The organism is Streptococcus infantis, from assembly GCF_047464415.1.
Classification (GTDB): domain Bacteria; phylum Bacillota; class Bacilli; order Lactobacillales; family Streptococcaceae; genus Streptococcus; species Streptococcus infantis_AE.
Map to the genome: position 1 here is coordinate 55,872 of NZ_JASHBX010000006.1, position 57,369 is coordinate 113,240.

General features: G+C 39.9%; 58 protein-coding genes and 1 riboswitch (2 of these 59 running past the window's edge). Of the genes, 39 read left to right on the forward strand and 19 right to left on the reverse strand.

The genetic code is table 11. From position 1 onward, the window contains the following. The 4 genes from QM460_RS04875 to groL form a co-directional block, all read left to right on the forward strand. Positions 1–637: the 3' portion of a PTS system mannose/fructose/sorbose family transporter subunit IID gene (locus QM460_RS04875; protein ID WP_033586897.1), read on the forward strand. The gene continues 218 nt to the left of window position 1, outside the view; only the last 637 of its 855 coding nucleotides appear in the window; the start codon falls outside the window, past its left edge; it ends in the stop codon at positions 635–637. A 99-nt stretch (positions 638–736) separates the two neighbouring features. After that, on the forward strand, positions 737–1,030 hold the full coding sequence (locus QM460_RS04880) for a DUF202 domain-containing protein (protein WP_414289405.1): 294 nt from the start codon (positions 737–739) through the stop codon (positions 1,028–1,030). 135 nt (positions 1,031–1,165) lie between these two features. Continuing rightward, positions 1,166–1,450: a co-chaperone GroES gene (groES, locus tag QM460_RS04885; protein WP_049527054.1), complete on the forward strand. Its 285-nt coding sequence runs from the start codon at positions 1,166–1,168 to the stop codon at positions 1,448–1,450. Positions 1,451–1,465: 15 nt separating this feature from the next. Continuing rightward, positions 1,466–3,085: a chaperonin GroEL gene (gene groL / locus QM460_RS04890; protein ID WP_301559769.1), complete on the forward strand. Its 1,620-nt coding sequence runs from the start codon at positions 1,466–1,468 to the stop codon at positions 3,083–3,085. 98 nt (positions 3,086–3,183) lie between these two features. Here groL and serS read toward each other — a convergent pair whose 3' ends face one another. The 3 genes from serS to QM460_RS04905 all read right to left on the reverse strand — a co-directional run bounded on the left by serS (position 3,184) and on the right by QM460_RS04905 (position 6,410). Continuing rightward, the gene (gene serS / locus QM460_RS04895; protein ID WP_414289406.1) at positions 3,184–4,458 is read right to left on the reverse strand and encodes a serine--tRNA ligase; all 1,275 of its coding nucleotides are present in this window, start codon (positions 4,456–4,458) and stop codon (positions 3,184–3,186) included. A gap of 213 nt (positions 4,459–4,671) precedes the next feature. Further along, the gene (locus tag QM460_RS04900; protein WP_049508922.1) at positions 4,672–5,043 is read right to left on the reverse strand and encodes a DUF956 family protein; all 372 of its coding nucleotides are present in this window, start codon (positions 5,041–5,043) and stop codon (positions 4,672–4,674) included. Between the two features lie 2 nt (positions 5,044–5,045). Then, positions 5,046–6,410 carry an aspartate kinase gene (locus tag QM460_RS04905; protein ID WP_373094325.1) on the reverse strand — a complete coding sequence of 455 codons (1,365 nt, stop codon included), beginning with the start codon at positions 6,408–6,410 and terminating at the stop codon, positions 5,046–5,048. 159 nt (positions 6,411–6,569) lie between these two features. On the opposite strand from QM460_RS04905, the gene QM460_RS04910 reads away from it, so the two are divergent. From QM460_RS04910 to QM460_RS04980, 15 genes are all read left to right on the forward strand, one after another. Next, positions 6,570–7,130 (forward strand): hypothetical protein, encoded by a 561-nt coding sequence (locus tag QM460_RS04910; protein WP_414289407.1) that lies wholly within the window; start codon positions 6,570–6,572, stop codon positions 7,128–7,130. 110 nt (positions 7,131–7,240) lie between these two features. Further along, positions 7,241–8,026, forward strand: a complete 786-nt coding sequence (locus QM460_RS04915; RefSeq protein WP_414289408.1) for an enoyl-CoA hydratase — start codon at positions 7,241–7,243, stop codon at positions 8,024–8,026. Positions 8,027–8,117: 91 nt separating this feature from the next. Then, positions 8,118–8,552: a MarR family winged helix-turn-helix transcriptional regulator gene (locus QM460_RS04920; protein ID WP_000386343.1), complete on the forward strand. Its 435-nt coding sequence runs from the start codon at positions 8,118–8,120 to the stop codon at positions 8,550–8,552. Then, positions 8,552–9,526: a beta-ketoacyl-ACP synthase III gene (locus QM460_RS04925; protein ID WP_414289409.1), complete on the forward strand. Its 975-nt coding sequence runs from the start codon at positions 8,552–8,554 to the stop codon at positions 9,524–9,526. Before QM460_RS04920 ends, QM460_RS04925 begins: the two co-directional genes overlap by 1 nt. Positions 9,527–9,582: 56 nt before the next feature. After that, a complete protein-coding gene (locus QM460_RS04930) occupies positions 9,583–9,807 on the forward strand; it encodes an acyl carrier protein (RefSeq protein ID WP_000257840.1) in 225 nt (74 codons plus the stop codon). A gap of 116 nt (positions 9,808–9,923) precedes the next feature. Beyond that, on the forward strand, positions 9,924–10,898 hold the full coding sequence (gene fabK, locus QM460_RS04935; RefSeq protein ID WP_373114968.1) for an enoyl-[acyl-carrier-protein] reductase FabK: 975 nt from the start codon (positions 9,924–9,926) through the stop codon (positions 10,896–10,898). Then, positions 10,891–11,811: an ACP S-malonyltransferase gene (fabD, locus tag QM460_RS04940; protein WP_414289410.1), complete on the forward strand. Its 921-nt coding sequence runs from the start codon at positions 10,891–10,893 to the stop codon at positions 11,809–11,811. Before fabK ends, fabD begins: the two co-directional genes overlap by 8 nt. Positions 11,812–11,843: 32 nt before the next feature. Next, on the forward strand, positions 11,844–12,578 hold the full coding sequence (gene fabG, locus QM460_RS04945) for a 3-oxoacyl-[acyl-carrier-protein] reductase (protein ID WP_414289411.1): 735 nt from the start codon (positions 11,844–11,846) through the stop codon (positions 12,576–12,578). Positions 12,579–12,600: 22 nt separating this feature from the next. Then, positions 12,601–13,836 (forward strand): beta-ketoacyl-ACP synthase II, encoded by a 1,236-nt coding sequence (gene fabF, locus QM460_RS04950; protein WP_414289441.1) that lies wholly within the window; start codon positions 12,601–12,603, stop codon positions 13,834–13,836. A 2-nt stretch (positions 13,837–13,838) separates the two neighbouring features. Beyond that, entirely contained in the window at positions 13,839–14,321 is a 483-nt protein-coding gene (gene accB / locus QM460_RS04955) for an acetyl-CoA carboxylase biotin carboxyl carrier protein (RefSeq protein WP_414289412.1), read from the forward strand. After that, positions 14,318–14,740, forward strand: a complete 423-nt coding sequence (gene fabZ, locus QM460_RS04960; protein ID WP_414289413.1) for a 3-hydroxyacyl-ACP dehydratase FabZ — start codon at positions 14,318–14,320, stop codon at positions 14,738–14,740. Before accB ends, fabZ begins: the two co-directional genes overlap by 4 nt. 11 nt (positions 14,741–14,751) lie before the next feature. Continuing rightward, a complete protein-coding gene (accC, locus tag QM460_RS04965; RefSeq protein ID WP_414289414.1) occupies positions 14,752–16,119 on the forward strand; it encodes an acetyl-CoA carboxylase biotin carboxylase subunit in 1,368 nt (455 codons plus the stop codon). 185 nt (positions 16,120–16,304) lie between these two features. After that, complete coding sequence (gene accD, locus QM460_RS04970) at positions 16,305–17,168, forward strand: acetyl-CoA carboxylase, carboxyltransferase subunit beta (RefSeq protein ID WP_049503080.1); 864 nt, start codon at positions 16,305–16,307, stop codon at positions 17,166–17,168. Further along, the gene (locus QM460_RS04975) at positions 17,168–17,935 is read left to right on the forward strand and encodes an acetyl-CoA carboxylase carboxyl transferase subunit alpha (RefSeq protein ID WP_414289415.1); all 768 of its coding nucleotides are present in this window, start codon (positions 17,168–17,170) and stop codon (positions 17,933–17,935) included. The genes accD and QM460_RS04975 overlap by 1 nt, the downstream gene beginning before the upstream one ends. 429 nt (positions 17,936–18,364) lie before the next feature. After that, positions 18,365–19,090: a lysostaphin resistance A-like protein gene (locus QM460_RS04980; protein ID WP_414289416.1), complete on the forward strand. Its 726-nt coding sequence runs from the start codon at positions 18,365–18,367 to the stop codon at positions 19,088–19,090. Positions 19,091–19,144: 54 nt separating this feature from the next. On the opposite strand, the gene nusB is transcribed toward QM460_RS04980, so the two are convergent. From nusB to gatC, 9 genes are all read right to left on the reverse strand, one after another. Further along, the gene (gene nusB, locus QM460_RS04985; RefSeq protein WP_414289417.1) at positions 19,145–19,567 is read right to left on the reverse strand and encodes a transcription antitermination factor NusB; all 423 of its coding nucleotides are present in this window, start codon (positions 19,565–19,567) and stop codon (positions 19,145–19,147) included. Beyond that, positions 19,560–19,949 (reverse strand): Asp23/Gls24 family envelope stress response protein, encoded by a 390-nt coding sequence (locus tag QM460_RS04990; RefSeq protein WP_000510582.1) that lies wholly within the window; start codon positions 19,947–19,949, stop codon positions 19,560–19,562. The genes nusB and QM460_RS04990 overlap by 8 nt, the downstream gene beginning before the upstream one ends. 28 nt (positions 19,950–19,977) lie before the next feature. Further along, positions 19,978–20,538, reverse strand: coding sequence for an elongation factor P (efp, locus tag QM460_RS04995; protein ID WP_000568646.1), 561 nt, complete (start codon positions 20,536–20,538; stop codon positions 19,978–19,980). 80 nt (positions 20,539–20,618) lie between these two features. Then, a complete protein-coding gene (locus QM460_RS05000; protein ID WP_049508934.1) occupies positions 20,619–21,746 on the reverse strand; it encodes an SPFH domain-containing protein in 1,128 nt (375 codons plus the stop codon). A gap of 9 nt (positions 21,747–21,755) precedes the next feature. Next, on the reverse strand, positions 21,756–22,712 hold the full coding sequence (locus QM460_RS05005) for a zinc-ribbon domain-containing transport protein (protein ID WP_060955333.1): 957 nt from the start codon (positions 22,710–22,712) through the stop codon (positions 21,756–21,758). Positions 22,713–22,762: 50 nt separating this feature from the next. Continuing rightward, the gene (locus QM460_RS05010) at positions 22,763–23,155 is read right to left on the reverse strand and encodes a hypothetical protein (protein ID WP_414289418.1); all 393 of its coding nucleotides are present in this window, start codon (positions 23,153–23,155) and stop codon (positions 22,763–22,765) included. 52 nt (positions 23,156–23,207) lie between these two features. Then, positions 23,208–24,653, reverse strand: coding sequence for an Asp-tRNA(Asn)/Glu-tRNA(Gln) amidotransferase subunit GatB (gene gatB / locus QM460_RS05015; RefSeq protein ID WP_414289419.1), 1,446 nt, complete (start codon positions 24,651–24,653; stop codon positions 23,208–23,210). Next, on the reverse strand, positions 24,653–26,119 hold the full coding sequence (gene gatA / locus QM460_RS05020; RefSeq protein ID WP_414289420.1) for an Asp-tRNA(Asn)/Glu-tRNA(Gln) amidotransferase subunit GatA: 1,467 nt from the start codon (positions 26,117–26,119) through the stop codon (positions 24,653–24,655). The genes gatB and gatA overlap by 1 nt, the downstream gene beginning before the upstream one ends. Further along, positions 26,119–26,421, reverse strand: a complete 303-nt coding sequence (gene gatC, locus QM460_RS05025; RefSeq protein ID WP_414289421.1) for an Asp-tRNA(Asn)/Glu-tRNA(Gln) amidotransferase subunit GatC — start codon at positions 26,419–26,421, stop codon at positions 26,119–26,121. The genes gatA and gatC overlap by 1 nt, the downstream gene beginning before the upstream one ends. 212 nt (positions 26,422–26,633) lie before the next feature. Here gatC and QM460_RS05030 point away from each other — a divergent pair, with 212 nt between their 5' ends. From QM460_RS05030 to QM460_RS05040, 3 genes are all read left to right on the forward strand, one after another. Then, positions 26,634–27,320 carry a TIGR02206 family membrane protein gene (locus QM460_RS05030; RefSeq protein ID WP_414289422.1) on the forward strand — a complete coding sequence of 229 codons (687 nt, stop codon included), beginning with the start codon at positions 26,634–26,636 and terminating at the stop codon, positions 27,318–27,320. A gap of 9 nt (positions 27,321–27,329) precedes the next feature. Further along, positions 27,330–28,022, forward strand: a complete 693-nt coding sequence (locus QM460_RS05035) for a TIGR02206 family membrane protein (RefSeq protein ID WP_414289423.1) — start codon at positions 27,330–27,332, stop codon at positions 28,020–28,022. A gap of 241 nt (positions 28,023–28,263) precedes the next feature. Beyond that, complete coding sequence (locus tag QM460_RS05040) at positions 28,264–29,808, forward strand: peptide chain release factor 3 (protein WP_414289424.1); 1,545 nt, start codon at positions 28,264–28,266, stop codon at positions 29,806–29,808. A 631-nt stretch (positions 29,809–30,439) separates the two neighbouring features. On the opposite strand, the gene QM460_RS05045 is transcribed toward QM460_RS05040, so the two are convergent. From QM460_RS05045 to trkA, 4 genes are all read right to left on the reverse strand, one after another. Next, positions 30,440–31,132, reverse strand: coding sequence for a lysostaphin resistance A-like protein (locus QM460_RS05045; protein WP_414289425.1), 693 nt, complete (start codon positions 31,130–31,132; stop codon positions 30,440–30,442). 61 nt (positions 31,133–31,193) lie between these two features. Continuing rightward, complete coding sequence (locus QM460_RS05050; protein ID WP_414289426.1) at positions 31,194–31,826, reverse strand: hypothetical protein; 633 nt, start codon at positions 31,824–31,826, stop codon at positions 31,194–31,196. A gap of 151 nt (positions 31,827–31,977) precedes the next feature. Beyond that, positions 31,978–33,417: a TrkH family potassium uptake protein gene (locus QM460_RS05055; RefSeq protein ID WP_248034659.1), complete on the reverse strand. Its 1,440-nt coding sequence runs from the start codon at positions 33,415–33,417 to the stop codon at positions 31,978–31,980. Positions 33,418–33,420: 3 nt separating this feature from the next. Further along, positions 33,421–34,770, reverse strand: a complete 1,350-nt coding sequence (trkA, locus tag QM460_RS05060; protein WP_049527343.1) for a Trk system potassium transporter TrkA — start codon at positions 34,768–34,770, stop codon at positions 33,421–33,423. A 393-nt stretch (positions 34,771–35,163) separates the two neighbouring features. On the opposite strand from trkA, the gene QM460_RS05065 reads away from it, so the two are divergent. The 13 genes from QM460_RS05065 (at position 35,164) to QM460_RS05125 (ending at position 45,704) form a co-directional block, all read left to right on the forward strand. Beyond that, positions 35,164–35,667 carry a tRNA (cytidine(34)-2'-O)-methyltransferase gene (locus QM460_RS05065; protein WP_045763706.1) on the forward strand — a complete coding sequence of 168 codons (504 nt, stop codon included), beginning with the start codon at positions 35,164–35,166 and terminating at the stop codon, positions 35,665–35,667. Positions 35,668–35,715: 48 nt separating this feature from the next. Further along, positions 35,716–35,934, forward strand: a riboswitch (FMN riboswitch). Positions 35,935–36,091: 157 nt separating this feature from the next. Then, on the forward strand, positions 36,092–36,655 hold the full coding sequence (locus QM460_RS05070; RefSeq protein ID WP_000185852.1) for an ECF transporter S component: 564 nt from the start codon (positions 36,092–36,094) through the stop codon (positions 36,653–36,655). Beyond that, complete coding sequence (locus QM460_RS05075) at positions 36,645–37,295, forward strand: phosphatase PAP2 family protein (protein ID WP_373114927.1); 651 nt, start codon at positions 36,645–36,647, stop codon at positions 37,293–37,295. Before QM460_RS05070 ends, QM460_RS05075 begins: the two co-directional genes overlap by 11 nt. A gap of 27 nt (positions 37,296–37,322) precedes the next feature. Continuing rightward, positions 37,323–37,742 carry a ParB N-terminal domain-containing protein gene (locus QM460_RS05080; RefSeq protein ID WP_414289427.1) on the forward strand — a complete coding sequence of 140 codons (420 nt, stop codon included), beginning with the start codon at positions 37,323–37,325 and terminating at the stop codon, positions 37,740–37,742. Next, the gene (locus QM460_RS05085; protein ID WP_414289428.1) at positions 37,717–38,199 is read left to right on the forward strand and encodes a GNAT family N-acetyltransferase; all 483 of its coding nucleotides are present in this window, start codon (positions 37,717–37,719) and stop codon (positions 38,197–38,199) included. The genes QM460_RS05080 and QM460_RS05085 overlap by 26 nt, the downstream gene beginning before the upstream one ends. Positions 38,200–38,391: 192 nt before the next feature. After that, positions 38,392–38,817, forward strand: a complete 426-nt coding sequence (rplK, locus tag QM460_RS05090; RefSeq protein WP_001085808.1) for a 50S ribosomal protein L11 — start codon at positions 38,392–38,394, stop codon at positions 38,815–38,817. A 96-nt stretch (positions 38,818–38,913) separates the two neighbouring features. Continuing rightward, complete coding sequence (gene rplA, locus QM460_RS05095) at positions 38,914–39,603, forward strand: 50S ribosomal protein L1 (RefSeq protein WP_001085672.1); 690 nt, start codon at positions 38,914–38,916, stop codon at positions 39,601–39,603. Positions 39,604–39,815: 212 nt separating this feature from the next. Next, positions 39,816–41,516: an acetolactate synthase large subunit gene (locus QM460_RS05100; protein ID WP_414289429.1), complete on the forward strand. Its 1,701-nt coding sequence runs from the start codon at positions 39,816–39,818 to the stop codon at positions 41,514–41,516. Beyond that, on the forward strand, positions 41,509–41,985 hold the full coding sequence (gene ilvN / locus QM460_RS05105; RefSeq protein ID WP_001253809.1) for an acetolactate synthase small subunit: 477 nt from the start codon (positions 41,509–41,511) through the stop codon (positions 41,983–41,985). Before QM460_RS05100 ends, ilvN begins: the two co-directional genes overlap by 8 nt. 65 nt (positions 41,986–42,050) lie before the next feature. Then, positions 42,051–43,073, forward strand: coding sequence for a ketol-acid reductoisomerase (gene ilvC, locus QM460_RS05110; protein WP_045763621.1), 1,023 nt, complete (start codon positions 42,051–42,053; stop codon positions 43,071–43,073). 80 nt (positions 43,074–43,153) lie between these two features. Beyond that, the gene (gene ilvA, locus QM460_RS05115) at positions 43,154–44,404 is read left to right on the forward strand and encodes a threonine ammonia-lyase IlvA (protein WP_045763620.1); all 1,251 of its coding nucleotides are present in this window, start codon (positions 43,154–43,156) and stop codon (positions 44,402–44,404) included. Positions 44,405–44,486: 82 nt separating this feature from the next. Further along, complete coding sequence (locus tag QM460_RS05120) at positions 44,487–45,383, forward strand: SPFH domain-containing protein (RefSeq protein WP_000243418.1); 897 nt, start codon at positions 44,487–44,489, stop codon at positions 45,381–45,383. Between the two features lie 105 nt (positions 45,384–45,488). Then, entirely contained in the window at positions 45,489–45,704 is a 216-nt protein-coding gene (locus QM460_RS05125; protein ID WP_001140700.1) for a hypothetical protein, read from the forward strand. 458 nt (positions 45,705–46,162) lie between these two features. On the opposite strand, the gene QM460_RS05130 is transcribed toward QM460_RS05125, so the two are convergent. Both QM460_RS05130 and QM460_RS05135 read right to left on the reverse strand, forming a co-directional pair. Further along, a complete protein-coding gene (locus QM460_RS05130) occupies positions 46,163–46,903 on the reverse strand; it encodes an amino acid ABC transporter ATP-binding protein (protein ID WP_000081949.1) in 741 nt (246 codons plus the stop codon). Next, positions 46,903–48,468 carry an ABC transporter substrate-binding protein/permease gene (locus QM460_RS05135; RefSeq protein ID WP_414289430.1) on the reverse strand — a complete coding sequence of 522 codons (1,566 nt, stop codon included), beginning with the start codon at positions 48,466–48,468 and terminating at the stop codon, positions 46,903–46,905. Before QM460_RS05135 ends, QM460_RS05130 begins: the two co-directional genes overlap by 1 nt. 129 nt (positions 48,469–48,597) lie before the next feature. Between QM460_RS05135 and QM460_RS05140 the strand changes: the two genes are divergently transcribed. Both QM460_RS05140 and QM460_RS05145 read left to right on the forward strand, forming a co-directional pair. Then, positions 48,598–50,493 (forward strand): DUF2207 family protein, encoded by a 1,896-nt coding sequence (locus QM460_RS05140; protein WP_414289431.1) that lies wholly within the window; start codon positions 48,598–48,600, stop codon positions 50,491–50,493. 61 nt (positions 50,494–50,554) lie between these two features. Then, positions 50,555–51,400, forward strand: a complete 846-nt coding sequence (locus QM460_RS05145; RefSeq protein WP_414289432.1) for an undecaprenyl-diphosphate phosphatase — start codon at positions 50,555–50,557, stop codon at positions 51,398–51,400. Positions 51,401–51,436: 36 nt separating this feature from the next. Here the strand turns inward: QM460_RS05145 and dinB are convergent, their stop codons facing one another. Further along, a complete protein-coding gene (dinB, locus tag QM460_RS05150) occupies positions 51,437–52,498 on the reverse strand; it encodes a DNA polymerase IV (RefSeq protein WP_414289433.1) in 1,062 nt (353 codons plus the stop codon). 236 nt (positions 52,499–52,734) lie between these two features. On the opposite strand from dinB, the gene pflB reads away from it, so the two are divergent. Beyond that, positions 52,735–55,050, forward strand: a complete 2,316-nt coding sequence (gene pflB / locus QM460_RS05155) for a formate C-acetyltransferase (protein ID WP_049503040.1) — start codon at positions 52,735–52,737, stop codon at positions 55,048–55,050. A gap of 405 nt (positions 55,051–55,455) precedes the next feature. Next, positions 55,456–57,369: the 5' portion of an AAA family ATPase gene (locus QM460_RS05160; protein ID WP_414289434.1), read on the forward strand. 189 nt of this gene lie beyond the right edge of the window; only the first 1,914 of its 2,103 coding nucleotides appear in the window; it begins with the start codon at positions 55,456–55,458; its stop codon lies off the right edge, out of view.

The following is a 57,369-nucleotide window of genomic DNA, read 5'->3' on the forward strand; positions in this document are numbered from 1 at the left end:
TACTGAACCACAACTTGGCTCTCTCGTTGTAGGGATTACAGCTGGTTTGGAAGAAGCGCGCGCAAACGGAGATGCAGTGGATGGTGAAACCATAAATGGTATGCGTGCCGGTTTGATGGGTCCAATCGCTGGTATCGGTGACTCTTTGGTCGTTGGGACCTTGATTCCAGTTCTTTTGGGGATTGCCCTCGGTCTCTCTAAAGGTGGTAACATCGCTGGTGCTATCTTCTACATCGTCGTATGGAACCTCTTAGTATACTTTGGTATGCGCTTTGCCTTCTTCAAAGGATATCAATTGGGGGATAAAGCAGTTGAATTCCTAGTAGGACCAAAAGGACAAGCCCTTCGTAAAGCAATTAGCGTTGTCGGTGGTATGGTTATCGGTGCGGTAGCAGCAACTTGGGTATCTGTTACAACAGCCCTTCAATTCGAGAATTCTGAAGGAAAAGTCTTCTTAAATATCCAAGAAAAGATTGATGGTGTTTATCCAGGTCTCTTGACAGCAACTTTCATCACTATTTGCTGGTGGTTAATGTCTAAGAAAAAAGTTTCACCAAACAAAGTAATGTTGCTTCTAGTTGTTGTCGCTTTGGTCGGTGTTGCTCTAGGTATCTTTGACCCACATCTTAATTACTAAGCTCAAGAAAAGCACATATTTAGTAGAAAATTTTGAGAATGAAGTAGACTAACCTCCTTCTCTTGTCCTTCATTCTCAATTTTTGTCAGGAGAATCCTCATGGTTACAAAACAAGAACTTGTTAATGGATATGAAACAGAAATTAAGTATCAACGTCATATGATTGAAAATCTTGGCCGTTGGTTTAGCTTACTCTTTATCATTGCCAGTATAGGTATGGTCTTAATTTATCTCTTTCATAAAAGCTTCCTCCCAATCTTAATTTTAGGAATTTTACTTGCCTTGGTTGGAATATTGGGAATGGTGGTTTTTGGATATGGTATCTATCGAGGACGGATCAATCTCCAAAAAGTCGTCGATGATTTTAATCGAAAGTTAATAATTCTAAAGTGATCTTTAAGGAACATCTCATTCATTTTGAGGTGTTTTTTTCTTGACTATTTCTGACTAAGTGATACAATAGAACTATGGTTTAGCACTCGTTCGTAAAGAGTGCTAATAATATGATTATGTTATGGAGGAAAACAGATGTTGAAACCATTAGGGGACCGTGTGGTCTTGAAAATTGAAGAGAAAGAACAAACAGTCGGAGGCTTTGTCCTCGCAAAATCAGCCCAAGAAGAAACGAAAACAGCTACAGTAGTGGCTACTGGACAAGGTGTTCGCACCTTGAGTGGTGAACTAGTCGCTCCAAGTGTAAAAGTTGGAGATCAAGTTTTAGTCGAAGCTCATGCAGGTATCGAGGTCAAAGATGGTGACGAAAAATATGTCATCGTGGGTGAAGCCAACATCTTAGCAATCGTTGAAGAATAATAGGAGGAAGTAAGTATGTCAAAAGAGATTAAATTTTCATCTGATGCACGTTCAGCAATGGTCCGTGGTGTTGATATCCTAGCTGATACTGTTAAAGTAACCTTGGGACCTAAAGGCCGTAACGTCGTTCTTGAAAAATCATTCGGTTCACCATTGATTACCAATGACGGTGTAACCATCGCTAAAGAAATCGAACTAGAAGACCATTTTGAAAATATGGGTGCCAAATTGGTGTCAGAAGTGGCTTCTAAAACCAATGATATTGCTGGTGACGGGACAACTACTGCAACAGTTTTGACCCAAGCTATTGTTCGTGAAGGGATCAAAAACGTTACGGCTGGCGCAAACCCAATCGGTATCCGTCGTGGGATTGAAGCAGCAGTTGCAACTGCTGTAGAAGCCTTGAAGAACAATGCCATTCCAGTATCAAGCAAGGAAGCTATTGCACAAGTCGCTGCCGTATCCTCTCGTTCTGAAAAAGTAGGTGAGTACATCTCTGAAGCCATGGAAAAAGTTGGTAAAGATGGAGTTATCACTATTGAAGAATCACGTGGTATGGAAACAGAGCTTGAAGTTGTAGAAGGAATGCAATTCGATCGTGGTTATCTATCACAGTACATGGTCACTGACAATGAAAAAATGGTTGCAGACCTTGAAAATCCATACATTTTAATCACTGATAAGAAAATCTCAAATATCCAAGAAATTTTGCCACTTCTAGAAAGTATTCTTCAAAGTAGCCGTCCGCTCTTGATTATTGCAGATGACGTTGACGGTGAAGCTCTGCCAACTCTTGTTTTGAACAAGATCCGTGGAACCTTCAACGTAGTTGCTGTTAAGGCACCAGGATTTGGTGACCGACGCAAGGCTATGTTGGAAGACATCGCAATTTTGACAGGCGGAACTGTTATCACAGAAGATCTTGGTCTTGAATTGAAAGATGCTACTATCGAAGCACTTGGTCAAGCAGCTAAAGTGTCTGTTGATAAAGATAGTACAGTCATTGTAGAAGGTGCAGGTAATCCTGAAGCAATTGCTAACCGTGTTGCTGTCATCAAATCACAAATTGAAACAACAACATCAGAATTTGACCGTGAAAAACTCCAAGAACGCTTGGCTAAGTTGTCAGGTGGGGTAGCAGTTATCAAGGTCGGAGCTGCGACTGAAACAGAATTGAAAGAAATGAAACTCCGTATCGAGGATGCCCTTAACGCGACTCGCGCAGCTGTTGAAGAAGGAATCGTTGCAGGTGGTGGTACTGCCCTTGTTAATGTTATCTCTGCTGTTGCTGCCTTGGAGTTAGAAGGTGATGAAGCAACAGGACGTAACATTGTTCTTCGTGCCTTGGAAGAACCTGTACGTCAAATCGCCTACAATGCAGGTTATGAAGGTTCAATCGTAATTGATCGTTTGAAAAATGCAGAAGCTGGTACAGGCTTCAATGCTGCAACAGGTGAATGGGTCAACATGATTGAAGCAGGAATTATCGATCCTGTTAAGGTTAGCCGTTCAGCCCTTCAGAACGCAGCTTCAGTAGCAAGCTTGATTCTAACGACAGAAGCAGTCGTAGCTAACAAACCAGAACCAGCTGCACCAGCGCCAGCTATGGATCCATCTATGATGGGTGGCTACTAAGAAATAAATAAAAACAGGTAGAATGAAAGATTTCTACCTGTTTCTTTTGAATTACTCAAAAAGAGGAAGCTCAGCCTCCTCTTTTTACATCTATTTAATTATGGTTTGATAACTTCAGCTCCACCCATGTATGGACGAAGAACTTCTGGAATGGTCACAGAACGATCTTCGTTTTGATAGTTTTCAAGGATAGCAGCGACTGTACGTCCAACAGCAAGTCCAGAACCATTCAAAGTATGAAGAAGTTTAACCTTACCATCGGCTTCATCACGGTAACGGATTTGGGCACGACGAGCTTGGAAATCTTCTGTATTTGAACAGCTTGAGATTTCACGGTAGGTATTTTGTGCAGGGATCCATACTTCCAAGTCATAAGTCTTAGCAGCTGAGAAGCCCATGTCTCCTGTAGAAAGAGCAACTACGCGATATGGAAGGTTGAGTTTTTGAAGGATGTTTTCAGCGTTGGCTGTCATCTTTTCTAGTTCTTCGTATGACTCTTCAGGTTTGGCAAATTTCACCATTTCAACCTTGTGGAATTGGTGCAAACGAATCAAACCACGAGTATCACGACCAGCTGAACCAGCTTCAGAACGGAATGATGGGCTCATAGCAGTAAAGTAGATTGGCAAGTCTTTTCCATCAAGAATTTCATCACGGTAGTAGTTGGTCAGAGGAACTTCAGCTGTAGGAATGAGGACGTAGTTCGTATCTTTCAATTCAAATGTATCTTCTTTGAATTTTGGATATTGACCAGTACCGAACATAGAATCATGGTTAACCATGTAAGGTGTGATGACTTCAGTGTAACCTTCTTTTCCATGCTCATCCAACATAAAGTTGTAGATAGCACGTTCCAAACGAGCCCCAAGTCCTTTATAGAAGAGGAAGCGCGCTCCAGTTACTTTTCCACCACGTTCCCAGTCAAGAATACCAAGATCTTCACCTAGATCCCAGTGAGCTTTTGGTTCAAAGTCGAACTCGCGAGGAGTTCCCCAACGGCGAACTTCTACGTTATCATCTTCGTCTGCACCGATAGGCACGCTATCAGCTGGGATATTTGGAAGTGTAGTAGTAAATTCAGTCAATTTCGCATCGATTTCTGCCAATTCAGCATCAAGAGCTTTTACCTCGGCAGAGAGGGTTTGCATAGCAGCAATCTTATCATCTGCATTTTCCTTGTTACGTTTAGCTTGAGCAATTTCAGCAGAAACCGTGTTACGCTCAGCCTTAAGGGTTTCAACCTTCACCAAGATGTCACGACGTTTAGCATCGATTTCTTTCATCTCGTTCAAGATAGCAGCATCTACACCACGTGTAGCTAGTTTTTCAGCGACAGCATCAAAGTCTGTACGAATACGTTTGATATCTAACATATAAACTCCTTTATGAAAAAAGCACACCTGACAAAGCGTTGGAGTGGCAGGGCCACGGTTCCATCCAACTTCACAGGTGTGCACTTGATTCTGTATTTGATTTAAAACAACGGTAGAATTTCAATTAAATCTTCTATCTGCTCGCAGCATCCGCAGACTTTCTGAAAGAAGGAAGTAACCTACTTATCCGTTGCTATGATTATACTAAACTTTCTATTTTTTTGCAAATAGATTTTTAATTTTTCGACCAATGATTTGAACTAAGGTAGGAAGTTTGACTACCTTGTCATTTCCCAATTTTTCACGAGCAATCTTAAGAATTTTTCCAGAGTCTTTTGAGGCGAAGAGAAATTTTCCTTGATCTGTAAAGATTTCAAAATGACGACTAACCTTGCGGCCTGAAACATTGGCTCCGATTTGATTAATGCTGGACCATGGGATTTGAATATAGTCCTCGACATTACGATCTGCGTAAAATTCTAAAGCATGATCTCCGACCAGAAATTTTCCAACCTTTCCTGTAATGGAGAGATAGGAAGTTCCAGTTGTTTGCAAGTCGACGACCTTGTTGAGGGATTGTGCCATGTTTAGTCTTCCTTATTTTCACCGAAAAATGCTTGGTAGAGAGCTTTAAGAGCGGCTTTTTCTTGGTCTTTATGGACAACAAACATGATAGAAACTTCACTAGAGCCTTGTGACATCATTTGGATGTTGATGTTGTTCTCAGATAGGGCACGAGTGGCTGTAGCAGTTACCCCGATATGACGCTTCATTTTTTCCCCAACAATCATAATGATAGAGAGGTCGTGTTCGATTTCAGCGTGGTCTACCTCTGCTTTTTGGACTAATTGACGAAGGATTTCTTCTTCCTTGATTGGAGTCAATTCTCGTGAACGTAAGATGATAGACAGGTCATCGATACCAGTTGGCATGTGTTCCCAACCAATATTAAGGTCCTCAAGAATCTGAAGAACTTTACGACCAAAACCGATTTCGCGGTTCATCAAATACTTAGACATATTAATGCTGACAAAGCCAGAATCTCCAGCAATACCAACAACTGGGAATTTGTCGCTGCTATGTTGTAGTACGATACGAGTTCCTGGATGGTCAGGGTTATTGGTGTTCTTGATAACCAAAGGAATTTTCCCACGGTAGGCTGGTAGAAGTGCTTCATCGTGTAGTACAGAGAATCCAGCATAGGCCAATTCACGCATTTCACGGTAGGTCAATTCAGGGATAGAGTGTGGCTTATGGATAATACCAGGGTGAGCTGCAAAGATTCCGTCTACATCAGTAAAGTTTTCATAGAGGTCAGCCTTGACACCAGCAGCGATGATGGAACCAGTAATATCTGATCCCCCACGTGAGAAGGTACAAATTTGATCTTCTTTCGTAACACCGAAGAAACCAGGGATAACAAGAACTTCAGTTGAATTTGTCAATTCCTCGATTTTATCGTAACTTGATGGGATGATACGTGCATTTCCAGGTTCGCTCGTAACAACGATACCAGCTTCTCTAGGATGAACATAACGCGCCTCCAAGCCATTTTGGTTAAAGTAGGCTGCAATCAATTTGGCATTGTTATTTTCTCCAGCTGCTAGAAAGGTATCATAGAGAAACTTATTATCTTCAATTGGAAGAGTAGCTAGAGAGCGAATGCTTTTTGAAATTTTGTCTAAAACGGCTGGTTTAAGACCTAATTCGCTAACCATAGCAGCATAGCGATCAATAATCCAGTTTTGGCTTTTGCTAATATCATTTCCAGCTACATAGTCGCGGTAGTATTTAATCAAGGCATCTGTCACCTTGGTATCTTCAGAATTGCGTTTACCAGGTGCAGATACAACCACAAAACGACGTTCTGGATCACTTTTGACAATATTTAAAACTTTTTCTAACTGACTAGCAGAGGCAAGCGAGCTTCCACCAAATTTAACAACCTTCATAAGAACTCCTAAAGTAAGTATTTTATACGATTATAGCAGAAAGAGGGGCTTTTTTCAATCTGGAAAATGTCCTATATAATTGTTTGAAAGACTCATCAGGAAAGCTTATAATAAAGGTGTAGGAGGAAAGACTCTTCTAATGAAAGGAGTTGGGGGAAGATGATTAAAAGAGTAGTTTGTTTAATCTTACTAGTCCTTACCTTCGTGATGATTCCTACAAATATCGGAGCAAGTTCTCAACCTCTTCCCAGTGGTCGTTTGACCGGAGAAGAATTAGCGATGGAATATGCTCAGGAAGGTCAGATTTCAGTTGAGAGGGCTAAAATTATCTTATCTATCGGCTTGTCAGATAGTAAGGCAAGGACTTATCGAATTCTCTCTGAAAAGCTTATCGTCAATCCTGACTATGAAGCTAGAGTCAAGTTTTATTGTCGAACAGATGAAAGTGGACAATTTAGAGGAATCACGAAACTCTTAGCTACAAGTCTGGTCACCAAGGACGGGGATAAGGAAGCTCCTTTTGCAGGAAATCTTTTTGCCTACCTAGAAGATCCAAATCGTGTTTTTTACATGGTTTCAGGAGAATTCCACCATAAGGGATCAAACCAAGAGCAGCTTTATCAGAGAGAAGGAGGACGAATGCTTGAAGTGATTTATGATTTCATGGATGATACAAGTACTGGTTTTCCTGTATTTTTAGAGACCAAACTAAGATTTTAAAATCGGCCGAGACACTTTCGGTCGATTTTTCTCTTGTTTAAAAAGCCGGAAAAAGATATAATTTGAAAATAAAATAATTTATTCTTCGTTGTAAATTAAAAGGAGTGCCTATGGATCATATTCTCTATCAAGTTCAAGACGATTTAGCGATACTAACTTTAAATCGTCCTGAGGTGGCCAATGGTTTTCATATTCCTATGTGTCAAGAAATTCTAGAAGCATTGGAATTGGCTGAAAAAGATGCTTCGGTTTCGTTTATTCTCATTAATGCTGCCGGCAAAGTCTTCTCTGTTGGGGGCGATCTAGTAGAAATGAAACGTGCTGTCGAAGAGGATGATATTGCCTCCCTCACCCAAATCGCGGAGTTGGTAAATACGATTTCCTATAAGATTAAACAAATTCCTAAACCAGTCATTATGGAGGTGGATGGAGCAGTTGCTGGGGCAGCGGCTAATATGGCTTTGGCGGTTGATTTCTGTATTGCTTCTGACAAAGCTAAATTCATCCAGGCCTTTGTAGGTGTGGGCTTGGCTCCAGACGCGGGAGGTTTATTCTTGCTTACACGATCACTTGGTGCGACTCGGGCAACGCAATTAGCTATGACGGGTGAAGCTTTCACAGCAGAAAAAGCACTGGAAGCTGGAGCTGTCTATCGTCTTTGTGCTAGTGATCAATTAGAAAAGACAAGAGAGCAACTATTGAAGAAGTTGAGACGAGGTTCTTCCAACTCCTATGCTGCTGTTAAGAAGTTAGTCTGGGAGAGCGAATTTAAGCAGTGGCACGAGTACGCACAGCTAGAATTGGAATTGCAAAAATCTCTATCTTATACGGAAGATTTCAAAGAAGGTGTTCGTGCACATTCTGAGAGAAGACGTCCAAAATTTATCGGAAAATAAAAAAATACTTGCACAATTCTTTGAAGTTTGATATACTTTTTTTGTCAAATGTTTTGATAGTTAAACTTTTTTGATAAGGGAGGGAAGAGAATTGGACTACCAACGGATCAATGACTATTTAACATCTATTTTTAATAACGTCCTGGTGATTGAGGAAGTAAGTTTGCGAGGTAGTCGTTTCAAGGACATCTCTATCAAGGAAATGCACACGATTGATGTGATTGGTAAGTTTCCAGATGTGACACCAAGTCAAGTGTCCAAAGAGTTGATGGTAACTCTAGGAACAGTGACAACTAGCTTGAACAACTTGGAACGAAAAGGTTACATCGAACGCTTACGTTCAGATCAGGATCGTCGTGTAGTACATCTGCATTTGACCAAGAAAGGTCGACTCGTACATCGTCTCCATAAACGTTTCCACAAGGCCATGGTCGAGAGAATTATCGAAGGCATGAGCCCAGAGGAAATGGATGTCATGAGTAAAGGTTTGACCAATCTTTATCAATTTTTGGAGGATTTGAAATAATGGCTTTTGCAAAAATAAGCCAGGTTGCTCATTATGTACCAGAGCAGATTATCACAAATGAGGATTTAGCTCAGGTTATGGATACGAGTGATGAATGGATTTCAAGTCGAACTGGGATTAAGGAACGTCGCATTTCTAAGACAGAATCAACAGGAGATTTGGCAACGGCAGTTGCAAAACAACTCCTAGAGAAGTCAGGGATTTCTGCTGAAGAGTTGGATTTTATCATTCTAGCTACGATGACACCTGACTCGATGATGCCTTCAACAGCCGCTCGTGTTCAGGCTAAAATCGGCGCTCACAAGGTTTTTGCCTATGACTTAACAGCTGCCTGTAGTGGCTTTGTCTTTGCCCTATCAACTGCAGAGAAGTTTATCTCTTCAGGAGTTTATCGTAAGGGGCTAGTTATCGGTAGTGAAACCATGTCAAAAGCTTTAGACTGGTCGGATCGCTCAACAGCTGTCCTATTTGGAGATGGAGCTGGGGGCATCTTGTTAGAAGCAAGCGAAGAGCCACATTTCCTAGCGGAGAGTCTCAATAGCGATGGTTCGCGTAGTGAGTGTTTGACCTTTGGACAGACTGGTTTAACTTCACCATTTTCAAATCAAGAAAAGCCTGATGCTTTCTTGAGAATGGATGGCCGAGCAGTTTTTGATTTTGCGATTCGAGATGTTGCTAAGTCTATAAAAAATACCATAGAAGAGAGTCCTCTGTCGGCAGAAGAACTAGATTATCTCTTGCTTCATCAAGCTAATATCCGCATTCTAGATAAGATGGCTAGAAAGATCGGTGTAGATCGAGACAAGCTTCCTGCCAATATGACCAAGTATGGAAATACCAGTGCGGCAAGTATTCCGATCCTACTTTCAGAGTGTGTAGAGGAAGGGCTCATTCGTTTGGATGGTAGCCAAAAAATTCTCTTGTCAGGCTTCGGTGGAGGTTTGACATGGGGCACGCTTATTGTTACAATTTAGGTAATCATGTGGTGAACACATTGTTATAAAAACTATTAATTTTAAAGGAGTCTATCATGGCAGTATTTGAAAAAGTACAAGAAATTATCGTTGAAGAACTTGGAAAAGATGCATCAGAAGTAACACTTGAATCTACTTTTGATGATTTGGATGCAGATTCATTGGACTTGTTCCAAGTGATCTCAGAAATTGAAGATGCTTTTGATATCCAAATCGAAGCTGAAGACAACTTGAAAACAGTTGGTGACTTGGTTGCTTACGTTGAAGAGCAAACAAAATAATTAAAATAAATGAAGAAGGAGTAGGGGGAACCCGCTCCCTCTTGTTTAGGTAATAGTTTGACTGTCAAATTATAATGTAGTCGAACTATTACGTAAGCAAGACATATGGAGGCACTATGAAAACACGTATTACAGAATTATTGAATATTAAATATCCTATCTTCCAAGGTGGAATGGCCTGGGTTGCAGATGGTGACCTTGCTGGAGCTGTTTCAAAAGCAGGTGGTCTAGGTATCATCGGTGGAGGAAATGCTCCTAAAGAAGTGGTTAAGGCTAATATCGATAAGATTAAATCTTTAACAGATAAGCCTTTTGGTGTCAACATTATGCTTCTGTCTCCATTTGTTGATGATATTGTTGACCTCGTCATTGAAGAAGGGGTTAAAGTAGTCACAACTGGCGCAGGAAACCCAAGTAAATACATGGAGCGATTCCATGAAGCGGGAATTACCGTTATTCCTGTAGTTCCTAGTGTTGCTTTAGCTAAACGCATGGAAAAAATCGGTGCAGACGCTGTTATTGCAGAAGGTATGGAAGCAGGTGGACACATCGGTAAACTAACAACTATGACCTTGGTTCGTCAAGTTGCAGCTGCTGTTTCTATTCCTGTTATCGCTGCTGGTGGTATTGCAGACGGTGAAGGGGCTGCTGCTGGCTTTATGCTTGGTGCAGAGGCTGTGCAAGTAGGAACTCGTTTTGTAGTTGCTAAAGAATCAAATGCCCATCCTAACTATAAAGCTAAAATTTTAAAAGCTCGTGATATTGATACAACGATTTCGGCACAACATTTTGGACACGCAGTTCGTGCCATTAAAAACAAATTGACTCGTGATTTCGAGCAAGCTGAAAAAGATGCCTTTAAACAAGAAAATCCAGATTTAGAAATTTTTGAGCAAATGGGTGCTGGAGCCTTAGCTAAGGCTGTTGTCCATGGGGATGTGGATGGCGGTTCAGTGATGGCCGGCCAGATTGCAGGTTTGGTATCTAAAGAGGAAACTGTTGAAGAAATCTTAAAAGATATTTACTACGGTGCAGCTGAAAAGATTCAAGCAGAAGCTGCTCGTTGGTCAGGAGTTACAAGAAATGACTAAAACAGCCTTTCTATTTGCAGGTCAAGGAGCCCAGTACCTTGGAATGGGACGTGAACTATACGACCAATATGCTATCGTCAAGGAAACAATTGACCAAGCTAGCCAAGTATTAGGCTATGACCTCCGTGACTTGATTGATAATGATGAAACAAAGCTACATCAGACTCGTTACACGCAGCCAGCTATTTTAGCTACATCCGTTGCTATTTACCGTCTTTTAAGGGAGAAAGGTTACCAACCAGATATGGTGGCAGGTTTGTCTCTTGGAGAATACTCTGCCCTGGTAGCTAGTGGTGCCTTGGATTTTGAAGCTGCAGTAGCTCTAGTTGCTAAACGTGGGGCTTATATGGAAGAAGCAGCACCAGCAGGATCAGGGAAAATGGTGGCTGTCCTCAATACACCAGTTGAAGTGATTGAAAAAGCTTGTCAAGAAGCTTCTCAACTTGGTGTTGTAACTCCAGCCAACTACAATACGCCGAGTCAAATTGTTATTGGTGGGGAGGTAGCTGCAGTAGATCGTGCAGTTGAACTTTTGCAAGAGGCGGGAGCAAAACGTTTGATTCCGCTCAATGTTTCTGGGCCTTTCCATACAGCTTTATTGGAATCTGCTAGTCAAAAATTAGCTCAAGCCCTGACAGAAGTTGAATTTTCTGACTTTGCTTGTCCACTTGTTGGTAATACAGAAGCGAAGGTCATGGAAAAAGAACGTATTGCAGAACTTTTGACTCGTCAAGTCAAGGAGCCTGTCCGTTTTTATGAAAGTATTGCAGTCATGCAAGAAGCGGGTGTCACTCGTTTTATCGAGATTGGACCTGGTAAAGTCTTGTCAGGATTCGTCAAAAAAATTGATAAAACAGCTCAACTTTCTAATGTGGAAGATCAAGCAAGCTTACAAGCACTCTTAGAAAATTAGACCAAAATGGTAGAAGTTCTGAAAGGAGAAAAATGAAACTAGAACAGAAAAATGTCTTTATTACAGGCTCAAGTCGAGGAATTGGTCTTGCCATTGCTCATAAATTTGCCAGCTTGGGAGCCAATGTTGTCTTGAATAGTCGTGGTGAAATCTCCGAGGAGCTTCTTGCCGAATTTAAACCATACGGGGTGAAGGTCCTTGCTATTTCTGGTGACGTTTCTGATTTTGCGGACGCAAAACGTATGGTAGACCAAGCCATTGAAGAGCTGGGTTCAGTTGATGTCCTAGTGAATAATGCTGGGATTACTCAAGATACTCTCATGCTCAAGATGACAGAAGAAGATTTTGAGAGGGTCTTGAAAGTCAACCTGACAGGGGCTTTCAATATGACACAATCAGTCTTAAAACCGATGATAAAAGCTCGCGAAGGTGCTATCATTAATATGTCTAGTGTTGTTGGTCTCATGGGAAATATCGGTCAAGCCAACTACGCTGCTTCCAAGGCTGGTCTGATTGGATTTACTAAATCAGTAGCACGTGAAGTTGCTAATCGCAATGTACGTGTCAATGCTATTGCTCCAGGAATGATCGAATCAGATATGACTGCTGTTCTATCTGATAAGGTCAAAGATGCCATGTTGGCACAAATTCCGATGAAACAATTTGGCCAAGCTGAGCAAGTCGCAGAGGTCACAGCCTTTCTTGCAAGTCAGGATTATCTAACGGGACAGGTCATTGCAATTGATGGTGGACTAACCATGCAATAAGAGTTAAAATAGAGGTATGAAAATGAAACTAAATCGTGTAGTAGTAACAGGTTATGGATTGACATCTCCAATTGGGAACACACCAGAAGAATTTTGGAACAGTCTTAAAAATGGAAAGATTGGAATTGGTGAAATCACCAAATTTGATCACAGTGCTTTTGACGTTCATAATGCGGCAGAGATCCAGGATTTTCCGTTTGATAAATACTTTGTAAAAAAAGATACCAATCGTTTTGATGACTATTCTTTGTATGCCTTGTATGCAGCTCAAGAAGCAGTGAACAATGCTAATCTTGATGTAGAGACTCTTGATAAAGACCGCTTTGGTGTCATCGTTGCATCAGGTATCGGTGGAATTAAAGAAATTGAAGATCAAGTGCTTCGACTTCATGATAAGGGACCAAAACGTGTAAAACCATTGACACTTCCAAAAGCTTTGCCAAACATGGCTGCAGGAAATGTTGCTATGCGCTTTGGGGCAAATGGGGTTTGTAAATCTATCAATACAGCTTGTGCCTCATCAAATGATGCTATCGGAGATGCCTTCCGTTCTATCAAGTTTGGTTTCCAAGATATCATGTTGGTTGGTGGTTCAGAATCATCTATTACTCCATTTGCGATTGCTGGTTTCCAAGCCTTAACAGCTCTTTCAACAACAGAGGACCCAACTCGTGCTTCTATTCCATTTGATAAGGATCGTAATGGATTTGTCATGGGTGAAGGATCAGGTATGTTGGTTCTTGAAAGTTTAGAGCATGCTGAAAAACGTGGTGCAACTATCTTAGCTGAAGTTGTTGGTTACGGTAACACTTGTGATGCCTACCACATGACTTCACCACATCCGGAAGGTCAAGGGGCTATTAAAGCTATCAAACTTGCCTTGGATGAAGCTGAGATTACACCAGACCAAGTAGCCTACGTTAATGCACACGGTACATCAACTCCAGCTAATGAAAAAGGAGAAAGTGGAGCGATTGTGGCTGTTCTTGGTAAGGAAGTACCTGTATCTTCAACTAAGTCATTTACAGGACACTTGCTCGGTGCAGCTGGTGCAGTTGAAGCAATTGCAACAATTGAAGCCATTCGTAACAACTATGTTCCAATGACAGCTGGAACAACAGAACTATCAGACTACATTGAAGCAAATGTTATTTATGGACAAGGCTTGGAACGTGAAATTCCTTATGCTATCTCAAATACTTTTGGATTTGGTGGGCATAATGCAGTTCTTGCTTTCAAACGTTGGGAGAATAAGTAAAGATGAATTTAAATGAAATCAAAGACTTGATGGCGCAATTTGACCAGTCGAGCTTGAGAGAATTTTCTTATAAAAATGGAACGGATGAGTTGCTCTTCAGCAAGAATGAAGCAAAACTTGTTGCAGAAGCAAGTCCAGCACCTCAACCTGTAGTTCCAGCAACTGCACCTACAGTTGCACCACAAGCTCCAACTTCAACACCAGCTGTAGAAGTAGTTTCAGAAACAAGCGCTACTGAATCTGTAGCTGAAGGAGATCTAGTAGAGAGTCCACTGGTTGGAGTTGCTTACTTGGCTGCGGGACCAGACAAACCTAATTTTGTTTCAGTCGGTGATATTGTTAAAAAAGGTCAAACCTTGGTCATCATCGAAGCCATGAAAGTTATGAACGAAATTCCAGCACCTAAAGATGGTGTTGTAACAGAAATTCTAGTTGAAAATGAAGAAATGGTTGAGTTCGGGAAAGGCTTGGTACGTATCAAATGATTGATATTCAAGGAATTAAAGAAGCTTTGCCACACCGTTATCCCATGCTCTTAGTGGATCGTGTTTTAGAAGTTAGTGAAGATACAATCGTTGCTATTAAAAATGTAACGATTAACGAACCTTTCTTCAACGGACACTTTTCAGCCTACCCTGTAATGCCAGGTGTCTTGATCATGGAAGCTTTGGCACAAACAGCAGGTGTTTTGGAATTATCAAAACCTGAGAACAAAGGGAAGCTGGTCTTCTACGCTGGTATGGACAAAGTTAAATTTAAGAAACAAGTTGTTCCTGGTGATCAGCTTGTCATGACAGCAACTTTTGTCAAACGTCGTGGCACAATCGCCGTAGTAGAAGCGAAGGCAGAAGTAGATGGTAAGCTTGCAGCAAGCGGTACTCTAACCTTTGCTATTGGAAACTAGGGAGGTTTTCCATGTTTCGTAAGATTTTAATTGCCAATCGTGGTGAAATCGCTGTTCGTATTATTCGTGCGGCACGAGAATTAGGAATTGCAACAGTCGCTGTCTATTCGACTGCTGACAAGGAAGCTCTCCACACGCTTTTGGCTGATGAGGCTATCTGTATCGGCCCTGGGAAGGCTACAGAATCTTATCTGAACATCAATGCCATCCTATCAGCTGCAGTCTTGACTGAAGCTGAAGCTATTCACCCTGGATTTGGTTTTTTAAGTGAAAATTCCAAATTTGCAACCATGTGTGAAGAAGTTGGGATCAAATTTATCGGACCATCAGCTCGTGTAATGGATATCATGGGTGATAAAATTAACGCCCGTGCTCAAATGATTAAGGCTAATGTTCCCGTCATTCCGGGTTCAGATGGAGAAGTTCATACTGCAGAAGAGGCTCTTGCTATTGCTGAAAAAATTGGTTATCCAGTTATGCTGAAAGCTTCAGCTGGAGGTGGTGGAAAAGGGATTCGTAAGGTTGAAAAAGCAGAAGATCTCGTGTCAGCCTTTGAAACAGCCTCTAGTGAAGCTAAAGCCAACTTTGGTAATGGAGCGATGTACCTAGAGCGTGTGATCTATCCTGCTCGCCATATTGAAGTACAGATTCTTGCCGACCAATTGGGACATGTTATTCACTTAGGTGAGCGTGATTGTTCGCTGCAACGGAATAACCAAAAGGTTTTAGAAGAGAGTCCTTCGATTGCTATTGGAAAAACCCTTCGTAATGAAATTGGTGCTGCGGCAGTTCGTGCAGCGGAGTCTGTTGGTTACGAGAATGCTGGTACCATTGAATTCCTGCTAGATGAAGCGACTGGTAAATTCTACTTTATGGAAATGAATACGCGTGTCCAAGTAGAACATCCAGTAACCGAATTTGTTTCAGGTGTAGATATTGTCAAGGAACAAATCCGTATCGCAGCGGGTCAACCATTGGCTTTGAAACAAGAAGACATTGTTCTAAAAGGACATGCTATTGAGTGCCGTATCAACGCAGAAAACCCAGCCTTTAATTTTGCACCAAGTCCAGGTAAGATTACCAATCTTTATCTACCAAGTGGTGGTGTCGGCTTGCGTGTGGACTCTGCAGTTTATCCAGGTTATACCATTCCACCATACTATGATAGTATGATTGCTAAAATTATTGTTCATGGTGAAAATCGTTTTGATGCACTCATGAAAATGCAACGAGCTCTTTATGAACTCGAAATTGAAGGGGTGGTCACCAATGCTGATTTCCAACTTGATCTGATTTCAGATCGTCGCGTGATAGCAGGGGACTACGATACTTCATTCTTGATGGAAACTTTCTTACCACACTATCAAGAAAAAGAATAATGTAATACTCTTCGAAAATCTCTTCAAACCGCGTCAGCTTCGCCTTGGATTATATATGTGACTGACTTCGTCAGTCTTATCTACAACCTCAAAGCAGTGCTTTGAGCAACCTGCGGCTAGCTTCCTAGTTTGCTCTTTGATTTTCATTGAGTATAAAAATAGTATAAGACTGAAAAGGGGGATGTATGGCTCTATTTAGTAAAAAAGATAAATATATTCGAATCAATCCCAATCGTTCGACTGTAAATCAACCTCAGATCAAGCCAGAGGTTCCAGATGAGCTCTTCTCCCAATGTCCAGGTTGCAAATATACGATTTACCAAAAGGACTTGGGGAGTGAGCGGATATGCCCTCACTGTGGCTATACCTTCCGTATTTCAGCTCAAGAGCGTTTAGCTTTAACCATTGATATGGGGACGTTTTTGGAAATGTTTAAAGGGATTGAGACTCAGGATCCTTTGAATTTTCCAGGCTATCGTAAAAAATTGACTTTGATGCGTGAAAAGACAGGTCTTGATGAGGCTGTTGTAACAGGAACAGCTTTGATTAAGGGAGAGAAGGTTGCCCTTGGCATCATGGATTCTAACTTTATCATGGCATCGATGGGGACAGTTGTTGGTGAGAAAATCACTCGCTTGTTCGAATATGCGACCGCTGAAAAATTACCTGTCGTATTGTTTACAGCTTCTGGTGGAGCACGAATGCAGGAAGGAATCATGAGCTTGATGCAGATGGCCAAAATCTCTGCCGCAGTCAAACGTCATTCCAATGCAGGTCTCTTTTATCTGACAATCCTTACTGACCCGACGACTGGAGGAGTAACAGCTTCCTTTGCAATGGAAGGGGATATCATCTTGGCGGAACCTCAAAGTTTGGTAGGTTTTGCTGGACGCCGTGTGATTGAAAATACAGTAAGAGAAGACCTACCAGAAGACTTCCAGAAAGCAGAGTTTTTACTGGAACATGGTTTTGTGGATGCAATTATTAAACGGCGAGAATTGCCAGATACGATTGCTCGATTAGTAAGACTACACAGGAGGGAGAGTTGATGAATATTGCGAAAATCGTTAGAGAAGCTCGTGAACAAACTCGCCTAACAGCCTTGGACTTCGCAACAGGAATTTTTGATGATTTTATTGAGCTGCATGGGGATCGCTCCTTCCGTGATGATGGTGCTATTATTGGTGGTATCGGTTGGTTGGAAGATCAAGCAGTGACTGTTGTTGGAATCCAAAAAGGTAAAAGCTTACAAGATAATCTTAACCGTAACTTTGGTCAACCTCATCCTGAAGGTTATCGAAAAGCCCTTCGTTTGATGAAACAAGCAGAAAAGTTTGGTCGTCCAATTGTAACCTTTATCAATACTGCTGGTGCCTATCCTGGTGTAGGCGCAGAAGAACGTGGTCAAGGTGAAGCCATTGCTCGCAATCTCTTTGAAATGAGCGACCTAAAAGTGCCCATAATCGCCATTATTATCGGTGAAGGGGGCTCTGGTGGAGCTCTAGCTCTAGCAGTAGCTGACCGTGTTTGGATGCTAGAAAACTCTATCTATGCAGTTCTCAGTCCTGAAGGCTTTGCTTCTATCTTGTGGAAAGATGGTACGCGTGCAATGGAAGCAGCTGAGTTGATGAAAATCACTTCCCATGAACTTTTAGAGATGGAAGTCGTTGATAAGGTTATTTCAGAGAGAGGTCTCTCTGCCAAAGAGCTGCTAGCTCGTGTAAAAAATGAACTTCAAACAGAAATTGAACAATTAAAACAATTATCATTGGAGAAACTTTTGGAAGAGCGTTATCAACGCTTTAGAAAGTATTAAAAAGAAAGCTAGAACTAAAAACGGTTCTAGCTTTTTAGTTTCTCTCAAAAATTCATTTCAGGATTAAAAATTGACAGTTGAGGAAATGGAACTGAGAGTCGTTAACAAAAGATGTATATTATATAATAAGGAATGATAATCTATAAGTGCTACAGAGAATAGATTAATACTCAATGAAAATCAAAGAGCAAACTAGGAAGCTAGCCGCAGGTTGCTCAAAGCACTGCTTTGAGGTTGTAGATAAGACTGACGAAGTCAGTCACATATATAATCCAAGGTGAAGCTGACGTGGTTTGAATTTGATTTTCGAAGAGTATAAGTTTTTATAGATTTTATGCTGTGCTAGGTCAGTATATAACTGATAAACTGAATAGGGGATTGTTATTCTTTTCCTCCATCAAGGTAATTTAAATTTTTTAAGGAGTGAGTATGAAAAAACTTTGGCATTTGGGAGTCTATACATTCTTTATATTCCTCTCGGTTTATCTACTAGAGTTTAGTAGTCTTCATCTGACTAAGTTTTTAGGATGGGGGATAGATGGTTATTATAGCATTTCAGCAGTTGGGGAAGTAACTCTTTTAGTGATGTTTGTCTGCTGGTTAAAAAAGAAAAAAATGCTCTATATTCTTGAAAAAAAGGGCTCGAAGAAGTCAAGATTCTTTTACCTTGTAATAAGCCTAGTGGCTACTTATTTTGTTCGTCAGTTGTTGAATACTTTTCAGTTACAGTTTCATCACTTAATTAATAACAAGTATATCTTTCAAGACCTTATTTCGACATTATATTCTAATGGACAACCTACTTTTTTAGCGACTAGTTTCCATTTTATATCGAGTGTCATCGTGGCCCCTATATTTGAGGAGATGGTTGATAGAGGGTATTTTATGAATACCTTCTTTCCAAACTCCAAGTATTATCTGGATGTTATCTTATCAGCCCTTATCTTTGGAATCAGTCATTTGGTGTTTTCCCATCGCGATCCTATCAGTTTGATGTTTTATAGTTTAGGAGGCCTTTTCTTTGCCCTTGTCTACCGTTGGACAAAGAACCTGAAAATTACATTCCTATGCCATAGTTTTTTCAACTTTCTCACTTATGCCAAGCCCATCTGGATATTTGTTTATAATTATGTCTATTACCACTTTTTTAGATAGTGGAAGGCAAAGAAAAAAGTGTTTGATAATTGTCAAACACTTTTTCTATATTATTTAATCTTCTTCTGTCACAAATTGACTGAGGAGTCCATTGATGAAACGGGCTGACTTTTGATCTGAAAAGCTCTTAGCAAGTTCAATAGCTTCGTTAACAACTACGAGTTGAGGAGTATCAAATGAAGTGATTTCAAAAACTCCTAGGCGTAGTAAATTCTTTTCTACCAAAGTCAGACGATCGATGGTCCAACCAGTTTTCAAATGTTGAGTGATTTGTTTGTCCAGATCATCCTTCTTAGCTTGGACACCAGAAACGAGCTCTACAAGGAAGTTAGGAAGTTGTACGTCTGTATCTTCGCGATCATGTGTGTAGGCGAAGCGACAAGCAGTTTCTAGATCTGAACCAAATTCAAGACTCATCAAGGCTTGGAAAGCACACTTACGTAGTTCACGTCTAGATTCTAATAATGGACTAGTCATTGAGGAAGTCCTCGTCGAATAAGTCTTTCAATTCTGGTTTTGGTGTTTTATCTGGAACGATACCTGAAACGTGAATGTTGACAGCAGAGATTTCAACATCAGCCATGTTACGGACAGCATCCTTAACAGCTTTCTGGATAGCCATAGCAACCTTAGGAACTTTGACACCGTACTCTAGGTAGAGGTAGATATCAGCTGTGAGCTCATCGTTTGCTTCTTTTAGATATACGCCACGACCAAGAGAAAGTTTTGAAAGGGTGTCAGATACTGATTTGTTTGAAAAAGAGTGTACGCCTTCAACTTTCGCAGTTGCAATAGCAATGATTTTTTCAAGTACACGTGGGGCGATGACGATTTCGCCAAGTTGTTCTTCAATTCCCATAGAATGACCTCTTTCTAGTTTCTAGAGATTAGGCGCGAGAAACGTAAGTTCCTTCTGCAGTGTTGATAATCAATTTTTGACCTGCTTCGATGAAGTCTGGAACGTTCACGACAAGACCAGTTTCCATTGTTGCTGGTTTACCAGAACCTGTAACAGTAGCACCTTTAATAGATGGTTGTGTTTCAGCAACTGTCAATTCAACAGTAGTTGGTACAGTTACACCGATTACTTCAGTTCCGTAGAATTGGATTTTTACATCTGAGTTTTCAAGGATGTAAAGCAATTCGTTTTCAACATTCACAACAGGAATTTCGTATTGGTCGTAAGTTTCTGTGTTCATGAAGTAAGCTGTGTCGTCCATTTTGTACAAGTATTGAGCTGGAACTGTTTCGATGATCGCTTGCTCAAATTTTTCTTCTGGGCGGTAGCTTGTTTCAAAAGTTGAACCAGTGCGGACATCACGCAATTTCATACGCATGATAGTGTTTCCTTTACCTGGTTTGTGGTGGCTAGCTTCCAAAACGCGGATCAATTTTCCTTCAGCTGTTTCAAAAGTCATACCAGCCTTTAGTTTACTTGCTTCAATCATGTTTTTACCTCTTTAATAAATAGTTTACTCTTTATTGTACCATAAAATGCAATAATTCTCAAATATCAGATGAGCTTGAATTAGTTGACTGGTACGATATTTCCTTCTTCATCTTTGGTTACGAGAACATACTTACCGTCTACCTCGATGTAAAAGTTCTTGCTTGCAGTTTGCCCGTTATTTTGAACAGGGGCTTGAGTTTGGGCTTGTTGGTTGAGTTGATTGCCAAGCGTTTGTCCTAGATTCATTCCCATAATCATGTTCATACCATTGCCATTGCCTTCGTTGTTAGCAGCAGCGATGAGAGCTTCATTACGAGCACGACGTTCTTCAATCTCAATCGTATTGTACTTCATAGCGACAAGCTCGCTATCAAGCTTACGGACAATATCTAAGCTTTCTTGATCATAGCTCAAATCTTCAAGTAGAATGTTGGTTGTTTCAATCCCATAAAGTCCTGCCCATACCTTATTAACTTCTTGTTTTGCTAGCTCATTGAAAGTATCTTGATTGGCATTAAGGCTATAGATATCTACCTTGTTTTCATTGGTAAACTTAGCAATTGCAATAGCAATCTTTGGTGCGATATTTTGTCGAAGTGTTCCTTGAGCTACATTTTGTAATGTAAAAGCTTTATGGTCTTCAATTTGTTGACTGATGGAGCTGACGTAGAATAGGACTGGATCAGCAACTTTAATATCAAATAAGCCGTAGAAGCGGATGTTAAGTAATTGTTGATAACGTTCACTGAAGTATTCTACAGCATTCTGTGTACCGAATTTATTTCCGGCAACGGGTTGCATACGAATAAAGATGATTTCTTGTTGGGTAATGACTTGACCACCAAATGAGAAGCGGTTTTTGAAATTTTCCCAAGTACCCTTTAGGCCACCTTTTTCAAGAAGCCAGGCATTGTCTCCAGAACGCCATTCGTGGCTACCAGCTTCTAAGACGTCTCCAAGGAAGGTACCGTTGTTCACTAGAATAGCGACATAGCCTTGAGGAACAATAACGACACTACCATCTGTTAGTAGTCCAGTGTTTTGATTACTTTGTCTAGATTTGCCATCTGGATCTTTTGAAAGAAGTTGGCCTTTAATGGCCAAAGCATCGGCTGTTAGGTTATTTGGAAGTACGATCGCTTCTTTAAATTTGCTATCGTTAAAACTATTAAGCCCTGAAGATAGGGCGGCACGAATAAATCCCATAATTTCCTCCTAATTATAAAGTTCGTCTTCATCCACAACATCGTAGGTATCGAGTACCCATTGATTTGGACTACGTGTGAGCTCAGCTCCGCAGTATTCACATTGGCTAATAGCTGAGATTTTAAGTGGAGCACCACAGTTTGGACAGTGGTCGCTAACAGCTTCATCTTGAACAGTGTTTTCAGTTTGGCTACCATGTTTGCGGATGAAGTTCATTTGATAAACTGTAAATAGATCTTGTTGAGGGTCTCCTTCGATAACCTTACGAGTCTTATCATCGATAACATAGTCTCTGAGTGTAGATGAAAGGATAACCACTAAAGTATCATTTCCATCTGAATTTTCGTAGAAATCTTTGATGCGGATATTTTCAACATAGACTTTTTCTAAAACATTGGTTGTTTTTGCCCGAATATGATCTTCGAGTTGAGTACTATGTTGGGAATAGAGACTAGTACTTTCGAGAGAGCGAACCAAATTCCAATCCTTTTTAGTCCAGGCTGCCTGCAACTGAATATAGACTTCTTTAACCCATGAAGCGAAGGCATCAGCATCAAAGTTTGGATCACCATATTTGACACGATTAACAGCTAGTGTGTTGTGTTCTACTCGGCGATGGCTAGGTGGATTATACCCAGTTGAACTACCGTAAGACTTGCCAGAAGATGAATTCTGGTCGCTTAGATATTTGATGAACATGTAGAGTAAGAAACCTCCTACACCAAACATGATAAGCATGTTCATACCAGTACCTAAAGAACCACCTGAACTAGAGGAGCTACTTCCAGAGCGATAGCTACTTTTATAAGAGGAGCTGCGACTTGAGCTACTGCGGCTGCTACTTCTTGAACTGCTTCGGCTAGAGCTACCACTTCGCGAATGGCCAACGCCAGCATCAATTGAGTTAAATGGTGTGAAGAAGAACAACAATAAACAAGTGGCGAGAAGAGTATATAACTTTTTCATATGTCTCCTAACTATGTGAGTATAAAAATAGTTTTTGCTAAATTTTATGTCTATAAAGAGTTTTGGAGTTTTATAGTTTTATTTTCAATAAACCACCCTATAATCCAACCAAATACGAGTATATAATTCTCGATAGCACCAATTGCATTAACAGGAGAATGATATTCAATAAAATTTAACAAATGATTTGTTCCTATTCCTATACCACCAATAATGAGGGCAAGAAGGGCAATTCGCAGGTAAAACCAATCGTACTTAATATTAACGGCAAGAATAATAATTAAGACAGCTAGATTCCAAATTCCAATTTCTCTTTGCCATCCTTCAGAAATACCGTAACCAGAATGCTCTCCCATATATGATGGGAGAAAGATTTGCAGAATAGAAGCACCCAACATGGCGACAATAACTAAAATAAATAGTACTCGTAAAAATTTGTTCATTTATTCTCCTTATTCTATTTTTTAGTAGAAAAGGCTATTAACGAAAGTATATTTACTCGTTCTCTTTCAACTTAGTCAATTCTTGGGCAAGTAGTTTAAGGGCGACTTGCGGGTTGGCTTGGCCTTTGGTTGCTTTCATGAGGAATCCTGTGAAGGCCTTGTCAGCGTTACGTTTTCCTGATTTGAAGTCGGCAACAGCGGCTTCGTTATCCGCAAAGACTTGATGAATAATTGGAATCAAAACATCAGGATCTGAGATTTGAACTAAACCAGCTTTTTCCACGTATTCACGTGCTCCACCACCATTTTTAGCTAGGTGAACAAAGACTTTCTTGGCAATCTTAGACGAAATAGTACCGTCTTCGATGATGGCAATCATTTCAACCAAGTTTTCTGGTGTCAATTCGATTTGTTCCAGTGTCTTAACTTCGGCGTTCAAGAATTGAGCGACTTCACCTTGGAGCCAGTTAGAAACTTGTTTAGCATCACCACCGAGGGCGACAGCTTTTTCAAAGAAATCAGAAGTGACTTTATTGGCAGTCAACTGGCTAGCATCGTAGTCTGATAATCCGAGTTGAGAGACATAGCGAGCACGGCGTTCTTTTGGAAACTCTGGCAATTCAGTGCGCATTTCCTCAATCCACTCATCTGAGATTTCAAAGAGTGGTAGGTCTGGTTCTGGGAAGTAGCGGTAGTCTGCAGCACCTTCCTTGACACGCATGAGGATAGTTGCTTTATTCGCTTCATCGTAACGACGTGTTTCTTGGCGGATTTGACCACCTGAACGAAGGATTTCAGCCTGACGTTGCACTTCGTATTCAAGACCCTTACGCACGTTTGAGAAGGAGTTAAGGTTTTTCAACTCAGTTTTGGTACCAAATTTCTCTTGACCATAAGGACGAAGGGAGATGTTGGCATCCACACGCATGGAACCTTCTTCCATCTTAACGTCAGAAATACCAGCGTATTGGATCACTTCCTTGAGGGCTGTAAGATATGCATAAGCTTCTTCAGGGGAACGCATGTCTGCTTCAGATACAATCTCAATCAATGGCACCCCTTGACGATTAAGGTCGACATAAGAGAAACCATCTGTTCCGTGAGTATTTTTACCAGCATCTTCTTCCAAATGGGCACGCTCAATACCGATTTTCTTAGTTGTTCCGTCTTCTAGCTCCACTTCAATCCAGCCGTTATAACCGATTGGTTCATCAAATTGAGAAATTTGATAGGCTTTAGGATTATCTGGATAGAAGTAGTTCTTACGGTCAAAGTGCATCTTCTTGTGGATGTCCATGTTGAGGGCAAGAGCTGCTTTGATACCAGCATCGACGACACCCTTATTGAGAACTGGCAGTACGCCTGGGAAAGACCAGTCAATCACGTTTGTATTGGCATTTTGGTCATTTCCAAAGTGGGCAGAAGTAGGTGAGAAGATTTTTGAATTGGTGTTGAGCTCTACGTGGACTTCAAGTCCAATGACTGTTTCAAAGTTCATTAGTTATCACCTCCAAAAATCACGGGTTGTTGTTTGTGGTAGTCTGTTGTTGCTTCAAAAGCAGCAGCAGCTTGATAAATGGTCTCTTCAGAGTATTTTGGACCAATTAATTGTAGACCGACAGGTAGATCTTGAGCAAATCCTGCAGGAATTGAAATTCCTGGGAGACCTGCCAAGTTGACTGGGATTGTCAAGAGGTCTGCCAAGTACATAGCAACTGGATCGTGGTTGAGTGAATCCAAGTCAAAGGCCACGCTTGGAGCTGTTGGACCGAGGATGAGGTCGTAATCTGCAAAGACTTTTTCAAAATCTTGGATAATGAGGGTACGAACTTGACCAGCCTTCTTATAATAAGCATCGTAGTAACCTGATGAAAGACTGAAAGTACCAAGCATGATACGACGTTTCACTTCGTTACCAAATCCTTGGCTGCGAGTATTAACGTAAATCTCGTCCAAGTTTTTAGCGTCTTCAGCACGGAAACCATAACGGATACCGTCAAATCGTTGCAAGTTTGATGAAGCTTCAGATGAAGCGATGATGTAGTAAACGGCAACTCCGTATTTTGAATGTGGAAGGCTAACTTCTTCAACGATAGCACCAAGTTTTTCAAAGTGCTTGGCTGCGTTGAGGATAGTTTCTTTAACTTCTGGGTCAATCCCTTCACCAAGGTATTCCTTAGGCAAAGCAATTTTCATGTCCTTGATGTCTTGTCCGATTTTTGAAGTAAAGTCGGCAATGTGGACAGGAGCAGAAGTAGAGTCTTTTGCATCTTCGCTAGCAATAGCATTGAGCAAGAGCGCATTTTCCTTAACGGTAGGAGCAAAAGGTCCAATCTGGTCTAATGAGCTACCAAAGGCAATCAGACCAAAACGTGAAACTGTTCCGTAGGTTGGTTTGAGACCGACAATTCCGTTGAAGGCAGCCGGTTGGCGGATGGATCCACCTGTATCAGAACCAAGAGACAAACGGACTTGTCCTGAAGCTACAGAAGCTGCGGAACCACTAGATGATCCACCAGGAACCTTGTTGTGGTCCCAGGCATTTTTAGTTGCACCGTAGTAAGATGTTTCACCAGAACCACCCATGGCAAACTCGTCCATGTTGGTTTTCCCAACAATGATCATGCCCTTAGTTTTTGCATTGGCAACAGCTGTCGCATCAAAGATTGGCTCGTAGTTATAAAGCATTTTTGAAGCTGCAGTTGTGAGGATGCCGTCTGTAGAGATATTATCCTTAACTGCTAGCGGAATTCCTGAAAGAATATTATCAGCATCGATTCCAGCTTGGTCAATAGCCTTGGCTTGAGCAAGTGCTTGTTCCTCTGCGATAGTGACGAAAGCATTGATAGCTTCTTCACGCGCCTTGATATCTTCAAGCGTTGCTTGCGTTAGTTCGGTTGCAGAAATTTCCTTAGATACAAGGAGATTATGCAACTCTTCAATCGTTTTATTGTTAAAAGTCATTAGGCATCTCCTCCATCGTCCAGGATAGCTGGTACCTTGATATAGTAATTGTTTTTTTCAGGTACATTTTTAAATAAGCGATCACGGTCAGTTCCCTCTTCGGCTACGTCTGGGCGTAGAACGGTCTTGCGATCTGCCATGGTAGTCGTTGGTTCGACACCAGTAGTGTCGACTTCGCCGAGCAATTCGACCATATCAACAATCTTAGATAAGGTTGTCGCAAACTCAGTAGTTTCTTCTTCTGAGAATTTTAATTTTGAAAGATTGGCAACGTGTGTTACCTCTTCTTGCGTAATTTTCATCTTGCATCCTTTCGTGAAATGATGATTATTTATCTGTTCTATTTTACCATATTTTCCTATAAATAAGGTAAGTCAAGTTGAAAAGAAGTAGAAATTGAAAAAAGGATTTTAATTCGATATAATGGTTGAAAATAGAAGCAAGAACAGCATTGGTTTTTAGTCGGCAAACAAGATGGAGACATTTACCGACTCGAATAAGTTAAGGATGAAATATGACAATTTGGGAATTACTTTTTACCAGTAAAAAAACAGTCCCTCCAGACTTGGGGACATGGTACATTTTGTTACCGACTTCTTTGCTAGTCATAGCTGCTCTATCAATTCGCTATGCCTCATCTAAGCGCTATCGATATTTTTGGTATTGGGGTCAATTGATTCAACTGCTGATTATCAACGCTTGGTATATTTCGGCACGCCTACCCTTGTCGGAGGCTCTCCCTTTTTACCATAGTCGCATGGCTATGTGGATGATTCTTTTTGCCCCTAATAAGACCTTTTTCAAACAATACTTTGCCTTAGTGGGAGTTTTTGGCTCTATCATGGCTTTAGTTTATCCAGTCTTTTATCCGTTTCCTTTCCCCCATGTTTCGTCTGTGAACAATGTTTTTGGACACTGGGCCCTCTTGGCTAACTGCTTGATTTATCTTATTAGATATTATAAAGTTGAAAAAGGGGATACTTGGAAAATATGTCAGATGACCTTTGGTGTCAATGCTATTATCTTTCTAGCCAACCTCTTGACAGGAGGGAATTATGGCTTTATGAGTAATCCCCCTGTGATTGGGAATCATGGCGCCTTGGTTAATTATTGGATAGTAACCAGTCTGATGACAGGAATCTTCATTCTCATCAATCAATTTGTTAAATATAAACTGAAGAATCGTCAGCTAATAAATTAAGGAGATCTTATGCATCATTTTATTACAAGAACCCAAACCACACCACCGCCTATTCCGATTTTTTGGTACGGTGTCATGATAGGCCTTCTTGCCTTGTCTATTTATGGATCTCTTACTTATTACAAAAATCCCAAATTTGTTCGATTGTTTAAGTGGATTCAAATAGCGCAACTGCTAGCTCTTTACACTTGGTATATTGGTTTTAGCATTTCATTTTCAAATAGTCTACCTTTATACCATTGCCGCTTGGCCATGTTTGCAGTAGTTTTCTTGCCAGATAAATGGAAAACCAAGCAGTATTTTGCCCTTATGGGAGCTAGTGGAGCAGTATTTGCCTTGGGTTATCCGGTTTTTGATCCTTATGATTTCCCACATATTACCAGTTTTTCATTCCTGATTGGACACTATGCTCTCCTGGTAAATTCACTTGTCTATCTCATGAACCACTACGATAAGACCCTGCTTAAAAAGTATCGAATCATCGTCTACACTTTTGTTCTTAATCTTTTTCTAGTTGGAGTCAATCAAGTGACAGGTGGAAACTATGGGCTTTTGAATACCACGCCTTTTATCCCAGATGCTCCTATTTGGATAAAATATCTGTTGGTTTCAATCATTCTTTCTTCAGCCTTGGTACTCTTTGATATCTTGTTTAAGAAACGTTGGCAAAAGAAAATGTCACTAGAATCAACTCTTTTATGATATCGATTGTAAGCTAAAAGAAGATATTGAATTTGAGTCGACCAATCACAAAACACAAATTGCAATATCTGTTATTTAAAAGCAAGTCTACTATAGAGACCTGCTTTTTCTTGTGTAGGCAATTGAAAAACTGTCTAAAATCCGATATAATGGAGTGTTGAAAGGAATTTTAGAGTCCAATGTAACAAAGAGCGATTAGAAATTCAAATAATTCAAAAAAAAGTAAAAAGAAAGAGAAGTTATGAGTATTCAAGAAGAAATTAAAAAACGCCGTACCTTTGCCATCATCTCTCACCCGGACGCTGGTAAAACGACTATCACTGAGCAATTGCTTTACTTTGGGGGAGAGATTCGTGAGGCAGGTACTGTAAAAGGGAAGAAAACAGGAAACTTTGCTAAGTCTGACTGGATGGATATCGAGAAACAACGTGGGATTTCGGTAACCTCATCTGTCATGCAGTTTGACTACGATGGCAAACGTGTCAATATCCTAGATACACCAGGGCACGAGGACTTCTCAGAAGATACTTACCGTACCTTGATGGCGGTGGATGCGGCTGTCATGGTTGTGGACTCTGCCAAGGGTATCGAAGCCCAGACCAAGAAATTGTTTGAGGTTGTCAAACATCGTGGTATTCCAGTCTTCACTTTTATGAACAAGCTTGACCGTGATGGCCGTGAGCCACTAGACCTCTTGCAAGAATTGGAAGAAGTCCTGGGCATCGCTAGCTATCCGATGAACTGGCCGATTGGGATGGGGAAAGCTTTTGAGGGACTCTATGACCTTTACAATAAACGCTTGGAACTTTACAAAGGGGATGAACGCTTTGCTAGTCTGGAAGATGGGGACAAGCTATTTGCTAGCAACACCTTCTACGAGCAAGTCAAGGATGACATCGAACTCTTGCAAGAAGCTGGAAATGAATTCTCAGAAGAAGCCATCCTTGCGGGTGAATTGACTCCGGTATTCTTTGGATCAGCCCTTACTAATTTTGGTGTGCAGACTTTCTTAGAAACCTTCCTCAAGTTTGCTCCAGAACCACACGGTCACAAGAAAACAGATGGAGAAATTGTTGATCCTTACGACAAGGATTTCTCAGGCTTTGTCTTTAAAATCCAAGCCAACATGGACCCTCGTCACCGTGACCGTATCGCCTTTGTTCGAATCGTATCGGGTGAATTCGAGCGTGGTATGAGTGTCAATCTCCCTCGTACTGGTAAGGGAGCTAAGCTGTCAAATGTTACTCAGTTTATGGCAGAAAGTCGTGAGAATGTCACTAATGCCGTAGCTGGAGATATCATCGGGGTTTACGATACTGGTACTTATCAGGTGGGAGATACTTTGACAGTTGGGAAAAACAAATTTGAATTTGAACCACTGCCAACCTTTACCCCTGAAATCTTCATGAAAGTTTCTGCTAAGAACGTTATGAAGCAAAAATCTTTCCACAAGGGAATTGAGCAATTGGTGCAAGAAGGAGCTATTCAGCTTTATACCAACTACCAAACAGGTGAATATATGTTGGGTGCCGTTGGTCAATTGCAGTTTGAAGTCTTCAAACATCGTATGGAAAATGAGTACAATGCAGAAGTGGTTATGAGCCCAATGGGTAAAAAGACGGTTCGCTGGATCAAACCTGAAGATCTGGATGAGCGTATGTCTTCAAGCCGAAACATCCTTGCCAAAGACCGCTTTGACCAGCCTGTTTTCCTCTTTGAAAACGACTTTGCCCTCCGTTGGTTTGCAGATAAGTATCCGGATGTAGAGTTAGAGGAAAAGATGTGATTCAGTAAGTCTACTTGATTGCAAAGCAATCTAAGTAGACTACGGCAAGTCCTATAAGACTTGCCTAACTGCCTCACTAACTTAGTTTTACAAATGGAATCGATTTGTAAAACTAAGTGTCGTAATCTAATAAACACTATCCACTAAGACGGTTTACCTAAACGCTTCACTAGGCAAAGCCCACGAATGGTATTGATTCGTGGGCTTTGCCGTCGTAACAGAAAGGAAGTGGTCTAGCTACCTGTCTTACTAACTGCGTTTGGCAAATAAAATCGATTTGTAAAACTCAGTGTTGTAGTAAAAAAGTACTTGCTTTGGAACCTTAAATCTATTGAAAAAGGCCAAGAAAAATATCTTCTTGGCTTTTCTTGTAGGCTGGTTTTAACAAAATTCCTAAACTCTGCCCTGGTGAGGGACGGAGTTTAGGAGGTCTTTTAGGTCGCTAATCGGTAAATAACTTCAGTATAGATATCCATTTTTAAACTTTATAAAATTTATGCATAAAAATATTTTTAAAATTTTTTAAGATGGTAGAAAAAATGAATTTTTCCGAGATAAAGTGCTGCTTGAAACAAAAAAATCCCTTAGACCAGGACGATTGATCCAGCCTAAAGGAATGGATAATTGGGTATTACATACCGAAATTTTTCATAAAAATTATGAAGAGTGCAAGTAAGATGAAGCTGATACTATTAAGTAGCATATGGACCGAGATAGACATTTCCAAACGTCTAGTACGATAAGCAGTCCAAGTGAGGACAGTAGACATCCAACCATAAATCAAGAAGGAAGGGAGATTAGAAGGCATATGTGCAAGGAGGAAGATTAGCCAACCAATAACATATCCAAACTTTTCGTAGCCTTGGAAGAGTTTGGTAGGAATAATCCCGCGACAGATGATTTCTTCACAAATAGGTGCGATTAAAACGATGAGGAAGAAACTGCTAATCAGAGAACTTTCAGAGATAAGGTTGTTAATTACTTGTTGATTAGAAGTTGTTGTTTGCTTCACGAGTTGTAACCAGATTCCACCTACAAGATTTCCAACATAAATAGCTAGGTAGCTAAAGACAATGCGAGGAACATCGTTAACGGTGAAAAGTTTAGATTTTAAATCCAGCAACTTGCTCTTATGGGCTCCGTATAAAAAGATAGCAAGTACAAGAATCGAAATAAGGGACACAAGAATTGTTGACCAGATTGGATTAAACTGAATTTTAGTTAGTATAGCTAGAGTTAGCATAGGAGTCTGAGATAGAAAGATAGCTACTAATAAAATCCCAAACCAAGCGAGTCGCTTACGAAAATCTTTAAAAAAGTTCATTGATGTATCTCCTAAAAAATTTTTATTAATTATAACATAATTATTGCAAGGATTCTATTTGTTACCATAAGAGGAATGTACAGACGACAAATAGAATATCCCGAATCAAATGACTGTAGAATGATACCTCCTGTCTCAAATTTTTGGGGAATAAAAAACTGAGAAATAGAGCACCAAGACCAATATAAAAAGCAATCGATAAAATGGTGATTGGATTACGTAGGAAGATTAAAATGGAAATGATGATGATGGAAAATCTCACTTCCTTGCTACTGGAATTTTTTTGTAACCTTCTCCATTTTTTCAAGGGGAGAAAGGTAATAAGGTCAACTCCAAAGAGAAAAAAGAAGGAGGGGAGGATGAGTTCTACAGCTTCTTTTTGAAGTAAGTTGACAGTAACGATAGTCTCTGATAGAACCAGCCCAACCCCGCAGAGGTTGACCACAATCATCATACTATAAAATAAAAAGATAAAGCGACTCCTGTCAATCAGTCTATCTCTTTTCAGGTTGTGACTAGATAAATAATGCATAAAGGCACAAGACCCAGATAAGCCCAATAAAGCCAGTAGAAAATAAAAACAGGATTGTTTGAGGGCCAGAGAGGTTCCAGACCAAAAGATACAACTACAAAGTGCCAGTTGGATTAAGGCAAAGAACAAGAGTAGTCGAATTGATTTTATGACTTTTTCCATAAAGTATCCCCTATATTTTTTTCTTATTATAGCTAAAAGATAGGAGAGAAAAGTCCTTAAATTCCCAATTGTCGATTTTTAGGGCTGTCTTGTCTTTTGAAACTAAAAAATCCCCCTTCAAGGGTTCCTTGAAGAGGGGAGATAGGGTGTTCTAACGTTTAGACCAAGTGCGCTTCATAAAGAGTAGTATGATTGGATAGATTTCAAGACGTCCTGCAATCATTGCAAAAGATAGTAGAAGTTTTGAAAATGGACTAAAAATTGAGAAACTTGCAGTTGTTCCTAAAATAGGACCGATATTGTTAAAACAACTGAAAACAGCACTCGTAACAACCATTAAATTATTGGTATCTAAACTGACGATGAAAATCAAACTGAGTAGAATCATGATGTAAACCACAAAGTACTTCAGAATCTTGTGCTGAGTATCCTTATCAATAACCGTTTGATTAACCTGAAGGGTTAACACACGGTGAGGTGATATGGTAGACAAGACTTGATTTTTAGCGATTTTAGAGAGGATGACTCCGCGAATAACCTTGAGACCACCTGCAGTGGAGCCAGCAGAACCACCGATTGCCATCAGCATTAGCAAGATATATTGAGAGAACAAAGGCCAGTTCGTGATATCTCCATATCCAAAGCCGGTAGTGGTAATGATGTTAGATACTTGGAAGAAGGCCATCTCAAAGCTTTGTGAAACGCCGCTATAGAGGTGGAGTGTGTTAAGCGTGATTAAGCCAGTTGATATGGCTACAATCAAGAGATAGGCTCGGAGTTCTTCATCAAAAAAGAATTCCTTAATACGACGGAGCATGAGATAGTAGTAGAGGTTGAAATTGACACCAAACATCAAAACCCCGATACTTGTCAGATAGGTAATGAGAGAACTGTGATAGTGGGCAATTCCGTCATTATAAACAGTAAAGCCACCAGTACCAGCAGTACCCATAGCGATAACAAAACTATCGTAGAGTGGCATTCCAGCAAGGTAATAAATAACCACAAAAAGGGCGAACATAGCAAGGTAGAGGATATAAAGGATTTGAGCTGTATTTTTTAGCTTAGATACAACCTTGCCAAATACTGGTCCTGGAACCTCAGCCTTCATAACTTCTAGGTGACTATTTTTAGCATTGTCCATAATAGCTAGGGCAAAAACCAGCACCCCCATCCCTCCGATAAGGTGAGTAAAACTCCTCCAAAATAGAAGCGAACGGCTTAAGACAGAAACGTCATTTAAGATGGTTGCTCCCGTTGTTGTGAAGCCAGAACTAATCTCAAAGAAGGCGTCTATCATATTGGGAATTTGTCCTGAAAAGACAAAGGGAAGGGCACCAAAGAATGACCAGAGAATCCAACAGAGAGCTACAATTAAGACCCCTTCTTTTGCATAGATTCGCTGTTTTTTAGGCTTACTGATAATTCCCAGAAGACCTAGAACAACAAGGATTCCGATGGTAGAGAAAAGAGCTGTAAAAACTTGACTCGATTCTCGATAATAAATAGCAATGCTAACTGGAACTAAGAGTAGACCAGCCTCGATCAAGAGTAGCTTTGCAAGAAGAAATCGTACCATACTTCTATTCATAGCTTACCTCTCTAACAGATCATAGATCTTGGTGATATTTGATAGTAGTGTGATGACAACTAACTTATCACCGACTTGAAGGCTATCTTCACCAGTTGGGAAGATTGTTTTTCCATTGCGGATAATAGCAGCAATTAAAATATCTTTTTTGAGTTTCAATTGAGACAAAGGTTTACCAGTCATCTTGTTAGCTTCCTTGATAAGGAATTGAAGAGTTTCAACCTGTCCATTTGCTAGGTGGTGCATCGCTTGAAGATCTGAATATTGGGCATTGGCACGACCATGGATAAAGTGCATAATCGTATCAACAGCGATAGTTTTTGGTGTGATGATACTAGAAAACTCAGGTGCATGGATAATCTCTAGGAGACTAGTTCGATTGACCTTAGTGATGTTTTTCTGAACACCAACACTATCCAAGAACATAGATGTAATAATGTTTTCTTCGTCAACTCCAGTAAGGGTTGCGACCGCATCGTAGTGTTGGGCACTTTCTTCTAGGAGAATATCTTTTGCAGTTCCGTCCCCCTGTACAATGTAGAGTTTTGGATATTTTTGACTGAAAAATGCTGCGCGATCTGGATTGAGTTCAATGACCTTGGTATCAATACGGCTATCTTTCAAAATACCAACAAGGTAGTAGGCGATTTTTCCGGCTCCGATAATGAGTAAACTCTTAACGACACGAGATTTGACATAGTTATGAAAAAGCATCATATCGACACGGTGACCTGTTACAAAGATACGGTCTTTATCTTCTAAAATAAGGTCGCCACTAGGGATCATCAGTTTATGATCGCGCTCAATAGCACAGACAATCACATTACCAAACTTTTTCCGGAAGTCTGCGATAGACATCTGACAGATATTGCTATCCTTACGGACAACAAATTCCATCAAACTAACCAAGCCACCTACAAAACGCTCAACAGAAAGAGCATTTGGGAAGTCGATGATGTTAGCAATAGCACGAGCCGCTAGGAGTTCTGGATTGACAATGAGAGAAAATCCGAGAATATTTTTTTCTTTAAAGTAAGGGTTGGAATACTCAGGATTGCGGACACGGACGATGGTTTCTTTAGCCCCCATCTTTTTAGCTAAGACAGCAGATACCATATTGACCTCGTCATATTGAGTCATAGCGATGAAAATATCGCAGTCTTGAACATTGGCAGCTTCTAGCATGGCAAAGTCAGCCCCATTACCTGCAATTCCAATAATATCAAAACGGCTTGTCATGTAATTAAGAACTGTTTCGTTCTGTTCAATTAAGACAACATCATGATTGTCAGCGACAAGTGAACGACAAAGGGCAGAACCAACTTTCCCCCCTCCGACAAGAATAATCTTCATGTTATATAACCTACTTTTTCAATATGTATCTATCATACTCTTTTTTAGAATAAAATGCACTCGGCAACCGACTCTTTTCATTATTAGGGAGGAAAATTGTCCCATTGATAATCTTACTTGTTCAAAATTTAAGATATAAATCAGCTATTTTCGTCTAATTCTAATGAATACAGAAGCATTTTTAACTAATGTAAATATGTTTGTAAAAAAATTGAAAAAAACAAGTCATTTCTATTGACAATCAAGCTGAAAGTGATATACTAAAACAGTAGTTTCGCTGATTTACTTCAAACCTGTTGTGAGGTAAGTTAACGATGCCTTAACCACGCTGTTTGCTGAGCTTGACTCCGGGCAGTGTGGCTATTTTTTTGCACTAGTGAGAGGAAACAAGGCATGGCAAATCACATTGTATTATTTGAACCCCAAATTCCACAAAATACGGGTAATATTGCTCGTACCTGCGCAGCAACGAATGCGCCCCTTCATATTATTAAACCGATGGGCTTTCCTATCGATGACCGTAAGATGAAGCGAGCAGGTCTAGATTATTGGGACAAGCTTGAGATTCATTTTTATGATAGCTTGGCTGATTTTATGGAAAAAATGGATGGTCAGCTCTACTTGATTTCCAAGTTTGCAGAAAAAGTCTATTCAGATGCAGATTTCACGACAGAAGGAGATCATTATTTTCTTTTTGGGAGAGAAGATAAGGGCTTGCCTGAGGAATTTATGCGTGAGCATCCAGAAAAAGCTCTCCGCATTCCCATGAATGATGAGCATGTTCGTAGTCTCAATGTTTCAAATACAGTTTGTATGATTGTCTATGAAGCACTTCGTCAACAAAACTTTGCGGGTCTCGAACTGGTTCACACTTACGAAACAGATAAGTTGAAATAAACACTTAGATAAAATGCTTGCGCTTGCAAGCTTTTTTTGTTATCATAAAGGGGTCTTCAGGGCTGGGTGTAATTCCCGACCGGCGGTGAATTTGACTAGCTATTTTAGCTTTCTCTTTGTTGTCTTGTCTCGATATACTTTAAGTATTATCTTCGACTGCGACGTCTAGATAAATCTAAAATATCTTAGCCAAATAAGTCCGCGAGCGCAAGCTGATGTGGTGAGATTCCACAACCGACAGTATAGTCTGGATGGGAGAAGACGAAAGAATGGCTTTGTCTATTCTAATTGATTTTTTATAGGTAAATTGTAACCGCTTGCTAAAAAAGAGTGAGGGGGAACTTTTGGAATATAAAAATAAAGGATAGATAGAGGAATCCTTTCCAACTTCTTCTGATTTTATAGAAAATTGGAGGAACCTGTTATGACAAACACACGTCGACTTTCGACCATTGCAATTTTATCAGCACTTTCATTTGTGTTGATGTACTTTGACTTTCCGCTTTTGCCAGCGGCATCATTTTTGAGGATTGAGTTCAGTATTTTACCGGTCCTTGTGGGCTTGGTAGTCTTGGATTTACCAGCAGCTTTTGGAGTGCTTTTCCTTCGGTCCTTGTTGAAAATCCTTCTGAACAATCAAGGGGTTAGTACCTATATTGGTTTACCGATGAATATTGTTGCCTTGGGAGTCTTTGTACTTGCTTTTGGTTTGATTTGGAAAAAAGAGCGAACAACCATGCGTTTCGTCCTAGCTTCACTAGCTGGTACACTTGGTTTAACTCTAGCTATGCTAGTTCTAAACTATGTTTATGCTGTTCCTTTGTACGCTAAGTTTGCTAATTTTGATATTGAGAAAATCTTAGGATTGAGCAACTACTTGATGACTATGGTCTTGCCTTTTAATCTGATTGAAGGTATTATATTTGCCATCTCTTTCTGGTTGTTGTTTGTCCTTTTGAAACCAACTTTAAAATACTATGAAAGATAAACAAACATTTATGATGAAGGGTTCTTTTGCCCTTTTACTTTTTATGATTATTGGCTATATTGTCAAATTTTATCCAGAAATGCTGGTCGGTTTTGATCAGCCAATTCAGACTGCCATTAGAGGTGATTTGCCTGAGACCTTAACGCTTCTTTTTCGGGCAATTACGCACTTAATTGACATCCCAGTCATTATTAGCTGGGTTTTAATTGTAGCTTTTATATTTTATCGAAAGCAATGGAAGATGGAAAGTTATCTCATGCTGGGGAATTTGACTTTAGCTGGAATCTTAATCGTAACTTTTAAAAATATCTACCAAAGACCACGACCAGAAATTCTACACTTGGTAGAAGAAAAAGGTTTTTCTTTTCCAAGTGGACATTCTCTGGCAGTAACGATTATGGTTGGAACTTTGATTGTGATTTTGAGCCAAAGGATTAAGAATACAGTCTGGAGAAAAATCGTTCAAATCTTGCTAAGTTTATACATCGTCAGTGTATTGGTATCAAGAATTTATCTAGGAGTTCACTACCCATCAGATGTGATTGCCAGCCTTTGTGTAGGCCTAGGAGTTTTGTTTATGGAGTTTCCTTTCTATGATAAACTGCGTTTTCAATGGCGCTTCAAAGGAAAGCAGAAGTAGGCATTAACCCTTCTTGAGGAGGAAGAAATGGAAGTCAACATAAAAGATCTTCATCCGAGTCAACTATACTTATCAGAAAAGAAATTACAAGATATCCAGATGCTTTATCAATCGGTAGAAAAGCACAATATTAATCCAATCAGTGTTCTTACATTTGGAGATTATTTGTTGATTACAGACGGGCATCACAGGGCTTATCAGGCTTTATTGATAGGCCAGAATACGATTTCTGCTGAGTGGGATAGAGATGGAGGTGATGAACTATATCATCTCTATGCGCAAGCTTGTGAGAAAAGAAAGATATACTCTGTTCTGGATTTAAAAGATCATATCTTATCTCAAGATGAGTATGAAGCAAAATGGTATAACTGGTGTGATGGATTTAACCAAGCAGCGGAGCTAGTATTAGGATTAGAAAATGATGACAAAAATCATTCAGATAGATAATTCCTTGCGTCTAGTTCCCTATTTTTTAGCAGATCATCATGATGCAGCTTTGGCCTGGTATCAAGATATGGATTTGGTGGAACTTGTAGACGGTATTAGAATACCTTATAGTCCGGAAAAATTAAATGCCATGTATTCCTATTTAGAAAGACACGGGGATTTGTTCTGGATTGAGTTTCGAGAAAAGGGAGAGTGGCTTCCAATTGGGGATGTAACCTTATCTCAGGAGAATCTTCCTATTGTGATTGGCAATCCAACTTATCAACATCAGGGACTTGGACGCAAGGTATTGAAGACTTTGATTGATCTAGCTCGTCAAAAGGGTTGGAAACAATTGAAAGTTCAAGAAATCTATACTTTCAATCGTATCTCTAGAAGATGTTTTGAGTCTCTTGGATTTGTGGAAAGTGGTACTACTGAAAATGGAGTGAGTTTTGTACTGACTTTGAGCGAATGAATTCCCTCCATCGTGATAGAAGATTCTGAAGATTGATTTCACCAAAAAAGTGTAACAAAAAGAAATATCAAAAATAAAAATTTCTCTTGCATTTTTTAAAAAATAGTGTATAATAGATGGGTATGCGTAAAGCATACTTGTGGGAGGTAAAAATCTCTAATTACCGCCAAAACCACAAAGGAGGATTTAAAAATGGCTAAAAAAGTCGAAAAACTTGTAAAATTGCAAATCCCTGCTGGTAAAGCTACACCAGCTCCACCGGTTGGACCTGCTCTTGGTCAAGCTGGTATCAACATCATGGGATTCACAAAAGAGTTCAACGCTCGTACTGCTGACCAAGCTGGTATGATCATTCCAGTTGTTATCTCAGTATACGAAGATAAATCATTTACTTTCGTTACAAAAACACCACCAGCTGCTGTTCTTTTGAAAAAAGCTGCAGGTGTTGAAAAAGGATCAGGTACACCTAACAAAACTAAAGTTGCTACAGTTACTCGTGCACAAGTACAAGAAATTGCAGAAACTAAGATGCCAGATTTGAACGCTGCAAACATTGAGTCTGCAATGCGTATGATCGAAGGTACTGCTCGTTCTATGGGATTCACTGTTGTTGACTAATCAATAACATCCCTATATAACCCGCAAGACTTCATCATTTCGAGAAGTGACGTGGGAGATGAAAATCGATTGAACCACTTACAAGGAGAATAGAAAATGGCTAAAAAAAGCAAACAACTTCGTGCTGCTCTTGAGAAGATCGACAGCACAAAAGCATACAGCGTAGAAGAAGCTGTAGCTCTTGCAAAAGAAACTAACTTCGCAAAATTTGATGCAACTGTAGAAGTTGCTTATAACTTGAACATCGACGTTAAAAAAGCTGACCAACAAATCCGTGGAGCAATGGTATTGCCAAACGGTACTGGTAAAACAGCTCGCGTTCTTGTATTTGCACGTGGTGCAAAAGCTGAAGAAGCTAAAGCTGCTGGTGCAGACTTCGTTGGTGAAGACGACCTTGTTGCTAAAATCAACGACGGTTGGTTGGACTTCGACGTAGTTATCGCTACACCTGATATGATGGCTCTTGTTGGGCGTCTTGGACGTGTCCTTGGACCACGTAACTTGATGCCAAACCCTAAAACTGGTACTGTAACAATGGATGTTGCTAAAGCAGTTGAAGAGTCTAAAGGTGGTAAAATCACTTACCGTGCAGACCGTGCAGGTATCGTACAAGCCATCATCGGTAAAGTTTCATTTGAAGCTGACAAGTTGGTTGAAAACTTCAAAGCATTCAACGAAACAATCCAAAAAGCTAAACCAGCTACTGCTAAAGGAACTTACGTAACAAGCTTGACAATCACAACTACTCAAGGTGTTGGTATCAAGGTTGACGTTAACTCACTTTAATTAGTAATTATTTAACATGAAAGGTTGAAGACAAGTTTGTCTCAACCTTTTTTCTATTAAAAAAATAAAAATACGTATAAACTTTCTAATCTATTTGATATTGTAAAGTATCTAGATAGAAAATTCAGAAAATTTGCTCTTTTCCCTTGAAAATTTTTGAAAAAATGGTATCATAGTAACAAGCTATTTTTAAGAGAAGAGAAAGGGGAACGATGGAGAAAATCATTTTAGACTCACCTAAGTCGGGATCGGATCTTGTTTTGGAAACACTTCGTGACTTAGGTATCGATACGATTTTTGGTTATCCTGGTGGAGCGGTACTTCCTTTATATGATGCTATTTATAATTTTAAGGGAATCCGCCATATTCTAGGTCGCCATGAGCAGGGCTGTCTTCACGAAGCTGAAGGTTATGCTAAGTCAACAGGAAAACTGGGTGTAGCAGTCGTCACAAGCGGACCAGGAGCTACAAATGCCATTACAGGGATCGCAGATGCTATGAGCGATAGTGTTCCCCTTTTAGTCTTTACTGGCCAAGTGGCACGTGCTGGAATTGGGAAAGATGCTTTTCAAGAAGCTGATATCGTTGGTATCACCATGCCAATCACTAAGTACAATTATCAGGTTCGTGAAACAGCAGATATTCCACGTATTATTACAGAGGCGGTACATATTGCGACCACAGGTCGTCCGGGACCAGTCGTCATTGACCTACCAAAAGATGTTTCTGCGCTTGAGACAGACTTTATTTACTCTCCAGAGATAGATTTACCAAGTTATCAGCCAACACTTGAGCCAAATGATATGCAAATCAAGAAAATCTTGAAGCAATTGTCTAAGGCTAAAAAGCCAGTCTTGCTAGCTGGGGGTGGTATTAGTTACGCTGAGGCTGCAGCAGAGTTAAATGAATTTGCAGAGCGTTATCAAATTCCTGTTGTTACCAGTCTTTTGGGACAGGGAACAATCGCAACTAGCCATCCACTGTTTTTGGGAATGGGTGGAATGCACGGTTCCTTTGCAGCTAATATTGCCATGACTGAGGCTGACTTTATGATTTCTATTGGTTGTCGTTTTGATGACCGTTTGACTGGAAATCCTAAGACCTTTGCTAAAAATGCAAAAGTAGCGCATATTGATATCGATCCTGCAGAGATTGGTAAGATCATTGCAGTTGATATTCCAGTTGTTGGTGATGCGAAAAAAGCTCTACAACAATTACTAGCTGAGCCAATCGTTCGTAACAATACTGAAAAGTGGATTGAAAAAGTTACAAAAGATAAGAATCGTGTTCGTTCATATGATAAGAAAGAACGAGTTGTACAACCCCAAGCAGTTATTGAACGCGTCGGTGAGTTGACCAATGGCGATGCCATTGTCGTAACAGACGTTGGACAACACCAAATGTGGACGGCTCAATACTATCCTTACCAAAACGAGCGTCAATTGGTAACATCAGGTGGTCTAGGAACCATGGGCTTCGGAGTTCCTGCAGCTATTGGTGCTAAGATTGCCAATCCAGATAAAGAAGTTGTTCTCTTTGTCGGAGATGGTGGTTTCCAGATGACCAATCAGGAATTAGCAATCTTAAATATTTACAAGATTCCAATCAAGGTCATCATGCTAAATAATCATTCACTTGGGATGGTCCGCCAGTGGCAAGAAGCCTTCTATGATGGTCGAACTTCAGAGTCGGTATTTGAAACCTTGCCAGACTTTCAATTGATGGCTCAAGCCTACGGGATTAAAAATTATAAGTTTGATAATCCTGAAACTCTTGAGAAGGATTTGGAAGTCATCATGGAAGATGTACCAATGTTTATTGAAGTAGACATTTCTCGTAAAGAACATGTTTTACCGATGGTACCAGCTGGTAAGAGTAATCATGAGATGTTGGGGGTGAAGTTTAATGCGTAGAATGTTAACAGCCAAACTTCAAAACCGTTCAGGTGTTCTCAATCGCTTCACAGGAGTCTTATCGAGACGTCAAGTCAATATTGAAAGCATTTCTGTGGGTGCAACGGAAAATCCTAATGTATCACGGATTACCATTATCATCGATGTTGCATCACATGATGAGGTTGAGCAAATCATCAAACAACTTAATCGTCAGATTGATGTGATTCGTATTCGTGATATCACGGATCAGCCCCACTTAGAACGAGAAGTGATTCTTATAAAGGTTTCAGCGCCTGCTGAAAAACGTGCAGAAATTTTGGCTATTATCCAACCTTTCCGTGCAACAGTAGTCGATGTAGCTCCAAGTTCCATTACCATTCAGATGACTGGGAATGCAGAGAAGAGTGAAGCTTTGATTCGAGTGATTCGACCATATGGTATTAAGAATATCGCTCGTACGGGTGCAACTGGATTTACCCGCGACTAAAAATCCAACCTAAATTTGTTAAATTAGCCTAACAGGCAATAAAAATAGAAAAGAGAGAAAAAACTATGGCAGTTCAAATGGAATACGAAAAAGATGTAAAAGTAGCAGCACTTGACGGTAAAAAAATCGCCGTTATCGGTTATGGTTCACAAGGCCATGCTCACGCTCAAAACTTGCGTGATTCAGGTCGTGATGTGATTATCGGTGTACGCCCAGGTAAATCTTTTGACAAAGCAAAAGAAGATGGATTTGATACATACACAGTAGCAGAAGCTACTAAATTAGCTGATGTTATCATGATCTTGGCACCAGATGAAATCCAACAAGAATTGTACGAAGCAGAAATTGCACCAAACTTGGAAGCTGGAAATGCAGTTGGTTTTGCACATGGTTTTAACATCCACTTCGAATTCATCAAAGTTCCTGCAGATGTTGATGTCTTCATGTGTGCTCCTAAAGGACCAGGACACTTGGTACGTCGTACTTACGAAGAAGGATTTGGTGTTCCAGCGCTTTACGCTGTCTACCAAGATGCTACAGGAAATGCTAAAGACATCGCTATGGACTGGTGTAAAGGTGTTGGTGCAGCTCGTGTAGGTCTTCTTGAAACAACTTACAAAGAAGAAACTGAAGAAGACTTGTTTGGTGAACAAGCAGTACTTTGTGGTGGTTTGACTGCCCTTATTGAAGCTGGTTTTGAAGTCTTGACAGAAGCTGGTTATGCTCCAGAATTGGCTTACTTTGAAGTTCTTCACGAAATGAAATTGATCGTTGACTTGATCTACGAAGGTGGATTCAAAAAAATGCGTCAATCAATTTCAAACACTGCTGAATATGGTGACTATGTTTCAGGTCCACGTGTAATCACTGAACAAGTCAAAGAAAATATGAAAGCAGTTCTTGCGGACATCCAAAATGGTAAATTCGCCAACGACTTTGTAAATGACTACAAAGCTGGACGTCCAAAATTGACTGCTTACCGTGAACAAGCAGCTAACCTTGAAATTGAAAAAGTTGGTGCAGAATTGCGTAAAGCAATGCCATTTGTCGGTAAAAACGACGATGATGCATTCAAGATCTACAACTAATTTTTAAGAATATAAACAGAAGGCGAGTTGGGGGGAACCTAACTCGCTTTTTATCTTGAAAACTCATCGAGGAGGAGATTATGCTAAGTGCAAAAGATGTGGTGAAAGCCCACAAGGTTTTGAGTGGTGTAGTAGCCAATACGCCACTTGACTACGATCATTATTTATCCGAAAAATATGGAGCGAAAATTTATCTTAAAAAGGAAAATGCTCAACGTGTCCGTTCTTTTAAAATTCGTGGGGCTTATTACGCTATTTCCCAATTGACAAAAGAGGAGCGTGAACGTGGTGTAGTGTGTGCTTCAGCGGGAAATCACGCTCAAGGAGTTGCCTACACATGTAATGAGATGAAGATTCCTGCAACAATCTTTATGCCAATTACGACACCTCAACAGAAAATTGGTCAGGTTCGTTTCTTTGGAGGAGATTTTGTTACGATCAAATTAGTAGGGGATACTTTTGATGCTTCAGCTAAGGCTGCTCAAGACTTTACCGTAGCTGAAAATCGTACTTTTATTGACCCCTTTGATGATCCCTATGTTCAAGCTGGTCAGGGTACGGTAGCCTATGAAATTTTAGAAGAAGCTCGTAAAGAATCTATTGAATTTGATACTGTCTTGGTACCTGTTGGAGGCGGAGGTCTCATTTCAGGTGTTTCTACTTATATTAAAGAAACAAATCCTCAGATTGAGGTCATTGGAGTAGAGGCTGAAGGTGCTCGTTCTATGAAGGCTGCCTTTGAAGCTGGGGGACCGGTTAAACTTAAAGAAATTGATAAGTTTGCGGATGGAATTGCCGTGCAAAAGGTAGGGCAGTTGACCTATGAAGCAACACGCAAACATGTAGAAACTCTTATTGGAGTGGATGAAGGTTTGATTTCTGAGACCTTAATTGATCTCTACTCTAAACAAGGTATCGTAGCAGAACCTGCGGGTGCTGCTAGTGTTGCAGCCCTAGAAGTATTATCCGATTATATTAAGGGCAAGACCATTTGTTGTATCATCTCTGGAGGGAATAATGACATCAACCGTATGCCAGAGATGGAAGAACGTGCCTTGATTTATGATGGTATCAAGCATTACTTTGTAGTGAATTTCCCACAACGTCCGGGAGCACTTCGAGAGTTTGTAAATGATATCTTAGGACCTCATGATGATATTACTCGTTTTGAATATATCAAACGAGCTAGCAAGGGAACTGGTCCAGTACTAATAGGGATTGCACTTGCTGATAAACATGATTATGCGGGATTGATTCACCGGATGGAAAAATTCGACCCATCTTATATTAACTTAAATGGGAATGAAACCCTATATAATATGCTTGTTTAATATGCTATGAAATTTTTATCATATTATTTGCCTAACCTATTTACTAGTGCTATAATGTAAGTGAAGAAAGGGGGAGATTCCCATGGTTTTAAAAGTTATACTTGTTCTAATTATTCTAATGCTTATTGTAGGAGCTATATTAATGAGTTCAATCTATGTTGTTCGACAACAATCAGTAGCTATCATTGAACGATTTGGTAAGTATCAAAAATTGAGCAATAGTGGTATTCACCTAAGAGCACCATTTGGGATTGATAAAATTGCAGCTCGTGTACAACTGCGTCTCTTGCAAAGTGAAATCGTTGTGGAAACCAAGACTCAAGATAACGTATTTGTGACGATGAATGTTGCGACACAGTACCGAGTAAATGAACAAAATGTTACAGATGCTTACTATAAACTAATGAGACCTGAGGCTCAAATCAAATCTTATATTGAAGACGCATTGCGCTCATCAGTTCCTAAGTTAACTTTGGATGAATTGTTTGAGAAAAAGGATGAAATTGCATTAGAAGTTCAAAAACAAGTAGCGGAAGAAATGTCAACGTATGGGTACATTATCGTCAAAACGCTCATTACCAAAGTAGAGCCGGATGCGGAAGTCAAGCAATCGATGAATGAAATCAATGCTGCTCAACGTAAGAGAGTAGCAGCACAAGAATTGGCCGAAGCAGATAAAATTAAGATCGTAACAGCGGCCGAAGCAGAGGCAGAAAAGGATCGCTTACATGGTGTGGGGATCGCAGAGCAACGAAAAGCAATTGTTGATGGACTTGCTGATTCTATTAAAGAGTTAAAAGGAGCCAATGTTGAATTAACTGAAGAGCAAATCATGTCAATCTTGTTAACTAACCAGTATTTAGATACATTGAATAATTTTGCAGAAAAACAAGGTAATAATACAATTTTCTTACCAGCAAATCCTAACGGAGTTGAAGATATACGAACCCATATATTATCGGCTTTGAAAGCTAAGTAAATGTAATCTTAACGTCTTATTTGATTGGATATATGTTTTTTTATTGACAAATGCCATAAAAACGTATACAATTAAATATCGTAAAGAATAAAATAGGAGAAAAACATGGCTAAGACTAACTTTGAAAAAGTAGAATCAGTTGTTAGCTGGGTTCGTGATAAGAAGATCACTGGTTATCGTATTTCCAAAGAAACGAATGCACGTGAAATGTCTATCATTGCTCTAGCTCAAGGACGTGCAAAAGTTAAAAATATTTCCTTTGAAACAGCCCTTGGATTAATTGATTTCTATGAAAAAAATCATGAAAAATTTGAAGATTAATCTTTGGATACAAGCAGACTCTAATTAGGGTCTGCTTTTATTTATGGAATGGAGAAATAGCCATGCTATGACCTACTCAACAAATCTATTTGTCAGGATGAACTAGGTTGACAGGGAGCTGAGTGATCTCATACTCTTTGAAAATCAAATTCAAACCACGTCAGCTTCGCCTTGCCGTACTCAAGTACAGCCTGCGGCTCGCTTCCTAGTTTGCTCTTTGATTTTCATTGAGTATCACTCATGAAAATCAAATAAAAGATTAGGAGTATAGCTACAAGCAATACTTGTTCAGGAAACAGAAGAAGGGATAAAAGAGATTTTTAAAGTATATAAAAAGAGGTCGGGATAAAAAACTCCGACCTTGATTTTTATGTTCATGAGCCTTTGGCTCAATGTTGATTGGGATTTGAATAGGAAAACAACTCTTGGTTTAAGAGGTTTATCCAATCGCTTTTATTTTATCCTAAATAGCGTTGTAAAAATTCTCTTGTACGTTCCTCTTTAGGATTTGTAAATAAATCTTCAGGTTTGCCTTCTTCTGCAATCACACCTTTGTCCATAAAGATGACACGGTGTGAGACGTCACGAGCAAATTCCATTTCGTGGGTTACAACGATCATTGTCAAGCCTTCTTGAGCTAGTTCTTGCATGATTTTTAGAACTTCACCGACCATTTCAGGATCAAGGGCTGAAGTAGGCTCGTCAAAGAGAATGGCATCAGGATTCATAGAAAGCGCGCGAGCAATGGCGACACGTTGCTTTTGACCACCAGAAAGTTGTTTTGGTTTAGCTTGCCAGTAGCGCTCTCCCATTCCAACTTTTTCAAGGTTTTCTTTAGCAATTTTCTCTGCTTCTGATCGTTCACGTTTGAGGACAGTAGTCTGTGCAACAATCGTATTTTCAAGAACGTTGAGATTTTCAAAGAGGTTAAAGGATTGGAAAACCATGCCTAGTTTTTCACGATAGTGAGTGAGGTTATACCCTTTTTCAAGTACGTTTTCACCGTGATAAAGGATCTCACCTTCAGTTGGTGTTTCGAGAAGGTTGATAGAACGTAGGAAGGTTGATTTACCACTACCGGAACTACCGATGATAGAAATCACTTCTCCTTTATGAATAGTGAGAGAGATATCTTTTAGAACCTCGTTTTGTCCATAGGATTTTTTGAGGTGTTTGATTTCAAGGATTGGTTGACTCATTATTTCAAATCCTCCGTTTGCATTTGGTTAGCACCTGTCGTGTAGGTATCCATATCCATACGTTTTTCGATGAAGCGTAGGATACGCGTTACTGTGAAGGTGAGGACAAAGTAGATAACTGCGATGATGGTAAAGGTTTGGAAGTACTGGTAGGTTTGTGTTGCTACTGTATTTCCTGAGAAGTAAAGTTCTACAACAGAGATAACGTTCAATACAGAAGTATCCTTGATGTTGATGACGAACTCATTACCAGTCGCTGGTAGAATATTTCGAACAACTTGAGGCAAAACAATCTTACGCATGGTCTGGTTATGAGTCATACCAAGTGCAGTTGCTGCTTCAAATTGTCCCTTATCAACAGCTAGGATACCACCACGGACGATTTCAGTCATGTAGGCACCAGTGTTGATCGAAACGATAAAGATAGCAGCTAGCGTACGGTCTAGGTTGATCCCGAAAGCTTGAGCAGTTCCATAGTAGATAACCATAGATTGTACAATCATAGGAGTTCCACGGAAAATTTCGATATAGATATTGAGAATCCAACCGATTAGTTTTTGAATGCCGAAAATAAATTGATTTTCTGATAGAGGTGCCGTACGGAAGACCCCGATAGCAAGACCGATAGCGAGACCAACGATAGTACCGATAATTGAAATGAGAAGGGTAATACCAGCACCACGCAAGAGTTGTTGCCAGTTTTCAGTTAGAATTTTGGCGACTTGGCCAAAGAAATTACTGTTGCTTTCTTCTGTCGTTGTAGATTCTGCTGGTTGCTCTTTAATCATACGATCCATGAGCGCAACTTGTTCATCTTTAGAAATGGTTTCAATACTGGCGTTGATTTGGCTGATACGGTCATCATCTTTACGAAGTCCAATAGCGATAGATGTATCTTCTTCACCAGTTTTAAAACCAGGTTCAGGCTGAATCATTTTGAACTTTGCATTTGCTGACTCAGCAGTTAGGGCTTCTGGTCGTTCAGAAACATAAGCGTCAATGACACCAGCTTCAAGAGCTTGACGCATTTGAGCGAAATCACCCATGGCAGTTTCTTTTTTAGCGCCTGGAATTTGAGAAATCAAGTCGTAAAGGTAAACCCCTTGTTGAGAAGTGATTTTTGCATCTTTAAAATCGTCTAGTGTTTTGGCGTTTGCATAGGTAGAATCTTTTTTGACCAAAAGTACTGGTTCGCTAGTATAGTAGCTGCTTGAAAATGCAATTTCTTGTTTGCGTTCAGCAGTTGGGCTCATACCTGCAATGATCATATCAATCTTACCAGAAGTAAGGGCTGGAACAAGTCCTTCCCACTTGGTTTTAACAACCAAGGGCTCTTTACCTAGGTCCTTAGCAATCTTTTTAGCTATTTGGACGTCGTAACCATTAGCATATTGGTTGGTTCCATCGATTTTGACAGCACCGTTACTGTCATCATCTTGAGTCCAGTTAAAGGGTGCGTAGGCTGCCTCCATACCGATGCGTAAATATTCATCGGCTTGGACCTGGCTAACTAGTCCTAAAGTAAGGGCCAGGCTAGCAAGGATAGTTAAGCATAATTTTTTCATGTTTTCTCCTATTTCTAGTCTAAAATTGCTTCTCTCTATTGTATCGAAAAAGCGGAACTTTTTCAATCTTAGTAAACCCTTACTTGTAAAAAATGATATAATAGTGAAAAACTTGAAAGGGAGTATACGATGAAAAAAAGATGGCTATTTACTTTGGTGTTTGCCTGTTTGCTATTGGTACCGCGCCTGGTTTTTGCTGTAGACTTTGATATTCTATCTTATAAGGGAGATTTGAATATTCATGCAGATAACACAGCAGTTTTCCAACAAACAATCACCTATCGTTTTAAAGATGATTTTAATGGTCAATCGGTTGGACTAGGAAAAGCAGGGAAAATGCCAGAAGGATTTGAGATTGATGATGATCCAACTGTGCTAGTATCAAAGAATGGAGAAATTATAGAAGATGCCCTTTCTTATACAAAGGAAAATGGGAAAGGCTATCAAGTAATAATTTTAAATCCAGGAAAAGCTGGAGATACTGTACGTGTAACCATTACCTGGCAATTGAAAAATCTTCTTTTCTTATATCAGGATATTGCTGAGCTGAATTGGCAACCACTGACAGATAGTTCAGGAGACATCAAAGACTTAGAATTCCGAGTAACTTCATATAGTCCGGCAGAGAAAGTCTTTTTTCATACTGGAAAACTCCTCAATGAGGGTAGTGTCGAAAAAGTAAATGATATTTATCGAGTGAAGATGAAAAATCTTCCTAGAAAACGTCAAGTTGAGCTACATGCCTATTGGCCCAGAGAGGCTTTCTCGTTAGCTCCAAGCCAAGGGCTGGAAGAAGAGCGTTTAAGAGATTTTAAAAAAATTGAAATAGAAATAAAAGCTAGCAAAGTGCAAGCTAGTCTCATGATAAAGTGGATTTTTCCAATAATCTTTATCGTGTTATTGATGATGACCATCATGTATTATCGAGCATTTCGTAAACATACGGCCCTCAAAAAGGTATATCCCAAGGATCATCGACTCTACGAACCCCCAATGGATCTACCTCCAATGGTTTTGGCGGAGGCTATTTACTCTACCTCCTTGGAGGAAATCAGTCCCTTGAATAAGAAGAAGTTTGGCAAATTCTCTTTTGAACGATTGATTCAGGCGACCTTGCTAGACTTAGTTGATCGAGGGCATTTATCTATTTTTCAGGGTGAAGAAGAACCGTGGATAAAAATCAATAGTGAAAAAGGCTTGTCGAATTTTGAAAAAGAATGCTTGCGGATGACTCTCTCAACTAATAAAGAACTGGCTCTTTCAGACCTTTTTCCAGAGTATCAAGTTTCTTCAGGACTATTCCATGGAGCTAAGGAAGCTGATGAGCAGCATATTCGCGAATTCGGTTTGCATCTCAAGCGTTCCTTCGAGAGACGACTTCAACGTTTGCAAAGTTGTGTTCGAGACAAGGTAAAAATTCTACGTCTTCCAAGCTATTATCGTCCTTTGACTGATAAAGAAAGTAGTCTTGTGAATGGTATGAAAGTCTGTTCAGCTATAACAGGTTTAATAGGCCTTCTTGTCTTTTATTATAGTCTGCGAACACGTGGTTATTTTTCACTTCCTTTACTTTCCCTAGGTTTAATAGGCTTACTTGCCAGTGCCTTAGTTTATTTTGTGACTCGAGGTCCATCTCGTGATGGAGTCTTAAACGAAGAAGGGGCAGAAGCCTATTACCTTTGGACAAGTTTTGAAAATATGCTTCGTGATATTACTCATCTTGATAAGGCTGAACTAGAGAGCATTGTACTTTGGAATCGTCTTTTGGTTTATGCAACTCTGTATGGATACGCAAAGAAAGTGAATAAGATCATGAAGCTCCACAATATTCAACTTGAAAACGAAACTATGAATCTTTATGTATCTTGTGGATGGGATAAACAGTTTCATATATCTGCTGCTCACATTAATCAATACACTTCGGTCGCAAATACAGCAAGTACCTTCTCTGTATCATCTGGAAGCGGTAGCTCTGGTGGAGGTTTCTCAGGCGGTGGCGGTGGTGGAAGTATCGGCGCTTTCTAAAGAAAACTCAACACAGTCTTTAAAAGTATGATATAATGGAGGGTAGAAAAAGGAGTAATCTATGTATTTTTTTGAAATTTTAAAATCAATCTTTTTTGGGATTGTTGAAGGAATTACGGAATGGTTGCCGATTTCAAGTACTGGTCACTTGATTTTGGCAGAAGAGTTTATCCAGTATAAAGATCAAAATGAAGCTTTTATGTCTATGTTTAACGTAGTCATTCAACTGGGTGCTATCCTAGCCGTTATGGTTATCTACTTTAACAAACTGAATCCTTTTAAACCAGGCAAGGATAAAGTCGAAGTTCGTAGAACTTGGCAATTATGGTCCAAAGTATTTGTTGCGACCCTCCCTCTTCTTTTAGTCTTTAAGTTTGATGATTGGTTTGATACTCACTTCCATAATATGGTTTCAGTAGCCATTATGTTGATTGTTTATGGGGTTGCCTTTATTTATCTTGAAAAACGCAACAAAGCGCAAGCAATTGAGCCAACAGTCACAGAGCTAGACAAGTTGCCTTATAAAACAGCCCTCTATATCGGACTTTTCCAAGTCTTGGCTCTTTTACCAGGGACTAGCCGTTCGGGTGCCACTATCGTTGGTGGTTTGTTAAATGGAACTAGTCGTTCGGTGGTAACTGAGTTTACCTTCTATCTAGGAATTCCAGTTATGTTTGGAGCCAGCGCTTTGAAGATTTTTAAATTCATCAAGGCGGGAGAAGTCTTGAGTTTTGGTCAATTCTTCTTGCTCTTGGTAGCAATGGTAGTGGCTTTTGCAGTCAGCATGGTTGCCATTCGTTTCTTGACCAGCTATGTAAAAAAACACGACTTTACAATGTTTGGAAAATACCGTATTGTCCTAGGTAGTGTCTTACTACTTTATAGCTTTGTTCGATTATTTATATAAGAAAAAGCCTTGAGGGAAGCTGCTTCCTTCAAGGTTTTAAAATCCAGTCACAGTGACACCCAATAAGCGAACGTCTTTATCTTTATCTGTCAGAGATTCGTAAAGTTGGATAGCTATTTGTGAAATAGTTTCAGCATCTTGGATCTTTTGAGATAAGCTTTTTCGCTTAGTCATTGTAGAAAAGTCAGCATAGCGGATTTTTAAAATAACAATCTTTCCAGATTTTTCATGTTTTTGAAGACTCAGGGCAACTCTTTCCGAAAGGAGAGTTAGCTCTTTTTTGATATCCTCTTCTAGATTGAGAATTTTACTATAAGTTTTTTCTTTTCCAATAGATTTACGAATGCGATTGGATTTGACGGGAGAATTATCAATGCCACGAGCCTTGCGATACAGGTCAAAACCGAGTCGACCAAAACGATCAATGAGACTAATTTCAGAAATTTTTAAAAGATCAGCACCTGTAAATACCCCCATTTGATGCAATTTCTCAACTGTTTTCTTACCTACACCGTGGAATTTAGCGATATCCATTTGTTTGAGAAAATCTTCAGCTTCATCAGGGAGAATAACTGTCAGACCTCGAGGTTTTTGGTAATCGCTAGCGATTTTAGCTAAGAATTTATTGTAAGACACACCAGCAGAAGCGGTCAAATGAAGTTCATTCCAAATATCTTGTTGAATTAGTCGAGCGATTTTAACAGCGGACTTGATACCGAGTTTGTTTTCAGTTACATCTAGATAAGCTTCATCAATACTCATAGGCTCGATATTATCCGTATAACGTTTGAAGATAGCTCGAATCTGTTGACCGACTGCAGTATATTTTTCGTAGTTTCCAGATATGAAAACTGCTTGGGGGCAACGTTCATAGGCTTCTTTAGAACTCATGGCTGAGTGGATGCCAAATGCTCGTGCTTCATAGCTACAGGTAGAAACAACTCCGCGACCACCAGTTTTTCTAGGATCACTACCAATCACAACTGGCTTCCCTTTAAGTTTGGGATTGTCTCGAATTTCAACAGCAGCAAAAAAGGCATCCATGTCAATATGGATGATTTTACGAGATAAATCATTCATTAGTGGAAAAATCAACATGAAGAAACCTCTCAGTGCTAGTTTGTTTAATTTTATTATACTCTTTTTCTGGAAAAATGAAAATCAAATAACCTCTTTCAAAAATATAATACAGTTTGTGGTGTATTTTGAACTGTATTAGAAAAGAAAGTGTTTAAAAAGTGAGTTTTTAGTTGTTGAAATCGTTTACTGTGTGTTATACTGAATACATGAATGTAACAGATGACTGTTACTAGAAAGAAAAAAGAGGAAATAACATGGTTGTTAAGACAGTTGTTGAAGCACAGGACATTTTTGACAAAGCTTGGGAAGGCTTTAAAGGTGTTGACTGGAAAGAAAAAGCAAGTGTATCACGCTTTGTACAAGCAAACTACACTCCTTATGATGGAGATGAAAGCTTCCTTGCAGGACCAACAGAACGTTCACTTCACATCAAAAAAATCGTAGAAGAAACTAAAGCACACTACGAAGAAACTCGTTTCCCAATGGACACTCGTCCAACTTCTATTGCTGATATTCCTGCTGGATTTATTGACAAAGAAAACGAAGTGATCTTTGGTATCCAAAATGATGAACTCTTCAAATTGAACTTCATGCCAAAAGGTGGTATCCGTATGGCTGAAACAACTTTGAAAGAAAATGGATACGAACCAGATCCAGCTGTTCACGAAATCTTCACTAAATATGTAACAACAGTTAACGACGGTATCTTCCGTGCCTACACTTCAAACATTCGTCGCGCTCGTCACGCTCACACTGTAACTGGTCTTCCAGATGCCTACTCACGTGGACGTATCATCGGTGTTTACGCACGTCTTGCTCTTTACGGTGCAGACTACTTGATGCAAGAAAAAGTCAACGACTGGAATGCAATCAAAGAAATCGATGAAGAAACAATCCGTCTTCGTGAAGAAGTAAACCTTCAATACCAAGCATTGCAACAAGTTGTACGCTTGGGTGACCTTTACGGAGTTGATGTTCGTAAACCAGCGATGAACGTTAAAGAAGCTATCCAATGGGTTAACATTGCCTTTATGGCTGTCTGCCGTGTTATCAACGGTGCGGCTACATCTCTTGGACGTGTGCCAATCGTATTGGATATCTTTGCAGAACGTGACCTTGCTCGTGGTACATTTACTGAATCAGAAATCCAAGAATTTGTTGATGATTTCGTTATGAAACTTCGTACAGTTAAATTTGCTCGTACAAAAGCTTATGACCAATTGTACTCAGGTGATCCAACCTTCATCACAACTTCTATGGCTGGTATGGGTAACGACGGTCGCCACCGTGTTACTAAGATGGACTACCGTTTCTTGAACACTCTTGACAACATCGGTAACTCTCCAGAACCAAACTTGACAGTTCTTTGGACTGACAAATTGCCATACAACTTCCGTCGCTACTGTATGCACATGAGCCACAAACACTCTTCAATCCAATACGAAGGTGTAACAACAATGGCTAAAGACGGATACGGTGAAATGAGCTGTATCTCATGTTGTGTATCTCCACTTGACCCAGAAAACGAAGAACAACGTCACAACATCCAGTACTTCGGTGCTCGCGTTAACGTTCTTAAAGCTCTTCTTACTGGTTTGAACGGTGGTTACGACGATGTTCATAAAGACTACAAAGTATTTGACATCGAACCAATCCGTGACGAAGTCCTTGAATTCGAATCAGTTAAAGCTAACTTTGAAAAATCTCTTGACTGGTTGACTGACACTTACGTAGATGCTTTGAACATCATCCACTACATGACTGATAAGTACAACTACGAAGCTGTTCAAATGGCCTTCTTGCCAACTAAACAACGTGCTAACATGGGATTCGGTATCTGTGGTTTCGCAAACACTGTTGATACATTGTCAGCTATCAAGTACGCTACAGTTAAACCAATCCGTGACGAAAATGGCTACATCTACGATTACGAAACAATCGGTGAATACCCACGTTGGGGTGAAGATGACCCACGTTCAAACGAATTGGCAGAATGGTTGATTGAAGCTTATACAACTCGTCTACGTAGCCACAAACTATACAAAGACGCAGAAGCTACTGTATCACTTTTGACAATCACATCTAACGTTGCTTACTCTAAACAAACTGGTAACTCTCCAGTCCACAAAGGTGTATACCTCAACGAAGATGGTTCTGTGAACTTGTCTAAACTTGAATTCTTCTCACCAGGTGCTAACCCATCTAACAAAGCTAAAGGTGGATGGTTGCAAAACTTGAACTCACTTGCTAGCCTTGACTTTGGTTATGCAGCTGATGGTATCTCATTGACAACTCAAGTATCACCTCGCGCTCTTGGTAAAACTCGTGATGAACAAGTTGATAACTTGGTAACAATCCTTGATGGTTACTTCGAAAATGGTGGACAACACGTTAACTTGAACGTTATGGACTTGAATGATGTTTACGAAAAGATCATGTCAGGTGAAGACGTAATCGTACGTATCTCAGGATACTGTGTAAATACTAAGTACCTCACTCCAGAACAAAAAACTGAATTGACACAACGTGTCTTCCACGAAGTTCTTTCAATGGATGATGCATTGAGCTAAGATTCATAAATAATAAATCAAAAACCAGTCACTTTGACTGGTTTTTTGGCATAAAAACATATTTTAAAAAAAATTAGTCAAATTTGGTCAAATCTCTTGACTATTACTGACCAAAGTGATAAACTAAGAACATAAGGATAAGTAAATCCTTAGAAAACCTTGATTTTAAGGTGATTGTGTAATTTATCTTAAGGTCAAAGTATGGGTAAAACCTAGAAAAGAGGTACAACCTATGATGAACATTAGTATTTTTAGAAGTCCAATTACAAAACCTGTATTGGATAAAGAAAAACCTGAAATTATACGTAGAGTAGCAGATTGCTAGTCTAAATTTTTTAAAACAAAGGTCAGAGAAAGTCAAATCGTTTTGACTAAGTAAATTTGAAAACAAACGAGGTATGAAATATGAATAACAACTTTAATAACTTTAACAACATGGATGATTTATTTAACCAATTGATGGGCGGTATGCGTGGATATAGTTCTGAAAATCGTCGTTACTTGATTAACGGTCGTGAAGTAACTCCAGAAGAATTCGCTATTTACCGTCAAACTGGTCAACTTCCAAGTGAAGGAAGTGACCAAGCACAGTATGTTCAAGGTAAAGCCATGAAACAAGATGGTATTCTTGCAAAACTTGGACGTAACTTAACAGCTGAAGCTCGTGAAGGGAAGTTAGATCCGGTTATTGGACGTAATAAGGAGATTCAAGAAACATCTGAAATCCTTTCTCGTCGTACAAAGAATAACCCAGTTCTAGTCGGTGATGCTGGTGTTGGTAAAACGGCAGTAGTAGAAGGTCTTGCCCAAGCTATCGTGAATGGTGATGTTCCAGCAGCAATCAAGAATAAAGAAATTATCTCTATTGATATTTCAGGTCTTGAAGCTGGCACTCAATATCGTGGTAGCTTTGAAGAAAATATTCAAAACTTGGTAAAAGAAGTTAAAGAAGCTGGAAACATTATCCTCTTCTTCGACGAAATCCATCAAATCCTGGGTGCAGGTAGCACAGGAGATGGTCAAGGATCTAAAGGTCTTGCTGATATCTTGAAACCAGCTCTTTCACGTGGTGAATTGACAGTGATTGGTGCAACAACTCAAGACGAATACCGCAACACTATTTTGAAAAATGCTGCCCTTGCTCGTCGTTTCAATGAAGTGAAGGTCAATGCTCCATCTGCTGAAGATACCTTCAAGATTCTCCAAGGTATCCGTGATCTATATCAACAACACCATAATGTTATCTTGCCAGATGAAGTGCTGAAAGCTGCTGTTGATTACTCAGTACAATATATTCCTCAACGTAGCTTGCCAGATAAGGCTATTGACCTAGTCGATGTAACAGCTGCTCACTTGGCAGCACAACACCCAGTGACAGATGTACATGCTGTAGAGCATGAAATTGAAGAAGAAAAAGCTAAACAAGAAGCTGCAGCTGCTAAAGAGGATTATGAAGCGGCATTAAATGCAAAAATTCGTATTGAAGAACTTGAAAAGAAAATTGCCAACCATACAGAAGATCACAAGGTTACAGCGACTGTTAATGACGTAGCTGAGTCTGTAGAACGTATGACAGGTATTCCTGTTTCACAAATGGGTGCTACTGATATCGAACGTTTGAAAGATATGGGTCACCGTTTGCAAACTAAGGTTATCGGTCAAGATAAGGCTGTTGAAGCAGTAGCACGTGCCATTCGTCGTAACCGTGCAGGATTTGACGAAGGTAACCGTCCAATCGGTAGCTTCCTCTTTGTAGGTCCTACTGGTGTTGGGAAGACTGAGTTGGCTAAACAATTGGCTCTTGATATGTTCGGAACTAAGGATGCTATCATCCGTTTGGATATGTCAGAATACAGCGATCGTACAGCCGTATCTAAATTGATTGGTACAACAGCTGGTTATGTTGGTTACGACGACAACAACAATACTTTGACTGAACGTGTTCGTCGGAATCCATACTCAATCGTCCTTCTTGATGAAATTGAAAAGGCAGATCCTCAAGTGATTACTCTTCTTCTTCAAGTCTTGGATGATGGTCGTTTGACAGACGGTCAAGGTAATACTGTCAACTTCAAGAATACGGTGATTATCGCCACTTCAAACGCAGGCTTTGGTTACGAAGCTAACTTGACAGAAGATGCTGATAAACCAGAACTTATGGATCGTTTGAAACCTTACTTCCGTCCAGAGTTCCTCAACCGTTTCAATGCTGTCATCGAATTCTCACACTTGAGCAAGGAAGACCTTTCTAAGATTGTTGACTTGATGTTAGTAGAAGTGAACAAGACGCTTTCTAAGAAAGAGATCGACTTGGCAGTG

What these genes read in the sequence shown, in the direction of transcription:
- QM460_RS04925 (WP_414289409.1), top strand. Translation starts at nt 8,552, where the DNA reads ATGGCTTTTGCAAAAATAAGCCAGGTTGCTCATTATGTACCAGAGCAG.
- QM460_RS05085 (WP_414289428.1), top strand. Translation starts at nt 37,717, where the DNA reads ATGACAAAAATCATTCAGATAGATAATTCCTTGCGTCTAGTTCCCTAT.
- gatB (WP_414289419.1), bottom strand. Translation starts at nt 24,653, where the DNA reads ATGAACTTTGAAACAGTCATTGGACTTGAAGTCCACGTAGAGCTCAAC.
- QM460_RS04910 (WP_414289407.1), top strand. Translation starts at nt 6,570, where the DNA reads ATGATTAAAAGAGTAGTTTGTTTAATCTTACTAGTCCTTACCTTCGTG.
- QM460_RS04900 (WP_049508922.1), bottom strand. Translation starts at nt 5,043, where the DNA reads ATGGCACAATCCCTCAACAAGGTCGTCGACTTGCAAACAACTGGAACT.
- QM460_RS04990 (WP_000510582.1), bottom strand. Translation starts at nt 19,949, where the DNA reads ATGGGAATTGAAGAACAACTTGGCGAAATCGTCATCGCCCCACGTGTA.
- QM460_RS05120 (WP_000243418.1), top strand. Translation starts at nt 44,487, where the DNA reads ATGGTTTTAAAAGTTATACTTGTTCTAATTATTCTAATGCTTATTGTA.
- fabK (WP_373114968.1), top strand. Translation starts at nt 9,924, where the DNA reads ATGAAAACACGTATTACAGAATTATTGAATATTAAATATCCTATCTTC.
- QM460_RS05040 (WP_414289424.1), top strand. Translation starts at nt 28,264, where the DNA reads ATGAGTATTCAAGAAGAAATTAAAAAACGCCGTACCTTTGCCATCATC.
- QM460_RS05080 (WP_414289427.1), top strand. Translation starts at nt 37,323, where the DNA reads ATGGAAGTCAACATAAAAGATCTTCATCCGAGTCAACTATACTTATCA.
- QM460_RS05010 (WP_414289418.1), bottom strand. Translation starts at nt 23,155, where the DNA reads ATGAACAAATTTTTACGAGTACTATTTATTTTAGTTATTGTCGCCATG.
- groES (WP_049527054.1), top strand. Translation starts at nt 1,166, where the DNA reads ATGTTGAAACCATTAGGGGACCGTGTGGTCTTGAAAATTGAAGAGAAA.
- QM460_RS05050 (WP_414289426.1), bottom strand. Translation starts at nt 31,826, where the DNA reads ATGGAAAAAGTCATAAAATCAATTCGACTACTCTTGTTCTTTGCCTTA.
- accD (WP_049503080.1), top strand. Translation starts at nt 16,305, where the DNA reads ATGGCTCTATTTAGTAAAAAAGATAAATATATTCGAATCAATCCCAAT.
- QM460_RS05145 (WP_414289432.1), top strand. Translation starts at nt 50,555, where the DNA reads ATGTATTTTTTTGAAATTTTAAAATCAATCTTTTTTGGGATTGTTGAA.
- accC (WP_414289414.1), top strand. Translation starts at nt 14,752, where the DNA reads ATGTTTCGTAAGATTTTAATTGCCAATCGTGGTGAAATCGCTGTTCGT.
- rplK (WP_001085808.1), top strand. Translation starts at nt 38,392, where the DNA reads ATGGCTAAAAAAGTCGAAAAACTTGTAAAATTGCAAATCCCTGCTGGT.
- QM460_RS04975 (WP_414289415.1), top strand. Translation starts at nt 17,168, where the DNA reads ATGAATATTGCGAAAATCGTTAGAGAAGCTCGTGAACAAACTCGCCTA.
- QM460_RS05130 (WP_000081949.1), bottom strand. Translation starts at nt 46,903, where the DNA reads ATGAGTCAACCAATCCTTGAAATCAAACACCTCAAAAAATCCTATGGA.
- fabG (WP_414289411.1), top strand. Translation starts at nt 11,844, where the DNA reads ATGAAACTAGAACAGAAAAATGTCTTTATTACAGGCTCAAGTCGAGGA.
- QM460_RS04980 (WP_414289416.1), top strand. Translation starts at nt 18,365, where the DNA reads ATGAAAAAACTTTGGCATTTGGGAGTCTATACATTCTTTATATTCCTC.
- trkA (WP_049527343.1), bottom strand. Translation starts at nt 34,770, where the DNA reads ATGAAGATTATTCTTGTCGGAGGGGGGAAAGTTGGTTCTGCCCTTTGT.
- fabD (WP_414289410.1), top strand. Translation starts at nt 10,891, where the DNA reads ATGACTAAAACAGCCTTTCTATTTGCAGGTCAAGGAGCCCAGTACCTT.
- QM460_RS05005 (WP_060955333.1), bottom strand. Translation starts at nt 22,712, where the DNA reads ATGAAAAAGTTATATACTCTTCTCGCCACTTGTTTATTGTTGTTCTTC.
- QM460_RS05000 (WP_049508934.1), bottom strand. Translation starts at nt 21,746, where the DNA reads ATGGGATTTATTCGTGCCGCCCTATCTTCAGGGCTTAATAGTTTTAAC.
- QM460_RS05055 (WP_248034659.1), bottom strand. Translation starts at nt 33,417, where the DNA reads ATGAATAGAAGTATGGTACGATTTCTTCTTGCAAAGCTACTCTTGATC.
- dinB (WP_414289433.1), bottom strand. Translation starts at nt 52,498, where the DNA reads ATGTTGATTTTTCCACTAATGAATGATTTATCTCGTAAAATCATCCAT.
- ilvN (WP_001253809.1), top strand. Translation starts at nt 41,509, where the DNA reads ATGCGTAGAATGTTAACAGCCAAACTTCAAAACCGTTCAGGTGTTCTC.
- QM460_RS05125 (WP_001140700.1), top strand. Translation starts at nt 45,489, where the DNA reads ATGGCTAAGACTAACTTTGAAAAAGTAGAATCAGTTGTTAGCTGGGTT.
- accB (WP_414289412.1), top strand. Translation starts at nt 13,839, where the DNA reads ATGAATTTAAATGAAATCAAAGACTTGATGGCGCAATTTGACCAGTCG.
- QM460_RS05075 (WP_373114927.1), top strand. Translation starts at nt 36,645, where the DNA reads ATGAAAGATAAACAAACATTTATGATGAAGGGTTCTTTTGCCCTTTTA.
- rplA (WP_001085672.1), top strand. Translation starts at nt 38,914, where the DNA reads ATGGCTAAAAAAAGCAAACAACTTCGTGCTGCTCTTGAGAAGATCGAC.
- QM460_RS05035 (WP_414289423.1), top strand. Translation starts at nt 27,330, where the DNA reads ATGCATCATTTTATTACAAGAACCCAAACCACACCACCGCCTATTCCG.
- efp (WP_000568646.1), bottom strand. Translation starts at nt 20,538, where the DNA reads ATGATTGAAGCAAGTAAACTAAAGGCTGGTATGACTTTTGAAACAGCT.
- QM460_RS05070 (WP_000185852.1), top strand. Translation starts at nt 36,092, where the DNA reads ATGACAAACACACGTCGACTTTCGACCATTGCAATTTTATCAGCACTT.
- ilvA (WP_045763620.1), top strand. Translation starts at nt 43,154, where the DNA reads ATGCTAAGTGCAAAAGATGTGGTGAAAGCCCACAAGGTTTTGAGTGGT.
- QM460_RS04880 (WP_414289405.1), top strand. Translation starts at nt 737, where the DNA reads ATGGTTACAAAACAAGAACTTGTTAATGGATATGAAACAGAAATTAAG.
- QM460_RS05065 (WP_045763706.1), top strand. Translation starts at nt 35,164, where the DNA reads ATGGCAAATCACATTGTATTATTTGAACCCCAAATTCCACAAAATACG.
- QM460_RS05100 (WP_414289429.1), top strand. Translation starts at nt 39,816, where the DNA reads ATGGAGAAAATCATTTTAGACTCACCTAAGTCGGGATCGGATCTTGTT.
- gatC (WP_414289421.1), bottom strand. Translation starts at nt 26,421, where the DNA reads ATGAAAATTACGCAAGAAGAGGTAACACACGTTGCCAATCTTTCAAAA.
- QM460_RS05030 (WP_414289422.1), top strand. Translation starts at nt 26,634, where the DNA reads ATGACAATTTGGGAATTACTTTTTACCAGTAAAAAAACAGTCCCTCCA.
- QM460_RS05045 (WP_414289425.1), bottom strand. Translation starts at nt 31,132, where the DNA reads ATGAACTTTTTTAAAGATTTTCGTAAGCGACTCGCTTGGTTTGGGATT.
- ilvC (WP_045763621.1), top strand. Translation starts at nt 42,051, where the DNA reads ATGGCAGTTCAAATGGAATACGAAAAAGATGTAAAAGTAGCAGCACTT.
- gatA (WP_414289420.1), bottom strand. Translation starts at nt 26,119, where the DNA reads ATGACTTTTAACAATAAAACGATTGAAGAGTTGCATAATCTCCTTGTA.
- nusB (WP_414289417.1), bottom strand. Translation starts at nt 19,567, where the DNA reads ATGACTAGTCCATTATTAGAATCTAGACGTGAACTACGTAAGTGTGCT.
- QM460_RS04930 (WP_000257840.1), top strand. Translation starts at nt 9,583, where the DNA reads ATGGCAGTATTTGAAAAAGTACAAGAAATTATCGTTGAAGAACTTGGA.
- fabZ (WP_414289413.1), top strand. Translation starts at nt 14,318, where the DNA reads ATGATTGATATTCAAGGAATTAAAGAAGCTTTGCCACACCGTTATCCC.
- pflB (WP_049503040.1), top strand. Translation starts at nt 52,735, where the DNA reads ATGGTTGTTAAGACAGTTGTTGAAGCACAGGACATTTTTGACAAAGCT.
- QM460_RS05140 (WP_414289431.1), top strand. Translation starts at nt 48,598, where the DNA reads ATGAAAAAAAGATGGCTATTTACTTTGGTGTTTGCCTGTTTGCTATTG.
- QM460_RS05135 (WP_414289430.1), bottom strand. Translation starts at nt 48,468, where the DNA reads ATGAAAAAATTATGCTTAACTATCCTTGCTAGCCTGGCCCTTACTTTA.
- fabF (WP_414289441.1), top strand. Translation starts at nt 12,601, where the DNA reads ATGAAACTAAATCGTGTAGTAGTAACAGGTTATGGATTGACATCTCCA.
- serS (WP_414289406.1), bottom strand. Translation starts at nt 4,458, where the DNA reads ATGTTAGATATCAAACGTATTCGTACAGACTTTGATGCTGTCGCTGAA.
- QM460_RS04905 (WP_373094325.1), bottom strand. Translation starts at nt 6,410, where the DNA reads ATGAAGGTTGTTAAATTTGGTGGAAGCTCGCTTGCCTCTGCTAGTCAG.
- groL (WP_301559769.1), top strand. Translation starts at nt 1,466, where the DNA reads ATGTCAAAAGAGATTAAATTTTCATCTGATGCACGTTCAGCAATGGTC.
- QM460_RS04915 (WP_414289408.1), top strand. Translation starts at nt 7,241, where the DNA reads ATGGATCATATTCTCTATCAAGTTCAAGACGATTTAGCGATACTAACT.